This window comes from Pseudomonas sp. WSY_20 (assembly GCF_043104335.1).
Lineage (GTDB): Bacteria > Pseudomonadota > Gammaproteobacteria > Pseudomonadales > Pseudomonadaceae > Aquipseudomonas > Aquipseudomonas parafulva_B.
On sequence record NZ_JBICKP010000007.1, the window covers coordinates 1 to 57,671 of the forward strand.

The following is a 57,671-nucleotide window of genomic DNA, read 5'->3' on the forward strand; positions in this document are numbered from 1 at the left end:
ACGCCGCCCGCGGCATCGGCCATACTATCTTTCCAAGATGGGCGATCCAGAGGTACGCCAAAGCCGCCAGATACTCCATCCCTTAATCGCCTCTGAGGCAATCAACAACCCAACCCACATCCAGTTATTGATGCCAGCAACTACCATAGGTAAGAGCAAAACCACCGAAATTGACGGAACAATGAAGAACAATCTGAGTGGCATCTGCACTACCGCCAAAAACACCGCGAATTTTTGATACTTAAAAAAACTCACACACGTAACAATAACTGAAAGCTGTAAAAACAGCCCGACCCAAATCACGAACCCTGGACCACCCCAACTCCGCACCACTTCAAGACCACTGTTCAAATCTGACCAAAAAGGTATTGCGCCTCGGGCGGCACTACGCAAGATGTACAAAACAATATAAAAAGCATCCATACTTGCCCAAAACAAGTATATTGATCGTGGCTTATTCATATTTGAGACCATCAATAGGCGCCCCTTCTGTACTCATACTCCTCGTCAGGCACCACAGGACGCCAGTGCCAAGACTGCCCCGTGATCGCCCATGCATCGTCAGCCTGTACATAGTTCTGCGTTATCCGTCGTACATCGCCATATCGATGTATAGCCGATAACCTGACGAAACTCCGCTCATTTTCACCCAACGGTACCCACCTCTGACTTACAAGCCTACGGGTATTGGCATAGTCTTTCCCCTCGCTCGGAAAAAGACGCCCCTCATCCCCTCGAGATGTTAAAAAGTTTGCGGCCAATGCCACACCCGACCACAGTAAATTTGTATCAATACTGAATATTTTCCACTTTCCAGGGCCTTTAACCTCTGGGTATTTGCTCTCAGATAGCAGTAGGTCCAGCTTTGATTCCGCCCATCTCAAGCGAGGGTAACGCGCTATATCAATCGGAGAAATTGGTTTCTCCCGAATAACAAACCACCTGCCGTCCTCTACCAGCTTCAAAGCTCGCTCGATATCAGCCTGCAGCAGAGGACGCCCAGGCGGCAGATCACAAGCCTTCTGGAAATCACGCAGCCCACTCAGGGTGGTATTTTCCAGCAAAGCTTTCTGAACTACCGAACAAGCAAAAAAAGGATCTTCAACCTTCTCTAACTCTTCTTTCCAGACGTCTCGCCACTCACAAATCCTGTCCATGAAATTCCTCCACCACAGTGAAGATTCAATATCTATCTCATTTTCCATCACCGCGGTCGTAGGAAGTTTCTGCAACGCACGCAGGAAGCTAGCTTCATGCTGTCTTCTACGAACAAGTCTCTGATGCCTCAAATTCTTCATGCCGTCAGTGGAACATCAGAGCTTGAAAGGTGCCAAGGCTGACAGATGCATGCCTTTTGATCTCAAAGGTGCTGCAATATTACTATGAACACCTGCTTCTCTTGACGCTCACTCAACCCAGCCCCTTCGCCCCGTCAACCAACATCAGACGTTCCAAATACGAGAATCTGTGACTGAACATCATCTGAATCAATCATGGTAGCCAGCCCTGTTCGGCCAATCCTAGACTCGCACCAAGCCCGCTCTAGGACCGCCCCATGCCCGAGACCCTGCTCAGCCCTCGCAACCTGGCCTTCGAGCTCTACGAAGTCCTCGACGCCGAAGCCCTGACCCAACGCCCGCGCTTTGCCGAGCACAGCCGTGAAACCTTCGACGCTGCGCTGACCACCGCGCGCACCATCGCCGAGAAATATTTCGCCCCCCACAACCGCAAAGCTGACGAAAACGAACCGCGCTACGTAGACGGCCGCGCCGAGCTGATTCCCGAGGTCAAGCCTGCCGTGGATGCTTTTCTTGAAGCCGGGTTCCTCAACGCCAACCGCGACTTCGAGGTCGGGGGCATGCAGTTGCCCAGCCTGGTGTCACAAGCCTGCTTTGCCCATTTTCAGGCGGCGAACGCCGGCACCACCGCCTACCCGTTTCTGACCATGGGCGCGGCCAACCTAATCGAGAGCTTCGGCAGCGAAAAACAAAAGCGCCTGTACCTGCAGCCGATGATCGAGGGCCGCTACTTCGGCACCATGGCCCTGACCGAACCCCACGCCGGCTCATCGCTGGCTGACATCCGCACCCGCGCAGAACCGGCCGGTGACGGCAGCTACCGGCTCCGGGGCAACAAGATTTTCATCTCCGGCGGTGACCATGAGCTGTCGGAAAACATCGTGCACATGGTCCTGGCCAAACTGCCGGATGCCCCACCGGGGGTCAAAGGCATCTCGCTGTTCATCGTGCCCAAGTACCTGGTCGGGCCCGACGGCAGCCGGGGCTCGCGCAATGACGTAGTGCTGGCGGGGCTGTTTCACAAGATGGGCTGGCGCGGCACCACGTCCACGGCGCTGAACTTCGGCGACAACGGCCAGTGCGTGGGCTATCTGGTCGGCCAGCCACATCAAGGCCTGGCCTGCATGTTCCAGATGATGAACGAAGCACGCATCGGCGTCGGCATGGGCGCGGTCATGCTCGGTTACGCCGGTTACCTGTACTCGCTGGACTATGCGCGGCAGCGCCCACAGGGCCGATCAGCCGAAAACAAGGACCCGCAAACCCCGGCCATCCCGATCATCGAGCACACCGATGTCAAAAGGATGCTGCTTGCGCAAAAGGCCTATGTGGAAGGCGCTTTCGACCTGGGCTTGTATGCGGCGCGCCTGTTCGACGACACCCACACGGCGCCCGATGAAGACACTCGCCAGCAGGCCCAGGCGCTGCTCGACCTGTTGACGCCCATCGTCAAATCCTGGCCCTCGGCGTATTGCCTGAAAGCGAACGAACTGGCCATCCAGATTCTCGGCGGCCACGGCTACACCCGGGAGTACCCGGTCGAGCAGTATTACCGTGACAATCGCCTGAACCCCATCCACGAAGGGACCGAGGGCATCCAGTCGCTCGATCTGCTGGGCCGCAAGCTGGCCCAGAACGGGGGTGCCGGCCTCAAGCAGTTGATGCGCCTGATCGCTGTCACTGGTGAGCGCGCCAGCCATCACCCCAACCTCGACCCGCTGCGCCAGCCACTGGAACAGCTGGTCAATCGCTTGCAAGGTGTCACCCTTGCCCTGCTCGGCGACCTGGCCCAGGGCAAGGTCGCCGGCGCCCTGGCCAACTCGGCCCTTTACCTCAAGGTCTTCGGCCATTGCGTGATTGGCTGGCGCTGGCTGGAACAGGCGATTCATGCCGAACTCGGTCTGCTTCAGCGCGCCGCGGCTGACCGCGACTTCTACCTCGGCAAGCTGCAGGCAGCCCGGTATTTCCTGACCTGCGAAATACCGGGCTGCCATGCAGACCTGGCCTTGCTTGAAGCGCGCGATGACACCAGCTTGAACATGCAACAAGAGTGGTTCTAGAAAGTGGCCTTGGCCCGCTCATCGTTGCGGGCACTCCCCTGCTGACGGCACACGTCGAGCGGTGCGGGTGATGGCAATGCCAGTGGCGACTATCGCGATACCCAGGTAGGTCGTCCAATGAATGGCATCGCCGAACATCAACGCCGCCCAAATGAGCGTTACAGGGGGTTCCAGGTAAACCAACGCGGACACCCGTGTTGCCGACAGTTTGGTCAAGAGTATCCACAGGCTCAGGTAGGCGATGAAGGTCGAAAACAAGGTCAACCACGCCACCGCCACCCATACCTGAGCACTGCTGGGCAGCTCGATCAGGCGCAACGGCACTCCTGTGACACTGAGCAGTACCAGCGTCGCGCTCGATTGCAGGAAGAGCGGCATCAACAAGCCCTCTTTACTGTGATCCGTGCCCATGACCGACTGTCGCCGTTGGTAAAGGGTGGCGATCGATAACGTGATCGCGGCAATCAGCGGCAGCGCATACAGCCATAGCTCGAGCCGAGTGGAAGACAGGCTGTACTCACCAAGAATCACCACACTGACCCCGGCAAACCCGAGTACCAGCCCAAGCCACTCCTGCCTGCCGCTTCGCTCCTGCTGATCCGCACTACCCATCGCCGCCGTGATCAGGGGCTGCAGCGCGCAGATGATGGCGGCTATCCCCGCAGGCAAGCCACCGCGTATGGCAATGTAGACACTGATCAGGTAAGCGAACTGAGCCAGGAAGCCGATGACCGCGTTGTAGCGAACTTGCGCCCAGGACAGGTTACGTAATCGATGCAAAACAAACGGCAATAAACAAAGACTGACCAACAGGAAGCGCCAGAACAGCAAGTTCACTGCGCCTGCATCCTGCGTGCCGAGCCGGGCGCCAATGAAACCGGAACTCCAGGACAGGACAAAGGTTGTTTGCAGGAAAATGTGGGAGGGCCAGTTATGTTGCATCTCTACACCTCCAAATGACGCGGGCGATGGTAAAGAGTGGATTTACGGCCACCCACCTCTACCCGATCAGCCAAGCGCTCATTAAACAAACTCAGCCTCTTGGCTAGGCGCAGAGCGCAGGCACGCTGTTATCCGGTGCCCGCTGCCTAGGCATTTCGGCAGTTGGACATTCGTTGACCTCACCTTAGGAAGGGGTATAAAGCCTGTACAGTTGATTAAATCGAAGTGCTGATTCGATCCAACCAAATCAGGTGGTTTCATGGGCAAAGGTCTAGATATCAATGTGTTGCGAACTTTTCAGGCCGTGGCTCGACTCGGTCGTTTCAACGCAGCGGCAGACTATGTCCATCGCAGTCCTTCAGCGGTGACCACGCAGATACAGAAGCTCGAAGAGCAGGTTGGCCAACAGCTGTTTGCGCGCAGCAACCAGGCAGTGGAGCTCACCCCCGCAGGCCGGCATCTACTGGGCGAGGCGACACGCTTTCTGATCGCCCACGACAAGCTGCTGGCGACGCTGTCCCCCCGGCAACTGACAGGCAAAGTCCGTCTGGGGGTACCGGATGGCTATGCCGCCACGCTCATGAGTGAATGCCTGCCGGTATTCGTTGCCAGTAATCCGAAGATGGAGCTGGAAGCTGTGGCGTGCTCCAGCGCGCAGTTGCTGGACCTGTTTGCCAGGCAGCAACTGGACCTGGCCGTGGCGGTCAGCAGCGAGCACATCCAACAGGGTGACTGGCTGCGCCCCACAAAACCCCGTTGGGCCGCCGCGAAGGGCTTCATCCGCGATCACAGCCGCCCGCTACCTCTGGCATTGCAGCTAAAGGGCTGTCCCTACCGGGAGGCAGCGGTACAGGCATTGAAAGCCGAAGGCATTGCGTACCGTATCCTGCTGGAAAGTGCCAACTGGCATGCGGTACTGGCCTGTGTCAAAAGTGGCCTGGCAGTTGGCATCGTCGAGGAACTCGAAGCCGACGACTCGCTCGTTTTTTTGCATGACCAGGACCTGCCGACGCTTCCCGCGCACGGCATCTACCTGTTGACAGACACCGCGCACCCTGTGGCCGTGCATTTGCACGCAGTGCTCAAGGCTGCGATTCAAAAAGAAGCCGACTCAGAGTTCGCCGCAACGCAAACGCCCGTTAATGCCTGACCAGCACATCAGTAGGCTGCCATAATGACCCGGCATTGCCCGAGCCCGCAGCGCGGCCCGTCTCGGCATTGCCCAGCGCGTGGTTCCAGGGAGCCACCGTGTATCCGGAGGCTTGTCCATGTTCGATTCCAGCACCCTGCTGCGCCAGCGCTTCGCCGCCCTGCGCAGCACGGCCGATCTGTTTTCCTTGCGCCATGTCAGGCAGTCGCACCAGGCATTGTCCGTGCGCCGCAACGTCGCCGAACCGCCTGCCTTGAGCCAGGACGAGGGCGCCATGCTGACCGTGCGCATCAACGGTGTGGAGGCCTACGCCGCCACGGCCGATCTGTCCCAGAGTGGCCTGCAGCGCGCATTGGAGCAGGCTGAAACCCTCGCTCGACAGATTGCCCGCTACAGCCTGCTGGACCTGCGCGAACAGCCTGTGCCGACCGGGCGCCACGATTACCTTTCGCCTCATTTCGACCAACCGATGCCGGGCCTTGCCGACTGCCTCGGCTTGCTCGCCGAAGAGTCGGCCAGCGTGCCGTCGGACTCGCGCCTGGTGGACTGGCAGGCAAGCCTTGGCATGAGCCTGGTCGAGCAGACTTACCTGAACTCGGCCGGTGCCGAACTGCGCCAGGCCCAGCGCTTTCTGTTCCCTGGCCTGGCCGTGACGGCCAGCGATGGCCAGGACAGCCAGAGCCGCAGCCTGGGCAGGGAGAACTTCGGTCAGCAGGGCGGCTTCGAAATCATCGAGCGCTGCGGCCTGAGGGGCTCGGCCCGGCAGGTTGCCGACCAGGCCCTGCAATTGCTGCAGGCGCCGAACACGCCCAGCGGCGTACGCGACCTGCTGTTGATGCCTGACCAGATGATGCTGCAGATCCACGAATCCATCGGCCACCCCTTGGAGATGGACCGCATCCTGGGCGATGAGCGCAACTACGCCGGTACCAGCTTCGTCAAAGCCAGTGACTTTGGCCAGTTGCAGTACGGCTCTTCCCTGCTGAACGTAACCTTCGACCCGACCTTGAACGAAGAGCTGGCCAGCTACAGCCACGACGACGATGGCACGCCGGCCAGCAAGCAATTTCTCATTCAGGACGGCGTGCTGCTGCGCCCGCTGGGCGGTGCCCTTTCCCAGTTCCGCTCTGGTCTTGGCGGCGTGGCCAATAGCCGCGCCTGCGGCTGGAACCGGGCGCCGATCGACCGCATGGCGAACCTGAACATAGAGCCGGGCGACCAGTCCCTGGATCAGCTGATCGCAGGTATCGAGCATGGCATCCTGATGCGCACCAACCGGTCCTGGTCCATCGACGATGCGCGCAACAAGTTCCAGTTCGGCTGCGAATGGGGCCAACTGATCGAAAATGGCGAACTCAAGGGCATCGTGAAGAACCCCAACTATCGCGGCATCTCCGCACGGTTCTGGCGCAACCTGGCCGCCGTCGGCGACCGCAGCACCTTCCAGGTCCTGGGGACGCCCAATTGTGGCAAGGGCGAGCCCAACCAGGTGATCCGGGTTGGGCACGCCTCGCCAGCTTGCGTGTTCAGCGCCATCGACGTGTTTGGAGGAGATGCATGATGAAACAGGCCTTCCAATCCCTCATCGACACCCTGGGCGCTGCCCTGCAAGCAGGCGAACACTACACCCTGGGGTTGAGTGCCGAGCATTCGCAGTTCGTGCGCTTGAACCATGCCAAGGTTCGTCAGGCGGGCGAGGTGAGCCAGGCCAGTGCTCACCTGCGCTTGATCCACGCTGGTCGTCAGGCTGAGCAACAAGTGACCCTTAGCGGTGATGCGCACCTGGACCGCCAGCGCCTGCTCGATGCCCTGTCGCAACTGCGCCAGATGCTGCCGCTACTGGCGGCAGACCCGTACCTGAGGCTAGATGAAAGTGCCTGGCGCAGTGATAGCCAACAGACGCATGCCCTGCCCGACCTGAATGAGGTGCTGGCCCTGCTGGAGCAGGAAGCCGGTGACCTGGACCTGGTCGGCATTTATGCCGCAGGCCCGATCTGGCGCGGTTTCGCCAGCTCGTTCGGCGCCTTTGGCTGGCACCAGGCCAATAGCTTCAACATCGACTGGAGCCTGTTCCACGAGAGCGGCCAGGCGGTCAAGGCCAACTATGCCGGGCAGGTATGGCGTGCCGACGACTTCACCGCCCGCTTGCGTCAGGCTCGGGCGCAGTTGGGCTACCTGGGGCGTGCGCCGGTGGTACTGCAACCGGGCAGCTACCGCGCCTACCTGGCGCCAGCGGCCATGGACGAAATCGCCGGCATGCTGTGCTGGGGTGGCTTCTCGGCGCAGGCCCTGGCGACCGGCAGCAGTGCCCTGCAGCGGTTGTACAGCGGTGACGCCACCCTGAGCCCACTGATCAGCTTCACCGAGCAGGTCAGCGGCTCACTGAGTCCAGCGTTCTCCGACGAGGGCTCACCGCGCCTGGACGTGGCGCTGATCGAGCAGGGCAAGCCAGCACGACGCCTGGTTTGCGCGCGCAGCGCGGCCGAGTTCGGGGTGTTGGCCAACGGGGCCGACAGCCACGAGTCGCCCTGTGCGCTCAGCCTCGCACCCGGCCAATTACCCCGTGAACAGGTTCTGGAGCGGCTCGGCACCGGCCTGTACATCAGCAACCTGTGGTACTTGAACTACTCGGACCTGCCCGCAGCGCGCATGACCGGCCTGACCCGCTTCGCCACGTTCTGGGTGCAGGACGGGCAGATCCAGGGGCCGGTCAACACGATGCGCTTCGATGACAGCCTGTACAACCTGCTGGGCGAGCAACTGGAGGCGTTGACGTGCGAGCGGGAGCTGATTCTGTCGACCAGCACTTACGGGCAACGCAGCACCGGATCGAGTCATTTGCCCGGCGCGCTGGTCAAAGCGCTGACGCTGACATTGTGATTGGATTTTGCCGGCCATCTCACGGCGGTAGCCACGCCTGCCCCGCCCCGTAGGCGCGGCGCTTGCCGTCGAGAGGCCAGTACAGACAGACGAGGACGTCATGCCCGAACGCAACCCGCTCGACCCCATCACCGCCCGCTGGCTGCCATGGGTGGTGGCGATCGCCTTCTTCATGCAGTCGCTGGACGGCACCATTCTCAACACCGCGCTGCCCGCCATGGCCCGCTCCCTGGCCGAAGACCCCTTGCGCATGCAGGGTGTGATCATTTCGTACATGCTCACCGTGGCTTTGCTGATCCCCGCCTCGGGCTGGATCGCCGACCGTTTCGGCACCAAGCGCATCTTCTTCAGCGCCATCCTGCTGTTCAGTTTCGGCTCGTTGCTGTGCGCAGTGGCCAACAGCCTGGGCTTTCTGATCTTCGCGCGGATCGTGCAAGGGCTCGGCGGGGCGCTGATGCTGCCGGTCGGCCGGCTGGTGGTGCTGCGCGCCTACCCTCGCACCGAACTGGTGCGCATCATGAGCTTCATCACCATCCCTGGTCTGCTCGGGCCATTGCTGGGCCCGACGGTAGGTGGCTGGCTGGTGGAGATCCTGAGCTGGCACTGGATCTTCCTGCTCAACTTGCCGGTCGGCCTGCTGGGCTGTTACGCCGTCTGGAAGTTCATACCCGACCTGCGCGGCGCCGAGCGCACTACGTTCGACGGGCCGGGCTTTTTGCTGTTCGGCGCCGCGATGGTGCTGATCACCATCGCCATGGAAGGCCTGGGCGAGCTGCACCTGCCGCACTTGCGCGTCATGTTGCTGCTGTTCGCCGGCATGGCCTGCCTGGCGGCCTACTGGCTGCGAGCCGGGCGCGACCCGGAGCCGTTGTTCTCTCCCAGCCTGTTCCGCGTACGTACCTTCGCCATCGGTATCCTGGGCAACCTGTTCGCCCGCCTGGGCAGCGGTGCACTGCCGTTCCTGGTACCGCTGCTGCTTCAGGTAGCGCTTGGGTATTCACCGGCCCAGGCGGGCATGAGCATGATCCCCTTGGCGGCGGCGGCCATGGTCGCCAAGTCCGTCGCCAGGCCGCTGATCGAACGGCTCGGTTACCGCATCATCCTGACTGGCAACACGGTGCTGCTGGGCGTGCTGCTCGCTGGCCTGGGCCTGGTGGACGAGCAGACCCCGTACTGGTTGCTGCTGGTGCAACTGGGCCTGCTGGGCGCCGTGAACTCCCTGCAGTTCACTGCCATGAACACGGTGACGCTGATCGACCTGGACGATGCCAGCGCCAGTAGCGGCAACAGCTTGTTGTCGGTGGTGGCCCAGCTATCGCTGAGCCTGGGGGTGGCTTGTGCTGGCGCGCTGCTGGGCGGCTTCACGGCAGCAGGCAGCGCCGAAGGCGTGGAAACCACCTTGGGTGCGTTCCAGCTGACGTTCTTCACCATCGGCATCATGGCCATGCTGGCGGCGGCCATCTTCCTGCAACTGGCGCCGACGGACGGAAGGCGTGCCCGTCGTCCGGAAGAGCACGTGGAGTCTTAGGGCGAATGGCGTCGGGGCTGGTAGACTGTGCAGCATTTTTCGCTTCGCACCGCAGGCCCGCCTCGTGACCACCGATTCCACCGCCTTTGCCACCTTGCCGTTGTCCGCCGCCATGCTGGCCAACCTGGACACTCTCGGCTACACCTCGATGACGCCGATCCAGGCCCAGAGCCTGCCGGTCATTCTCAAGGGCCAGGACCTGATCGCCCAGGCCAAGACCGGCAGCGGCAAGACCGCCGCCTTCGGTATCGGCTTGCTCAACCCGATCAACCCTCGGTACTTCGGCTGCCAGGCGCTGGTGCTGTGCCCTACCCGCGAGCTCGCCGACCAGGTGGCCAAGGAACTGCGTCGCCTGGCCCGTGCCGAAGACAACATCAAGATCCTGACGCTGTGTGGCGGCGTGTCGCTGGGTCCGCAGATCGCCTCTCTGGAGCACGGCGCGCACATCATCGTCGGCACCCCGGGCCGCATCCAGCAGCACCTGGACAAGGGCACGCTGGTTTTGGGCGGCCTGAACACGCTGATCCTCGACGAAGCCGACCGCATGCTCGACATGGGCTTCTTCGATGCCATCGCCAGCATCATCGCCAAGACCCCAGCGCGCCGTCAGACCTTGCTGTTCTCCGCCACCTATCCCTCTGGCATCAAGCAGCTGGCGGCCGATTTCATGCGCGACCCGCAGCAGGTCAGAGTCGAAAGCCTGCATACCGACAACCAGATCGAGCAGCGCTTCATCGAAATCGCTCCCGAACAGCGCCTTGAAGCGGTTACCCGGGTGCTGGGCCATTATCGCCCGCAGTCCTGCGTGGCATTCTGCTTCACCAAGCAGCAGTGCGAAGACGTGGTGGCCCACCTTACGGCCAAGGGCATCGTGGCCCAGGCGCTGCACGGTGACCTGGAGCAACGTGATCGCGACCAGGTGCTGACCATGTTCGCCAACCGCAGCAGCTCGGTGCTGGTGGCCACCGATGTGGCCGCCCGTGGCCTGGATATCGACGGCCTGGACATGGTCATCAACGTAGAGCTGGCGCGTGATGCTGAAATCCACGTGCACCGCGTGGGCCGCACCGGCCGCGCTGGCGAGAAGGGTATCGCGGTCAGCCTGGTCGCACCTGCCGAAGGCCATCGCGCCCAGGCCATCGAAGCCTTGCAGAAGAGCCCGCTGCGCTGGGACCTGTTGGACAGTCTCAAGAACAAGGGCGGTGAGCCGCTGCTGCCGATCATGAGTACGCTGTGCATCGCAGCCGGGCGCAAGGACAAGCTGCGCCCGGGCGATATTCTCGGTGCGCTGACCGGTGATGCCGGTATCCCCGGCAAGCAGGTGGGCAAGATTGCGATCTTTGATTTCCAGGCGTTTGTGGCGGTGGAGCGGGCGCTGGCCAAGCAGGCCATGCAACGCTTGAATAGCGGCAAGATCAAGGGCCGCTCCCTGAAAGTCCGCATCGTCTGACATTTTTTCGGGCCGCGTTGCAGCCTATCGCAGACAAGCCAGCCCCTACAGGATCATCACAGGCCTCCAGCCAGTTGCCGTCCCTGTAGGCGCTGGCGTGCCTGCGATGGGCCGCAACGCGGCCTCGGCTATTGATGAGGTAACACCGTGCACTCCACCGACGTGATCATCCTGGGCGCAGGCGCTGCCGGCCTGATGTGTGCCCAGCTCAGCGCCCGCCGAGGCCGCCGGGTCCTGCTGCTCGACCACGCCAACAAGCCAGGCAAGAAGATCCTGATGTCCGGCGGCGGGCGCTGCAATTTCACCAACCTGTACACCGAGCCGAGCAACTTTCTTTCGCACAACGCGCACTTCTGCAAGTCGGCCCTGGCTCGCTACACCCAGTGGGACTTCATCGAGCTGGTGTGCAAGCACGGCGTGCCCTACCACGAAAAAAAGCTCGGCCAGCTGTTCTGCGACAACAAGGCCAGCGACATCCTCGACATGCTCCTGGCCGAGTGCGACGAGGCCGGCGCCCAGATTCGCATGCACACCAGCATCGAGCAGATCGACAAGACCGACAACGGCTACCTGCTGCAGACCAGCGCCGGCCCATTCGCCTGCCAGTCGCTGGTGATCGCGACGGGTGGTCTGTCCATCCCGACGTTGGGTGCGACCGGTTTCGGCTACCAGGTGGCCCGACAGTTCGGCCATACCTTGCTGCCGACCCGCGCGGGCCTGGTGCCATTCACCATCACCGAGCCCCAGCTCAAGGCCATGTGCACCGAGCTGTCCGGCACCTCGCTGGACTGCACCGCCAGCTGCAACGGCACCAGCTTCCGTGAAAACCTGCTGTTCACCCACCGGGGCCTGAGCGGCCCGGCGATCCTGCAGGTCTCATCGTTCTGGGAAGCCGGCGATACGCTTGAGATCAACCTGCTGCCTGACCGCGATGCGCTGGACTGGTTGCAGACCCAGCAAACCGAGCGCGGCAATGCTGAACTCAAGACCGTGCTGGGTGAGGTGTTCACGCGCAAGCTGGCCACTTTGCTGGCCGAGCAGTGGTTCGAATCCAAGCCGATGAAGCAGTACACACCGGCTGAACTGGCCCTGATCGCCGACAAGCTGGCACGCTGGCAACTGGTGCCTGCCGGCACCGAGGGTTACCGCACTGCCGAGGTGACCCTGGGCGGTGTGGACACCCGTGAGGTCTCGTCCAAGACCATGGAGTCGCTCAAGAGCCCGGGGCTTTACTTCATCGGTGAAGTGCTGGACGTCACGGGGCACCTGGGCGGCTTCAACTTCCAGTGGGCTTGGGCATCGGCCAACGCCGCAGCGCAGTTCGTCTAGGGTAGAATCCACCGCGCAGCACGGAACGCTTCTTGCTGGCACGTGCTCAATAGCGGGTGGCGGGGCGCCTGGCGGCCCCGCTCATCGCTACGGTATTTCTACGATCACTGCCCGGCAGGCCATCATGTCATCGAGCTCGTTACGTCATTCACTGCGTCGCCTGTGGGGCCAGGACAAGTTCAGCTATAGCATCAGGGTGACCATTGCCCTTACCGGCAGCCTTGCCCTGTGCTGGCACCAGAACGAAATGGCCCTGCTGATCCCGTTGTTTCTGGGCATCATCGCCAGTGCCCTGGCTGAAACCGACGACAGCTGGCAAGGCCGCCTCAGCGCCCTGGCGGTCACCCTGGTCTGTTTTGCCATCGCGGCGCTCGCGGTCGAACTGCTGTTCCCCTACCCCCTGATCTTCGTCTGCGCCCTGGCCCTGGCAGCGTTTGCCTTGACCATGCTGGGCGCCCTGGGCGAGCGCTACGGCGCCATCGCATCGGCAACACTCATCACGGCGGTCTACACGATGATCGGCGTGGACCAGCGCGGCGGGCAGGTGACGGACTTCTGGCACGAACCCATGCTGCTGGTGGCAGGCGCGGCCTGGTATGGGCTGCTCTCGGTGCTGTGGCAGGCGTTGTTCTCCAACCAGCCGGTGCAGCAGAGCCTGGCGAAGCTGTTCTTCGAACTGGGCAGCTATCTCAAGCTCAAGGCCAGCCTGTTCGAGCCTGTCCGCACCCTGGACGTCGAAGCACGTCGGCTCGAACTCGCCCAGCAAAATGGCAAGGTGGTGGCGGCCCTCAACGCGGCGAAGGAAATCATCCTGCACCGGGTGGGCAACAGCCAGCCCAACTCCAAGGTCAGCCGTTACCTGAAACTCTACTTCCTGGCCCAGGACATCCATGAGCGGGTCAGCGCCTCCCACTACCCCTACAATGCACTGGCCGAAGCTTTCTTCCACAGCGATGTGATGTTCCGGTGCCAGCGCCTGCTGCGTAAGCAAGGTGCCTCGTGCCAGGAACTTGCACGCTCGATTCGGTTGCGCCAACCCTTCGTGTTGGCCAGCGGCTTTACCGAGGCACTCGAAGACCTCAACGCTTCGCTCGAACACCTGCGCGGCCAGAACAACCCGGCCTGGCGCGGGCTGCTGCGTTCATTACGTGCACTGGCGGCCAACCTGGCCACGCTCGATCGCCTGCTCGGTGCCGCAAGCAACCCTGACAGCCTGGCCGATGCCAGCGACAGCAGCTTGCTGGACCGCTCGCCGCGCTCGCTCAAGGACATGGGCAAGCGCCTGCGTACGCAATTGACGCCCACCTCGCTGTTGTTCCGCCACGCCCTGCGCCTGCCGCTGGCCCTGTCCATCGGTTACGGCATGGTGCACCTGATCCACCCGACCCAGGGCTACTGGATCATCCTGACCACGCTGTTCGTGTGCCAACCCAACTACGGAGCAACCCGGCGCAAACTGGTGCAGCGCATCATCGGCACTGCCGTGGGCCTGACCGTCGGCTGGGCGCTGTTCGACCTGTTCCCCAACCCGGTCATCCAGTCGCTGTTCGCGGTCGTGGCGGGGGTGGTGTTCTTCGTCAACCGAACCACGCGCTACACCCTGGCCACAGCTGCGATCACACTGATGGTGCTGTTCTGTTTCAACCAGATCGGCGACGGCTACGGGCTGTTCCTGCCGCGGCTGTTCGACACCCTGGTCGGAAGCCTGATCGCCATTCTTGCCGTGTTCCTGTTCCTGCCCGACTGGCAAGGCCGCCGCTTGAACAAGGCCTTGGCCAACACGCTGATCTGTGCCAGCGAGTACCTGCGCCAGATCATGCAGCAATATGCCTACGGCAAGCGCGACGACCTGGCCTATCGCCTGGCGCGGCGCAATGCCCACAATGCCGATGCGGCCCTGTCGACGACCCTGGCCAACATGCTCATGGAGCCTGGCCACTTTCGCAAGGAGGCCGATGTGGGCTTCCGCTTCCTGGTGCTGTCGCACACCCTGCTCAGCTACCTGTCGGGACTGGGCGCCCACCGTGACACGGCTCTGCCGGCCGACGCACGGGAGCACTTGATCGAAGACGCAGGCAGCCGCCTGGCAAACAGCCTTGAGGAAATAGCCAATGGCCTGGCGGCGCGCTCACCGGTAGCGATTCACAGCGATGCCGAAGAAGCGCTTGCCAACGCCTTGGAGCAGATGCCCGAAGAGGTGGATGAACATCAGCGCCTGGTACAGACGCAACTGGCACTTATCTGCCGCCAATTGGCTCCGCTGCGTACGTTGGCGGCGCATTTGATCAAGAAGGATGCTCCGGCAGGTGGCGCTTCGCGTTAGGTCTGGAGCAAGGATGAATAGCTTTGATTAGTCTTCGCAGGCTGGCGAATCTCCAGGGACAGCGGATTGGTAGGGGCTATGCAATAGCCTGATATTTCAGCTTCGCAGCGCATACTGCCGGGGCCGCTTTGCGGCCCATCGCGGCCGGTCCGGCGCCCCGGCAAGGCCGCTCCCACCCGAGAAATCGATTGCCTTTGGATGCACCGACTTGCAGGCAAACGCGATCTTTGTAGGAGCGGCCCTTGTGCCGCGATGGGCCGCAGAGCGGCCCCCGGCACCATGAGCTGCGAAGCTGCAATCCTGAAGCCATTGCCAAGCCGGCGCATCGTAACGCCACCCCTGCTCGCCTAGAAACCATACTGATGCAGTAACCGTTCATAACTGCCATCGGCCTTCATGGCGGCGATGGCCGCGTCGAAGCGAGCGACGATCAATTGGTGATCCGGGTGCTTCAAGCTGACCAGAATGTGCAGCGGGTTTTCGCCCAGTGCAGGCTCCACCAGCTCCACCTTGTCACGCACATTGTCCGGCTCGCGCTGCAGGTGATAGCGGGCCACGTACTCGTCCTCCACGGCCAGGCTCACACGCCCTGCCGCCAGCATGCGCACGGCGGACGAAAATGTACTCACCGCTACCTTGTGCAAGCGGGTATTGCCGTCGAACGCGCTCGAGTAGGCGTAATCACGCACCACGGCGATGCTGTAGGGATACAGGTCCGAGATGTGCTCATAATGCAGGCCCGCACCCTTACGCTGCAGCAGGCGGATACGGTTGTTCAGGTAGGCGCTGGAAAAAAGTCCGATGCGCGCACGCGATTCGTTGTGCCAGGCGTTGATCAGTATGTCGTAACGACCGTCCCCGACGCCTGCCAGGGCCCGAGCCCAGGGTGCCTCCTCGAAGCTGCTGCTATACCCCGCCCGCGTCAGCGCCGTGGTCACGATGCTGATGGCCAGACCGCCGCCAGGCATACTGGCGTCGGTGAAGGGCGGCCAATGATCCGATACCAGGCGCAGCTTGCCTGAGGCGGCGGCCGGAGGCGCCATGACAGTGGCCAGTAACCCGAGAACACAAAGCATCAGCCGCATGCCCAAGCCCTTGCGCGGTGAAGAAACGTACACTGCGGGTGAGCTTACACAAAGGCTCTGGTCGGGGCAGCGGCCAATAGTGTCATCTAGCCTCTATTCTGGCCGAACCTACGGTTTTTATTGCAGTGGCCTTAACGGGTAAAGGTCAGGGATAACCCAGTACCTTGCGTATTTGATTCAGGTGACGCTCGATCCACTGCCGGTCGATGGCCCCCCAGTCCTTTATGCGGTAATGGCCTGCGTGATTGCGCGCGCCTTCTTGCTGCTCGAAGGTGCAGACGATGTCCAGATCGGCCAGCGCTGCAAGGGTGTCCTGGGCCGTGCGCCGGGGCATGCCTGTAGCCTCCATCAGAGCAGGCACGCTGGTAGCGGCCTGGCTGTCGATCAGCCAGGCGACATAAAGACGGCGGTAGAAACTGCTCTTGGTCTTGCTTACTTCCATGCTGCGGGATCCTCAAGCGTTGCCCGGCAACTCCCGATAGGTCAGGTAGACGCGCAGGTCGAATTCCAGTTGATGGTAGTCCGGCTCCATGTGCTGACAGAGCTGGTAGAACGCCTTGTTGTGGTCACGCTCGCGCAAGTGCGCCAACTCGTGCACCACGATCATGCGCAGAAACTGCGGCGCAGCCTCCTTGAACAGCGAGGCGATGCGGATTTCCTTCTTGGCCTTGAGTTTGCCGCCCTGCACGCGAGAGACGGCAGTGTTCAGGCCCAGCGCCCGGTGGGTCAGGTCCAGCCGGCTGTCGAACAGCACCTTGTCCAGTGGCGGTGCACTGCGCAGAAAACGCTGGCGCAGTTCCTGGGCGTAGCCGTACAAGGCCTTGTCGCTTTGTACCTCGTGGCGCTCGGGGTAGCGCTTGTGCAGGTATTCGCCAAGGCGGTCGCTGTCGATCATCTGCCGCACCTGTTGTTGCAGGTGCGGTGGGTAAGCTTGCAGGTAGCGTAGGACGGTCATGGCAGTACAGTCGGCGTAACGAACGCCAATTCTAACCCGCTGGCGGGGCAGGCCAGGGGAAAATTGCCGGGAAGTTGCCGGCATCGGCAGCTGTCATAGGGTGCGCTACCAAGAAGCCCTGAACATATTGGCAGCCTGCGGTTTTGAGCCATTGAGCCTGGGCCTGGGTTTCCACGCCCTCGGCAATCAAGGTGATCCCGTAATCGGCACACAGCCCGATGACGCTGCGTGCCAGCGCCGCATCGGCCGACGCGTCCGGCAGGCGCGCCACCAGGTGGCGATCGAGCTTCAGGGTATCGATGGGCAAATCGCGCAGCATACGCAGTGAGCAGTCACCGGCGCCGAAATCGTCCAGCGCCACACGTACACCCAGCGCGCGCAACCGGTCGACCTGCTTGACCGCCGCATCGATGTTGTACATGAGCGAGGTTTCGGCCACTTCCACTTCCAGGTGCGCTGGCTGCAGGCTATAGCGCTGGATGACCCGTTGCAGCTCCTCGACCAGGCTTGGCGAGACGAACTGGGCCCGGCTCAGGCTGATGCCCAACACAATGTCGGTCGCAAAGCATTGGTACCAGGCCTGGCGCTGGGCAGCACTCTGTCCGTAGATCCAGCCGGCCAGGCGGTTGATCAGCCGCGCTTCCTCGAGCAGGGGAATGAACAGGCCTGGCGGCACATCGCCAACGCTGGGGTGCTGCCAGCGTAGCAGGGCTTCGAAGCCGCGCAGGCGACCATCGGCGAAGGCCACTTGCGGCTGATACACCAAGGTAAAATCCTGCTGCTCGATGGCCGTACGCACGCCGTCTTCGAGCATCAGGCGGGAACGGGCGCGGCCATTGAGCTCCTGGTCGTAGAAGCGATACTGCTGGCGCCCTGCCTGCTTGGCAGCGTACATGGCCGCGTCGGCTGCGCGCAGCAAGCCTTCGACGTTGCCACCGCAGTCGGGGTAGGTAGCGATGCCGATGCTCACGCCCAGGCATACGTCCAGCCCATCGATCTGGTGGCTGATGGCAATGCGCTCGAGCAGCCGCTCGGCGTAGAGCCCGGCTTGCTCGGCATAGGGCAAGCCGTCGAACAGCGCGGTGAATTCGTCTCCGCCCATGCGTGCCAGCAGGGCTTCACTGCCCAGACAATCCTTGAGCTGCTCGGCCACCCAGCGCAATACCCGGTCACCTGCATCGTGGCCGAGGGAATCGTTGATACGCTTGAAGCCATCCAGGTCCATGTACATCAAGGCCTGCGCCCGGTCGGAGCGCTCATTGCGCAGCAATGCCCCTTCGGCCGCCTGGTAGAACCCACGGCGGTTAAGCAGGCCGGTAAGTGGGTCGGTAATGGCCTGGTATTCGAGCTGTTGGTGCAGGTTGTGCACCGCCGACATGTCCAGCACGGTCACCACCATCGCCTGCTGCTCGGCAGGCAGGGGCGCACAGGACAGGGCCACCGGCAGCAGCTCGCCGCTCGGGCGACGCAATTGGGCGTCGTGCAGGCGGTAGATGCGCCTGGCCAGGTAGCTTTGGTAAAACGCCGAATCCTGCCACGTACTCGGCGTGCTCAGCTGCAACAGCCCCAGCAGGTCGACGTTCTGCAACAGTTCGATAGGCGTTGCCAGCAGGGAACAGACAGCCGGGTTGGCGAAGCGGATGATGCCGCCTGCATCCACCACCAGAATACCCTCGGCCGCATTGTCCAGAATGGATGCATTGAAGGCGCGGGCTTCGTCGAGTTCACGGGTCAGCGCCTGCAAACGCCGCCGATTGCGCTGCTGGTCGAGCAGGGCCTGAACCTTGGGCTTGAGAATCTGAGGGTCGAACGGCTTGAACATGTAGTCCACGGCGCCGTTGGCATAGCCTTTCAACACGGCGGCCTGGGACTGCTCGTTGGCTGTCAGGAAAATGATGGGCGTAAGCCGGGTTCGCTGGCTGCCACGCATCAGACGAGCGACTTCGAAGCCGTCCATCTCGGGCATATGCACATCGAGTAAAACCAGGTCGACATCGTTTTCCAACAATGCGCTCAGGGCTTCTCGGCCCGAACTTGCCGTCAGCACCTGCCAATCCTGGCGCGACAACAAGGCTTGCATACTGATGAGGTTCTCCGGGTAATCGTCGACTACCAGAAGCACCGAGCTGCCATCCTGTGGCATGAGTTGAAGGTGAGCGCCATCCATGCTGCATCTCTGTTATATGACCGACCACAAACTGGCCGTTGGATCCAGTTTTACCCCAGGCATGAGCTGATAGCACGCATCACAAGCCAAAACCATCAGTCACTGACTGAAGGTAGCCGACCGATAACGGTTTCGCTGACATTCTGTGATACGCAACGGCAGATCGGTTTCGCAGCCACTGCCAGAAACGAAAAACCCGCATCGCTGCGGGTTTTTTCGAGGCCGGGTGGCTTAGTTGACCTTTGCAGCCAACTCGCCTTTGGCGTAGCGCTGGAACATGCCTTCCAGGGAGATCGGCTTGATCTTCGAGGCATGGCCGGCAGTGCCGAATGCTTCGTAACGGGCGATGCACACGTCGCGCATGGCTTTTACGGTTTCAGCGAAGAACTTGCGCGGGTCGAACTCGCTTGGGTTCATGGCCATGTGACGACGGATGGCACCGGTGGACGCCAGACGCAGGTCGGTGTCGATGTTGACCTTGCGCACGCCGTACTTGATGCCTTCGACGATTTCCTCGACCGGCACACCGTAGGTTTCCTTGATGTCGCCGCCGTACTGGTTGATGATCGCCAGCCACTCCTGCGGTACCGAGGAAGAGCCGTGCATCACCAGGTGGGTGTCGGGGATGCGCTTGTGGATTTCCTTGATGCGGTCGATGGCCAGCACGTCACCGGTAGGCGGCTTGGTGAACTTGTACGCACCATGGCTGGTGCCGATGGCGATGGCCAGGGCATCGACCTGGGTCTTCTTGACGAAGTCGGCCGCTTCTTCAGGGTCGGTCAGCATCTGGCTGTGGTCGAGCACGCCTTCGGCACCGATACCGTCTTCTTCACCGGCCATGCCGGTTTCCAGCGAGCCCAGGCAACCCAGTTCGCCTTCTACCGACACACCACAGGCATGGGCCATGGCAACGGTCTGCTGGGTGACGCGCACGTTGTATTCGTAGTCGGTCGGGGTCTTGCCGTCTTCGCCGAGCGAGCCGTCCATCATGACCGAGCTGAAGCCCAGCTGGATGGAACGCTGGCAGACATCCGGGCTGGTGCCGTGATCCTGGTGCATGCACACCGGGATATGCGGGAATTCTTCGATGGCCGCCAGGATCAGGTGGCGCAGGAACGGCGCACCCGCATACTTGCGCGCACCGGCCGAGGCCTGGACGATCACAGGGGAGTCGGTCTTGTCAGCCGCTTCCATGATGGCGCGCATCTGCTCGAGGTTGTTGACGTTGAAAGCCGGTACGCCGTAACCGAACTCGGCGGCGTGGTCCAGCATCTGGCGCATGCTAATGAGTGCCATTGTGTATCTCTCTCCCGACAAGCGTCGTTGTTTCGTGCAAGCCTGCCGCAGGGGCGGTTGCTGTTCAAGTAGTGTGGGCCACCTAGGCTTTTCACACAGAGCCTAGCGGCCCGGCCAGTCACGGTGCCTTGCAGCCCCGCCCTATCAGATCGTTGGTCGCCACCCAGTACACCAGGCCTTCCTCACCCTGGGTGTGGAACGCCAGCATGCCGTCGCTGTACAGCGCGCCGGACGCGCCGGGCTCGGCCTTGAGCCGGTACACCTGGTCGCCGCCACCAAGACGCACGTCGACCTGGTCCCGCTGTGGGTCGGCAAACCGCCACAGCACTTCGGCCTGGGTGTCGCAGACCCAGCGGGTCCAGTTGTCCGCCGGCGCGGTCTGCGCCGGTTGCAGCAGTGAACATCCTGCCAGTGTCGCCAGGGCCATTACGGCCAAGAGCGCTTTCATTCAATTACCTCGATGGGCAGCACACGGCCCTTCTCCAAGACCACAAACCGGCCTGCAGGTTGCCGGCGGCCCGATCAAGGGCAGCCTGGCGCCTTGCGCTGGTGCTCTTCGTCGTACTTTTCCAGGCCTTCCGGGCCTACGCGCTTGCTGATCACCGGCACGGTTTCGGCTTGCCATTCGGACTGATAGCACCCGCCCTTGGGCGGTTGCGCCGGGTCGTCCTGGGCATCCGGGCTGCCGGCGCAGGCGCTCAGCAGCCCGGCCAGCAGCAACACAGGCAACTGCTTGGCCACCAGGCCACTCCTTTTGCCAGGCGCCGTGTTCATCAGGCTTTGGCCCGCTCTTCGAGCATGGCCACCGCTGGCAGGACTTTGCCTTCGACGAATTCGAGGAAGGCGCCGCCACCGGTAGAAATGTAGGAGATATCCTGGCTGACGCCATATTTGTCGATGGCCGCCAGGGTATCACCGCCACCGGCAATGGAGAACGCGGCGCTGTCGGCGATCGCCTTGGCCAGCACCTGGGTGCCATTGCCGAACTGATCGAACTCGAATACGCCGACCGGGCCATTCCACAGGATGGTCTTGGAGGACTTGAGCAAGTCGGCGAACTGGGCGGCGGTCTGCGGGCCGATGTCCAGGATCATGTCGTCGGCAGCGACATCGGCAATGGCCTTGACGGTGGCTTCGGCGTCTTCGGCAAAGGCCTTGGCAACCACCACATCGACAGGCAGCGGCACGCTGACCTTGGCGGCAATGGCCTTGGCCGTTTCGACCAGATCAGGCTCGTACAGCGACTTACCGACCGGGTGCCCGGCAGCCGCCAGGAAGGTGTTGGCGATGCCGCCACCGACGATCAGCTGATCGCATACCGAGCTCAGGCTGTTGAGCACGTCCAGCTTGGTGGAAACCTTGGAACCGGCAACGATGGCGGCCATTGGCTTGGCCGGGGCCTTCAGCGCCTTGCCCAGGGCATCCAGCTCAGCTGCCAGCAACGGGCCAGCCGCCGCGACCTTGGCGAACTTGGCAACGCCATGGGTAGAACCCTCGGCGCGGTGCGCCGTGCCGAAGGCGTCCATCACGAACACGTCGCACAATGCCGCGTACTGCTGGGCCAGCTCATCGGCGTTCTTCTTCTCGCCCTTGTTGAAGCGCACGTTCTCGAACAGCACCAGCTCGCCGGCCTTGATCTCGACGCCATCGAGGTAGTCACCCACCAGTGGTACGTCGCGGCCCAGCGCCTGGCTCAGGTACTGGGCAACCGGCTTGAGGCTGTTTTCGGCAGAGAATTCACCTTCGGTGGGGCGGCCCAGGTGCGAGCAGACCATCACCGCCGCGCCCTTTTCCAAGGCCAGCTTGATGGTCGGCAGCGCCGCCTGGATGCGCGCATCGCTGGTCACCACACCGTCCTTGACAGGCACGTTCAGGTCTTCGCGAATCAGTACGCGCTTACCTTGCAGGTCGAGGTCGGTCATCTTCAACACGGTCATGAATGCGGTCCTTCAGGGCTGTTTGTTGCGGTTTGGGTGGACGACGTGCAGAAAATGTCCGGCGACGTCGAGCATACGGTTTGCAAACCCCCATTCGTTGTCGAACCAGGCCAGCAGGTTGACCAGGCGCGGGCCTGATACACGGGTCTGGCTGGCATCGACGATGGCCGAATGCGGGTCGTGGTTGAAATCACAACTGGCGTGGGGCAGCTCAGTATAGGCCAGCAGGCCTTTGAGCGGCCCGGTCAGCGCGGCCTCGCGCAGCACCCTGTTGACCTCGGCTGCGGTGGTGTCGCGAGCGGTCTGCAAGGTGATGTCCAGGCACGAGACGTTGACCGTCGGCACGCGTACCGCTTTGGCCTGGATTCGCCCGGCAAGTTCCGGGAGCAGGCGCTCGATGCCGCGCGCAAGCCCGGTGGACACCGGAATCACCGACTGGAACGCCGAACGGGTACGGCGCAGGTCTTCATGGTGATAGGCGTCGATCACCGGCTGATCGTTCATGGCCGAGTGAATGGTGGTGATCTGTACGTAGTCGATGCCAAATGCCTGATCCAGCACCCTCAGCAGCGGTACACCGCAGTTGGTGGTGCACGAAGCATTGGAGACTAGGCGCTCAGTGCCGGTCAGGCAATCCTGGTTGATACCGTAGACCACCGTGGCATCGACGTCGGCCTCGCTGGCCATGGGCTGGGAAAACAGCACCCGTGGCGCACCCGCCTCAAGAAAGCGCTGGCCATCGGCACGGGTGTTGTAGGCCCCGGAACACTCCAGGACCAGGTCCACGTCCAGGGCTGCCCAGTCGATGCCTTCGGGCGTGGCGCTGCGCATCACCTTTACGCAATCGCCATTGATATGCAGGCAATCGCCATCGACCTTGACCTCGCCGGGAAAGCGCCCATGGGTGGAGTCGAAGCGGGTGAGGTATTCCAGGCTGGCCTGGTCGGCCAGGTCGTTGAGTGCGACGATCTCGAAATCGGCCCTGCTGCCCCGCTCGAACAGCGCGCGCAGAACACAGCGGCCGATACGGCCATAACCGTTGAGTGCAACTTTATAGGGACGCAAGTGGGACATTCGTTGACTCGCTAAGCGTGATGGCTTCGAGGCCGCATGGCGGCCTATCGCGGCACAAGGCCGCTTCCACAGGTACCACGCCGTTGCTGGCAGGGTAGTACCTGTGGAAGCGGCCTCATGGCGCGATGGAGGGCGACGCCCTCCCCTCGCACGACCAGGAGGGCATCCTGCCCTCCCTGATACATCAGTCTTCCAGCAGCTCTTCGGCAGTACCCAGGATGTTCTCCAGGGTGAAGCCGAATTCTTCGAACAGTGCCGAAGCCGGCGCCGACTCACCGTAGGTGGTCATGCCGATGACGCGGCCTTCGAGGCCGACGTACTTGTACCAGAAGTCCGCATGGGCCGCTTCGATGGCGATACGGGCGCTGACTTCCAACGGCAACACCGACTGCTTGTAGGCAGCATCCTGGGCATCGAACACGCTGGTCGACGGCATGGACACCACGCGCACGTTGCGGCCCTGCTCGGTCAGCTTGTCGTAGGCCTGAACGGCCAGGCCCACTTCCGAGCCGGTGGCGATCAGGATCAGCTCCGGCTCGCCCGCGCAATCCTTGAGCACGTAGCCGCCACGGCTGATGGCAGCGAGCTGCTGCGCATCGCGAGCCTGGTGCTGCAGGTTCTGGCGCGAGAAGATCAGCGCCGATGGGCCATCCTTGCGCTCCAGGGCGTTCTTCCAGGCCACGGCCGACTCCACGGCATCTGCGGGGCGCCAGGTGTCCAGGTTCGGCGTGGTGCGCAGGCTGGTCAGCTGCTCGATCGGCTGGTGGGTCGGGCCGTCTTCGCCCAGGCCAATGGAGTCGTGGGTGTAGACGTGGATAACGCGCTGTTTCATCAACGCCGACATGCGCACGGCATTGCGGGCATATTCCATGAACATCAGGAAAGTCGCGCCGTAAGGCACCAGACCGCCGTGCAGTGCCACGCCGTTCATGATGGCGGTCATGCCGAACTCACGTACGCCGTAGAACACGTAGTTACCGCTGGCGTCGCCGGCTTCCACACCCTTGCAACCCTTCCACAGGGTCAGGTTGGAACCGGCCAGGTCCGCCGAGCCGCCAAGGAATTCAGGCAACATCGGGCCATAGGCGTTCAGGGCATTCTGGCTGGCCTTGCGGCTGGCGATGGTTTCGCCCTTGGCCGCCACTTCCTCGATGTAGGCCTGGGCCTTTTCGCTGAAATCGGCAGGCAGGTCACCGGCCATGCGGCGCTTGAACTCTGCGGCCAGCTCCGGATGAGCCTGGGCGTAGGCCTCGAAACGCTGGTTCCACTCGGCTTCGGCCTTGGCACCGGCTTGCTTGGCGTCCCACTCGGCATAGATGTCGGCAGGGATTTCGAACGGGCCGTGGTTCCAGCCCAATGCCTGACGGGTCAGGGCAATTTCGTCGTTGCCCAGCGGCGCGCCGTGGGACTCTTCCTTGCCCTGCTTGTTCGGCGAACCGAAACCGATGGTGGTCTTGCAGCAGATCAGGGTCGGACGGTCGCTCTTGCGGGCGGTCTCGATGGCCGTCTTGATCTCTTCGGCGTCGTGGCCGTTGACGTTGCGGATCACCTGCCAGTTGTAGGCTTCGAAGCGCGCCGGGGTATTGTCGGTGAACCAGCCATGCACTTCACCGTCGATGGAAATGCCGTTGTCGTCGTAGAAGGCGATCAGCTTGTTCAGCCCCAGGGTGCCGGCCAGCGAGGCCACTTCGTGGGAGATGCCTTCCATCATGCAGCCATCGCCCAGGAACACGTAGGTGTTGTGGTCGACGATGGTGTGGCCGTCACGGTTGAACTGGGCCGCCATGACCTTTTCGGCCAGGGCGAAGCCCACGGCGTTGGCGATGCCTTGCCCGAGCGGGCCGGTGGTGGTTTCCACCCCGGGGGTGTAACCGTGCTCCGGGTGGCCCGGGGTACGGCTGTGCAGTTGACGGAAGCCCTTGAGGTCGTCGATCGACAGGTCGTAGCCAGTCAGGTGCAGCAGCGAGTAGATGAGCATCGAACCGTGGCCGTTGGACAGCACGAAGCGGTCGCGATCGGGGAATGCCGGGTTGCTCGGGTTGTGCTTGAGGTAGTCGCGCCAAAGAACTTCGGCGATATCCGCCATGCCCATGGGGGCACCGGGGTGGCCGCTGTTGGCCTTTTGCACGGCATCCATGCTAAGGGCACGAATGGCGTTGGCACGTTCACGACGGCTGGGCATCGCTGATCTCCTGGGGGCTTGAAATAGGTGGTATTACGAAAAAGGCGGCCATTTTCGCCCACTGGGGCGCTTGGGGCAAACATTTAAGCAGCAGTCGGCGTGCATTGGTCCGATGATCGGCGCAATGGCAAGGCCAGGGTGAGGGTGATCGGGTAGCAGGCCTGCAATATCAAAACTTTTTGATATAGGCCTTGCTAGGGCAACGATGCCTGTCTAGACTCCCGCACCATGAACCTTCGTGCGCAAGCGATCCCGGAACAACGCGAGGCACTGGCCGCCCTGTGCAAGGCCAGTGGCGACGAGTTGCGCCTGAATGTACTGCGCGCCCTGGCCAACGATTCCTTCGGCGTGCTGGAGCTGGCGCAGATCTTCGACATCGGTCAGTCGGGCATGAGCCACCACCTCAAGGTGCTGGCCCAGGCCGACCTGGTCGCCACCCGTCGGGAAGGCAACGCCATTTTCTATCGCCGTGCCCTACCCGATAGCCTGCGCCTGGGCGGGCGCCTGCACGCCGCGTTGCTCGACGAGGTCGATAACCTGGCCTTGCCCGCTGAGGTGCAGGGCCGCATCGCCCAGGTGCAGCAGCGCCGCGCAGCAACCAGCCAGGACTTCTTCCTGCGTGTGGAAGAACGCTTTCGCGCCCAGCAGGACCTGATCGCAGGCTTGCCGCAATACCGCGAGAGCCTGCTGGCGCTGCTCGACAAACTGCATTTCGACCCAAGCGCCAGCGCGCTTGAAGTCGGCCCCGGCGATGGCGGGTTTCTGCCGGACCTGGCTCGGCGCTTTGCCCAGGTCACGGCGCTGGACAACAGCCCGACCATGCTCGAACTCGCCCGCCAGGTCTGTCAGCGCGAAGAGCTGGACAATGTGAACCTGCAGTTGGCCGATGCACTGGGTGCAACGGATGTGGTCGCTGACTGCGTTGTGCTGAACATGGTCTTGCACCATTTCAGCGACCCGGCCCTGGCGTTGTGCCAGCTGGCCAAACGGGTGAAAGCAGGCGGCAGCCTGCTGATCACCGAGTTGTGCAGCCATGACCAGGGGTGGGCGCGGGAAGCCTGCGGCGACCTGTGGCTCGGCTTCGAACAGGACGACTTGGCCCGCTGGGCCAACGCGGCAGGCCTGTCCCACGGGGATAGCCTGTACGTAGGCCTGCGTAACGGTTTCCAGATCCAGGTCCGCCATTTCCAGCGGACGGCTGGCGACATACACCATCGGTAAATTTCAGGAACCTTCGAGATGAGCGAATACTCCCTTTTCACCTCCGAGTCCGTGTCCGAAGGGCATCCGGATAAAATCGCCGACCAGATTTCTGACGCCGTGCTGGATGCGATCATCGCCCAGGACAAGTACGCCCGCGTCGCCTGTGAAACGCTGGTCAAGACCGGCGTGGCGATCATTGCCGGCGAGGTGAGCACCTCGGCCTGGGTCGACCTCGAGGACCTGGTACGCAAGGTCATCATCGACATCGGCTACAACAGCTCGGACGTAGGCTTCGACGGTGCCACCTGCGCCGTGATGAACATCATCGGCAAGCAGTCGGTGGACATCGCCCAGGGCGTCGACCGTTCCAAGCCAGAAGACCAGGGCGCCGGTGACCAGGGCCTGATGTTCGGCTACGCCAGCAACGAGACCGAAGTGCTGATGCCAGCGCCGATCTGCTTCTCGCACCGCCTGGTCGAACGCCAGGCCGAAGCACGCAAGTCTGGCCTGCTGCCCTGGCTGCGCCCGGATGCCAAGTCGCAGGTCACCTGCCGCTACGAAGGTGGCAAGGTCGTGGGCATCGATGCGGTGGTCCTGTCCACCCAGCATAACCCTGAGGTATCGCAGAAAGACCTGCAGGAAGCGGTCATGGAACTGATCGTCAAGCACACGCTGCCTGCCGAGCTGCTGCACAAGGGTACCCAGTACCACATCAACCCGACCGGCAACTTCATCATCGGCGGCCCGGTCGGTGACTGCGGTCTGACCGGTCGCAAGATCATCGTCGACTCCTACGGCGGCATGGCCCGCCACGGTGGCGGCGCGTTCTCGGGCAAGGACCCGTCCAAGGTCGACCGTTCCGCCGCCTATGCCGGCCGCTACGTGGCCAAGAACATCGTCGCCGCCGGCCTGGCCGAGCGCTGCGAGATCCAGGTCTCGTACGCCATCGGCGTGGCCCAGCCGACTTCCATCTCGATCAACACCTTTGGCACCGGCAAAGTGTCGGACGAGAAGATCATCCAGCTGGTGCGCGAGTGCTTCGACCTGCGTCCATATGCCATCACCACCATGCTCGACCTGCTGCACCCGATGTACCAGGAAACCGCTGCCTACGGCCACTTCGGCCGCACCCCGCAACAAAAAACAGTGGGTGACGACACCTTCACCACCTTCACCTGGGAACGCACCGACCGCGCTGAAGCGCTGCGTGACGCTGCCGGCCTGTAATTTCCTACAGCGCTGAGCGAAAGCCCCTGCCGAGCAATCGGCAGGGGCTTTTTTGTGACATATCGCCTGACAAACCGCCCGAGGCGAACACCGTGAAAAACCCATAGGCTCGGCACATCCTCAGCCACGCAAGGAAGCGGGCCATGCCAATCGTATTGCTGCTGATCATGGTGGTGTTCCACCTGCCGCCGACCTGGGCCAACCCGTGCCCGGATTGGACACCGTCGCGCTCACACGCTGAGATCGCCCAGCTGAGCGCCACGCTCGCGCACTGGGACGAACGTTATCACCGTGACGGCGTGGCACTGGTGGCCGATGAGCTGTATGACCAGAGCCGCGATCACCTGGCCATGCTGCAACGCTGCGTTGGCCTTGCGACCCAGGCCTCGCCGCTGGCCAGCGCAGGTGGCCCAGTCGTCCATCCCGTGCCGCACACCGGCGTGCAGAAGCTGGCCGACTTCCAGCGTGTTGCCGGCTGGATGGTTGGCAAGACTGACCTATGGATACAGCCAAAGGTCGATGGCGTGGCCGTTTCACTGATCTACCGCCAAGGCCGGCTGACCCAGTTGATCAGCCGAGGCGACGGGGTCCAGGGACACGATTGGAGCCGCCACATCCCACAACTCGGACGGATTGTCCGGCGACTGCCCCACCCGCTCGATCTGTCGCTTCAAGGCGAGCTCTACTTGCGCCTTGAGGGCCACATACAGGCAAGCGCAGGGGGTATAAATGCCCGTGGCACGGTCGCCGGCCTGCTTGCTCGCCACCAAATCGACGAGGAACAAGGCGCCCGCATCGGTCTGTTCGTGTGGGATTGGCCCAACGGGCCTGAGCAGCAAACCGAGCGCCTGTCGCAGCTGGTCCAGTTAGGTTTTGCGGACAGTCAGCATTACAGCGTTGCGATCAATACTCCCGAAGAAGCTGCGCGGTGGCGGGACCACTGGTTCAGCACGCCGCTACACTTCGCCAGCGACGGGGTGATCCTGCGCCAGGGCAAACGCCCACCCGCCCAACGCTGGCAGGCCAAGGCGCCGTACTGGATCGCAGCCTGGAAATACCCCTACGCACGAAAGTTGGCGCAGGTACGCGATGTGCGCTTCCAGGTCGGCCGTACTGGCAAGGTTACCCCCATCGTTCACCTCGAGCCGGTCACCCTCGATGACCGACGCGTGACCCGTATCAGCCTGGGTTCGCTGTCACGCTGGCAGGCATTGGACGTTCGGCCAGGCGACCAGATAGCCATTAGCCTGGCGGGGCTGACCATCCCCCGTTTCGAGCAGATCGTGCATTACTCGGTCGAACGCCAGCCAGTCAACGCACCTGCAGTCGACCAATACCATGCCCATAGCTGCTGGCGTGCTGGAGAAGGCTGCAATGAGCAGTTCATCGCCCGCCTCAGCTGGCTGGCCGGCAAACAGGGCCTGGTCCTGCCTGGGATGGGCCCAGGGACCTGGCGGCGACTGGTCGAGGCAGGCCTGGTGTCGACGATGACCGACTGGCTGGAGCTCGATGAGGGGCGCCTGCAACAGGTGCCAGGCATCAGCGCTCTGAGGGCAGCCCAATTGCTAGCCGCCTTCGAGCAGGCCCGCTCGCGCCCATTTTCCCAATGGGTTCGCGGTATAGGAGCACCCATTGGCAAAGGTGTGCTGCTGCCCGGTGACTGGCCGACAGTGGTTGCCCAGACGCACGTGCAGTGGCAAGCCCAGCCTGGCATCGGCTCGAAAAGGGCGGACGAACTTGCGCGATTCTTCGCCAGCGCCGAGGTGCAAGCCATTGCAGCCCATCTGGCCGGGCAGGCTGTAGACGGGTTCTCGGAGCAGCCGCTCAGGCCTGAGCAATGATTATTTACCAAAAAAACTGTAGGAAAAGCCGGAGATTTAGCGGCCCAGCTTTATCAAGGGTTTCTAAATAGCCAAAACCAAGGCAGGATTTCCATCCAGAATTTTTCTCGTTGCCCTGCCCCGTCCAGGAGGCTTTTCATGAAACGCTTTTCCCCCCTTTTTCTGCTCGCGGCCTTGGGCCTGGGCGCAGGCACTGTACAAGCAGCCGCGCCCGATGCCGGCCTGACAGGTTGCGACGCCAAGCGCAGCGCGATCGAGAACCAGCTCAAAATCGCCCGTGAGCATGGCAATGCCGCTCAGGCGGCCGGGCTGGAAGAAGCCTTGCGTGGCGTAGCCAACTGCACTGACGCCAGCCTACGCAAGGAGCGTGAGCAGAAGGTGCTCGATGCGCGCCATGAGGTGGCCCAGCGAGAGAAAGACCTGAAAAAGGCCGAGAAGAAGGGCGATGCCGAAAAGATCAACAAGCGCAAGGACAAGCTCGCCGAGTCCCGCAAGGAACTGCAGGACGCGGTAGACGACCTTGACCGCTGAGGCCAGCGCCTGAGGCGGCGCACGGGCCAGCCGCCGCCCGCCTCGCCATTCAATGGTTACGAAATTCGCTATGGCACGCTCGGCATGCGCCTTCGACTTTGTCCATGGGCGCCTTCAATTGCGCAGCGTCCAGCGATGGCTGGCGCGTCGCTTGTACGAGCTCGCCAGTGGCTGCCTCCAATTGCCGGGCCAGGTCCTGAAAGCGCGCCTGCCGTTGCCACACCTCAGGGCGGGCTGCGCTGCTGTCGCCTTCACGCACCTGCGTAAAGTGCTGCCAGGGTTGGTGAGACAGCGTATCCAGTGTCTGCGCCCCTTGGGCGAAGCGGCCGGCGTCGAACGGCAGTCGACCACGCAACATGCCGCCCAGGTCCTCGCTTGTCGTGAGCATGTCCTTGAAAATGGCCTTGCGCTTACCCAGCGGCGAGTCGGGGTCAACGCCCCCGCACCCCGTCAGGCCACTGCCCAAGGTCAATACTGCAAGCACCACAACGCCCAACCGCTTAAACATCTCGCCTACCCATGCCTGGTAAAAAGGGCCGGCAGTATCGCTGGCAAAAGGCGAAAGACCAATAGCCACATAAAAAACAGGGGTGAACCGCGTGTTCGTCCATGACAGGAATACAACGATGAAACATGCCTTGCGCCACTTGGCCTGGACATTCCCGCTAATGGCGTTGCTGGCCGGCTGCGACAACGACCAGACGGCAAAGCCCGAGCCCCACGCCATCGCGACCTACGCGCCTGTTGCCTGGAAAGACCTGCCCACGGTCAGCGACGAAGACATGCTCGCCGGTTTCTATGCCTGGCGCAGCGGCTGCGAAAAACTCACGCGCGACCCGGTCTGGGCCGCCACCTGTGAAGCCGCCGGGAGCCAGCCGGCAAGCGCTGCACAGGTGCGCACCTTTCTCGAGCAGAACCTCGAGGTCTACGGCCTGCGTTCGGCCGACAACAGTGCCAACGGCTTGATCACCGGCTATTACGAGCCTGTCTACCCCGGCAGCCTGACCCCATCTGCCACCTATCATGTGGCGGTCTACGGCCCTCCCGAAGACATGATCACGGTGGACCTGGCCAGCGTGTACCCGGAACTCAAGGGCAAGCGCCTGCGCGGTCGCCTCGAAGGGCGCGTGCTCAAGCCCTACGACACCGCAGAGGTGATCAACCGCAACGGCGCCAAGGCACCGGTACTGGCCTGGCTGACCGACCCGATGGACTTGCAGTTCCTGCAAATCCAGGGCTCTGGCCGTGTTCAACTGGAGGGCGGGCGCCAGCTGCGCCTGGGTTACGCCGACCAGAACGGTCATCCGTATCGTCCCATTGGCCGCTGGTTGGTCGAGCAAGGGCAGCTGAAAAAAGAAGACGTGAGCATGGGCGCCATTCATGCGTGGGCCCAGGCCAACCCTTCACGGGTGCCTGAATTGCTGGCCAGCAACCCCAGCTACGTGTTCTTCAGCCCACGCCCCGACAGCAACGAGGGGCCACGTGGTTCGCTCAACGTTCCGCTGACGGCGGGCTACAGTGTGGCCATTGACCGCAAAGTCATCCCGCTTGGCAGTCTGCTGTGGCTATCGACCACACGCCCGGACGGCAGCCCCGTCGTGCGCCCGGTCGCAGCCCAGGACACCGGAGGCGCCATTGCAGGCGAGGTGCGCGCCGACCTGTTCTGGGGGACCGGCCAGGCAGCCGGAGACCTGGCCGGGAACATGAAGCAGCAGGGCCAGATCTGGATGCTGTGGCCCAAGGGCCAACCGCTGCCTGAGGTGCCCAAGGTCCCGTGACCAGGGCCTTGGCATCGGGCGATGGGGTCAGGCCGAGACCACGAAGAACGCCACGATGATCGCAAGGCCGGCGAACCAGACCAACGAGCGCAGTACCGCCCAGTCGGCGAGGTAGCAGATGATGTAAAGCAGTCGGCTGGTGATGTACATCACCCCCAGCACATCCTGGGTCACCTGTTCGGCATTGCCGACGATGTCTGCCACCAGCACGGCGGCGGCGAATGCCGGAAAGGCTTCGTACCCGTTCTGCTGGGCTGAGTGCGCGCGGCGCGGCAGCCCGGACAGGGTATCGAGGAAGGCGCGCGGGTCATGGTTGTGCTTCAAGCCGAACCGGCCGCTCGCCAGCTTGGCGATCAGCGCACAAAGCGGCGGCAGGATCATTGCGATCAGGATGCACCACAGGGCAACGGTCATGGACAGGGTTCCTCGTTCGTCAGTCGGTCAGAGCTTCATTACCAGCATACCTGCCAGTACCAGCCCGCAAGCTAGGAGTCTTGGCCCGCCGAAAGGTTCTTTGAGGTAGCGCATCCCCAGCAACACCACCAGGATCACGCTCAGCTCGCGCAGCGCCGCTGCCTCGGCCACCGACCCCAGGTGCATCGCCCAGAGCACCAGGGCATAACTGAACAGCACGCACAGCCCAACGGCCAGGCCCAGCCGCCACTGGGTTTTCCAGAACAGCACGAACGGGGCCCGGCGCGCCACCGCGGCCAGCGCGGGGAATTGCCAGGCGCTGAGCAACGTCAGCCACACCAGGTAGTCCCAGGGCTTGCCCCATTCGCGCACGGCCTGACCGTCGAACCAGGTATAGCACCCGATGCACAGCCCGATCAGGGCCACTACCGGCAACATCGACCAGGGCAGCCGGTCCCCGCCACCGCCCTGCCACAACAGGCAGGCCATGCCACAGGGAATCAGCAGAATGCCGATGATTTGTTGCTGGCTGAGAGGTTCTCCGGCGAACACCAGGGTTAGCGCCAGCACGACCAGGGGCGACAGCCCACGCATCAGCGGATAGACCAGGCCCAAATCACCCACGCGGTAAGCCTTGATCAGCAGCCAGCGATACAGCTGCTCGGCAAACACCGAAGCCAGCAACCAGGGCCAGATACCGGCAGGTGGGATGTCCACGAAGGCCACCGCAGGCAACACCAGTGCCAGGGCCACCGTGTCCATGCTCGCAATGACCAGCAGGCGCTCGCCGCTGAATTTGATCAAGGTGTTCCAGGTGGCATGAAGCAAGGCAGCGATCAGCACCAGAGACGTGGCCAACACGCGGTGGGTCCTCAATGGGTTACCGGACGCAGACTATAAGCCCTGGCCAGGTGAACGCGTCAATCACAAGGCGGCCTTGCGTCCCTGTGTTGCAGCCCGCCCACCGCCTTTAGCAGGGCTCGAACGGGAACGTTTACGGCAAATTCGGTCAAACCCTGTGCCCCGAACCCCTCGTCAGGTCATCAAAGAGCTGCCCGAGTCATTCGGGTGACGACTGGAAGCCACTGTTACAGGAATCGGGATGCTTGAATTAGTTGCCGCGTTTATCTGCCTCACTACCCTGCTCACGTATGTGAACTATCGATTCATCGGCCTGCCCCCTGCGATCGGCGTGATGGTCACGGCCTTGCTGTTTTCGCTCATGCTGCAGGCATTGAGCCTGATCGGCTTTCCGGGCCTGGAAGCCCGCGTCGAAGCCCTGATGAACCAGATCGACTTCAATGACCTGCTGATGCACTGGATGCTGGCGTTCCTGCTGTTCGCCGGTGCCTTGCACGTGAACTTGTCCGACCTGCGCAGCTACCGCTGGCCCATCGGCCTGCTGGCCACCGTGGGCGTGCTGATCGCCACCGTGGTCATCGGCTACCTGTCGCACTGGGTGTTCGCGATGTTCGGCTGGCAGGTGCCGCTGATCTACTGCCTGCTGTTCGGCGCGCTTATCTCCCCGACCGACCCGATTGCAGTGTTGGGCGCCCTGCGTACGGCCAACGCTCCAAAACCCCTGAAGACCACCATCGTCGGCGAGTCGCTGTTCAACGACGGTACTGCCGTTGTGGTCTTCACCGTGCTGCTGGGCATCATCCAGCTCGGTGAAACCCCGAGCATCGCCGACACCGCGCTGCTGTTCGCTCGCGAGGCCATCGGCGGTGTGCTGTTCGGCGGTGTGATCGGCTACGCCACCTACCGCATGATCAAGAGCGTGGAGCAGTATCAGGTCGAGGTCATGCTGACCCTGGCACTGGTGATCGGTGGCTCGGCGATGTGCTACGAGCTGCACGTCTCGGCCCCCATCGCGATGGTGGTGGCGGGCCTGATCATCGGCAACCTAGGCCGCAACCTGGCGATGAACGACATGACCCGTCGCTACATGGACGGTTTCTGGGAGTTGATCGACGACATGCTCAACGCACTGCTGTTCGCGTTGATCGGCCTCGAACTGCTGTTGCTACCGTTCAACTGGCTGCACATGGCCGCCGGCAGTGTACTGGCGCTGGCCGTGCTGCTGTCGCGCCTGCTGACCGTGGCGCCGGCCATCGTGTTGCTGCGGCGTTGGCGTGCGGTGCCCAAGGGCACGGTGCGGGTGCTGACCTGGGGTGGCCTGCGAGGTGGGGTATCGGTAGCCCTGGCGCTGTCGTTGCCATTGGGTGAAGAGCGTGACCTGCTGCTGTCGATCACCTACATCGTGGTGCTGTCCTCGATCCTGGTCCAGGGCCTGAGCATCGGCAAGGTGGTGCGCAGGGTCAGCGCACAACCCTGAAAGAAGCGGGGCTGCACCCTGCAGCCCCAGACCGTCACTCCACGGCAGAATCGGGGAACTGGTCCTGCACGTACTTGATCTCGGTACGCCCGTGGGGTGCAGGCAGGCCGTCCTCGCCCAGGTTCACGAAGACCATGCGTTCGACGGTCAGGATGCTCTTGCGCGTGATCTTGTTGCGCACTTCGCAGCGCAGCGTGATCGAGGTGCGGCCGAACTCGGTGGCCGTGATGCCCAGCTCGATGATGTCGCCTTTGCGCGAGGCACTGACGAAGTTGATTTCCGACATGTACTTGGTCACCACGCGCTGGTTGCCCAGCTGCACGATGGCATAGATGGCCGCTTCCTCGTCGATCCAGCGCAGCAGGCTGCCACCGAACAGCGTGCCGTTGGGGTTGAGGTCTTCGGGTTTAACCCACTTGCGGGTATGGAAGTTCATCGGGACTCCTGAGCATCCTGGCTTGCGTAAAACGATGATGGCAGAGCGGCCAGCGTCACTCCACCCAACATCGACTATCGTCTCGATTAATCGACAGAAAACCTTGGGGATGGTGCCGCACCCGGCTATAATCGTGGCCGTTTTACATGGCCGTCCACAGCGGCGCCATGCCCGCCACCTGTCCGAGGGGCGCTGCAGCAGGCTCGACCTGTCAGGCTCGGATGGGGCGTTGTCCGCTCCCGCGGACGCTCAACGCACAACGGCGCCCATTCGCACACTACGAATGGAGGCTCTGATGAGCGCTGCAAACATGCCTGCTGGTTTTACCGATTTCAAAGTTGCCGACATCTCCCTGGCCGCCTGGGGCCGTCGCGAAACCATCATCGCCGAATCGGAAATGCCTGCGCTGATGGGCCTGCGCCGCAAGTACCAGGCCGAGCAACCGCTCAAGGGTGCCAAGATCCTGGGCTGCATCCACATGACCATCCAGACTGCCGTGCTGATCGAAACCCTGGTCGCCCTGGGTGCCGAAGTGCGCTGGTCGTCGTGCAACATCTTCTCCACCCAGGACCAGGCCGCCGCCTCCATTGCAGCCGCCGGTATCCCGGTCTTCGCCTGGAAGGGTGAAACCGAGCAGGAATACGAATGGTGCCTGGAACAGACCATCCTCAAGGACGGCCAGCCCTGGGATGCCAACATGGTCCTGGATGACGGTGGCGACCTGACCGAGCTGCTGCACAAGAAGTACCCACAGGTGCTCGAGCGCGTCCACGGCGTGACCGAAGAAACCACCACCGGCGTGCACCGCCTGCTGGACATGCTGGCCAAGGGCGAGCTGAAGGTTCCGGCCATCAACGTCAACGACTCGGTCACCAAGAGCAAGAACGACAACAAGTACGGCTGCCGTCACAGCCTGAACGATGCCATCAAGCGCGGTACCGACCACCTGCTGTCGGGCAAGCAGGCCCTGGTGATCGGCTACGGTGACGTGGGCAAGGGCTCGGCTCAGTCGCTGCGTCAGGAAGGCATGATCGTCAAGGTCACCGAAGTCGACCCCATCTGCGCGATGCAGGCCTGCATGGACGGTTTCGAAGTGGTTTCGCCCTTCCTCGATGGCCTGAACGATGGCACCGAGGCCAGTGTCGACAAGGCGCTGCTGGGCAAGATCGACCTGATCGTCACCACCACCGGTAACGTCAACGTCTGCGACGCCAACATGCTCAAGGCCCTGAAAAAGCGTGCCGTTGTCTGCAACATCGGCCACTTCGACAACGAAATCGATACCGCTTTCATGCGCAAGAACTGGGCATGGGAAGAGGTCAAGCCGCAGGTGCACAAGATTCACCGCACTGGTGCTGGCAGCTTCGATCCTCAGAACGACGACTACCTGATCCTGCTGGCCGAAGGCCGCCTGGTCAACCTGGGCAATGCCACTGGCCACCCAAGCCGCATCATGGACGGCTCCTTCGCCAACCAGGTCCTGGCACAGATCTTCCTGTTCGAGCAGAAGTACGCCGACCTGTCGGCCGAGAAGAAAGCCGAGCGCCTGACGGTCGAAGTGCTGCCCAAGAAGCTCGACGAAGAAGTAGCCCTGGAAATGGTCCGCGGTTTTGGCGGCGTGGTTACCCAGTTGACCAAACAGCAGGCCGACTACATCGGCGTAACCGTTGAAGGCCCGTTCAAGCCTGACGCTTACCGTTACTGATTGGCACACTTCAAGCGCCAGGCAGTGCCAGACCGTGGCATTGCCGCTTGGAGTACACGCCTGAAAGAAACGTGAACGATGCCAGGCCAGGTCGGCCATCACCGACCTGGCTTCTACTTGCAGCTTGCAGCTTTGGGCTTGCTGTTAGAGGAACGAGTGATGTCACAGGAACGCCGCTACAGTTTCGAGTTCTTCCCGACCAAAACCGACGCAGGTCATGAAAAGCTGATGGGCGTGGCGCGCCAGTTGGCCGCCTGCAACCCTGATTTCTTCTCCTGCACCTATGGCGCTGGTGGTTCCACCCGCGACCGCACGCTCAACACCGTGTTGCAACTGGAGAGCCAGGTGCAGGTGCCGGCTGCGCCCCACCTCTCGTGCGTGGGCGATACCAAGGCCGAGTTGCGCGCGCTGCTGGCCGAGTACAAGCAAGTCGGCATCAAGCGCATCGTCGCACTGCGCGGTGACCTGCCTTCGGGCATGGGCATGGCCAGTGGCGAGATGCGTTATGCCAGCGACCTGGTCGAGTTCATCCGTCAGGAAACGGGTGACCACTTCCACCTCGAAGTCGCCGCCTACCCCGAGATGCACCCGCAGGCACGCAACTTCGAAGCCGACCTGGCCAATTTCGCGCACAAGGTCAAGGCCGGTGCCGACAGCGCCATCACCCAGTACTTCTTCAACGCCGACAGCTACTTCTACTTCGTCGAGCGGGCCCAGAAGCTGGGCGTGGACATTCCAGTGGTGCCCGGCATCATGCCGATCACCAACTACAGCAAGCTGGCGCGTTTTTCCGACGCCTGTGGCGCCGAAATTCCACGCTGGATTCGCAAACAGCTCGAAGCCTATGCGGACGATACGGCCAGCATCCAGGCCTTCGGGGAAGAAGTCATCACCCGCATGTGCGAGGAGCTGCTGCAAGGCGGCGCACCGAGCCTGCACTTCTACACCTTGAACCAGGCAGAACCGAGCATGGCGATCTGGAACAACCTCCAACCCTCTCGTTGAAGCCTGATGGACCACGTGCTGGTTTCCGACCGGCGCCTGGTTCATTGGCACGTGTCGCAGGCCCCACCTGCGGCGCGCTGCTCCACCCAATCCGGCACTGGTCTTGACCTGGCCGAGCGCGTAATCTCCGGGCATGCCAATCTCCGCCCGTCTGATCTGGATCCTGCTGCTCTTTTGCCTCAGCCCGTTCGCGCTGGGCGAGCGCTTGCGCCTGGTAAGCGATGACTGGGCACCCTATGTCTACGAGCAAAACGGTCAGCCGCGAGGCATCGACTACGAGGTCACGACCGAGGTGCTGCGTCGCCTGGGGTACGAGGTCCAATGGCAATTCATGCCCTTCAAACGTTGCCTGGCGATGATCGAGCAAGGGCAGGCCGACGGCATCATGGATGTCTTCCAGGTCGAGTCCCGCCATCCTTATTTGCTGTATGTCCCAGAACCCATGTCCACGGCCGAGTTGATCCTGTTCCAGACCAAGGCACGCCGGCATGAGGTGTCGAGCCTGGATGACCTGGCCGGCCTGACCGTCGGCACCTCGCCAGGCTACAACTACAGTGCGGCTTTCAATGAGGCTGAGTTCTTCAAGCGCGAAGCGGCGCCGACCCATGAAGCGAACTTCGGCAAGCTGGCGCTGGGGCGTATAGACCTTGCGATCACCGACCGCAGGGTCGGCCTGCATGTCATCCGGCTCATGGGCCTGGAGCAACAGATCGAGGCCTTGCCGCTTGTCGTCAGTCGTCAGCCCCAATACCTGGGCCTGGCCCGCAAGCCCGGGCGCGAGGCACTGGCCCAGGCCTTTGCCGAGGAACTGCGACGCTTCAAGCAGGAACCGGCCTATGCGGCCATCATGGACCATTACACACACGACCCTGAGACCGTTGCGAACGCCGTTGAGCAGCAGGAAAGCAGCACAGCGCGCTAGCTCTGTTATACTCGGGCCTTCCCGCCCGGCTCACGCCCGGACGCTCGGCCTCGCAACAGGCATCCCGATCGGCATCGACGCACTCAGGCGTCAGCCCTCCGTTTCCCGGATGTGCAGTGAACGCCCAGCTGGACCGGACGCGATCGCATCTTGCCGATGCCAGTCGCGCCAGGCAGAACATCCCTACGGGCCCAGCCCACACGAGAACAGGATTGCCCATGTCCTTTGCTTCCCTCGGTCTCTCCGAGGCTCTTGTCCGCGCCATTGAAGCCGCGGGCTATACCCAGCCGACCCCCGTGCAACAGCGGGCAATTCCCGCCGTGTTGCAAGGCCGCGACCTGATGGTCGCCGCACAAACCGGTACCGGTAAGACCGGCGGCTTCGCCCTGCCGATTCTCGAACGTCTGTTCCCGGCCGGTCACCCTGACAAATCCCAGCGCCATGGCCCACGCCAGCCACGCGTCCTGGTACTGACCCCGACCCGCGAACTCGCAGCCCAGGTGCACGACAGCTTCAAGCTGTACGCCCGCGACCTGCCGCTGGTCAGTGCGTGCGTCTTCGGCGGCGTCGGCATGAACCCGCAGGTGCAGGCCATTGCCAAGGGCGTCGACGTCCTGGTTGCCTGCCCTGGCCGCCTGCTCGATCTGGCCGGTCAAGGCAAGGTTGACCTGGCCCATGTAGAAATTCTGGTCCTGGATGAAGCTGACCGCATGCTCGACATGGGCTTCATCCACGACGTCAAGAAAGTGCTGGCCCGCCTGCCGGCCAAACGCCAGAACCTGCTGTTCTCGGCCACGTTCTCCAAAGACATCACCGACCTTGCCGACAAGCTCCTGCACAACCCGGAGCGCATCGAGGTCACCCCGCCCAACACCACCGTCGAGCGCATCGAGCAGCGTGTCTACCGCCTGCCGGCCAGCCACAAGCGTGCTCTGTTGGCGCACCTGATCACCCTGGGTGCGTGGGAGCAAGTGCTGGTCTTCACCCGCACCAAGCACGGCGCCAACCGCCTGGCCGAGTATCTGGAAAAGCACGGCCTGACTGCCGCCGCCATCCACGGCAACAAGAGCCAGAACGCGCGCACCAAGGCCCTGGCTGATTTCAAGGCCAACAACATTCGCGTTCTGGTCGCCACCGACATCGCCGCTCGCGGGCTGGACATCGACCAACTGCCCCACGTCGTCAACTTCGAGCTGCCCAACGTCGAAGAAGACTACGTGCACCGCATTGGCCGTACTGGTCGCGCCGGTCGCTCGGGCGAGGCCATCTCCCTGGTGGCACCTGACGAGGAAAAACTGCTCAAGAGCATCGAGCGTGTGACCCGTCAGAAAATCGCGGACGGCGACCTGATGGGCTTCGATGCCAGCCAGGTCGAGGCCGAGAAGCCCGAAGTACGCGAACGCCAGCAAACCAATGGCCGCGGCGGTCGTGGTCAGCAGGCCCGTGGCGAGGGTGGCAAAGACGCCAACGGTGGCCGCAAGGACAAGGGCAAGGACAAGGGCAAGACCCGCCAGCAGGCTGCGGACAAACCCGCTGACAAGGAAAAGGCCGGCGACAGGCAGCAACAGCCGCGCAAGCCACGTAACAAAAAGCCTCGTCAGCAGCAGGCCAGTAACGCTACCCCTCCGGTCATGCAGCCCAACCGCGACCCGGAAGAGTTTCTGGATGACGATGTGGACAACTTCGGTAACCGTGCCGACTACGTAAGCCCCTACCAGAATGGCAAGGGCCAGGGCCGCAACCGTCGCCCAGCCGGTAATGGCGGTCAACCGCAAGGGGGTACGCCGCGTACCAATGCCGGTGGTCAAGGCCGCAACAACGGTCAACCCCGTACTGGCGGTGGCGAAAAACGCCCGCCTCGCGGCAATAATGGCGGCGCTGCCCGCCGTGACGGCGCCGCACGTGGTGGTCGCCCACCGCGTGACGCCGCTGCCCGCCAGGAACCGGCCGTGGGTAACACGCGCCAGCCACAGCATCAGCCTGTGATCATCCGCAAGGAATCCAAGCTGGATCGTTATCCGACTCCCGAGCAACTGGACGATCTGCCAAGCCGTCCGCGGGGCGAACGCCCAGCACTGCTGACCCGCAAGGGGTCGTAAACGAAAACGGGGCCGCTAGCGGCCCCGTTTTTCATTCGGCTGGCGTTTATTACTTCTGCTTCACGCCCTCGACGCTGATGTCCAGATCCAGCGTTTGCGAGGTTGGGCCTGGGCCTTTGATGCCGAAGTCGTTCAGGTTCAAGGTGGTGGTGGCGTTGAAGCCAGCGCGCTCACCGCCCCACGGGTCCTTGCCCTCACCATTGAAGGTAGCCTTGAACGTCACCGGCTTGGTCACGCCGTGCAGGGTCAGGTCACCGGTCACGTCAGCGGTCTTGTCACCCGTGGACTTGACGCTGGTGGATACGAACTTGGCATCCGGGTACTTCTTCACGTCCAGGAAGTCGGCGCTGGCAATGTGCTTGTCACGCTCGGCGTGGTTCGACCACAGGCTGGCGGTTTTCAGGTCGACGCTGATCTTGCTGGCTTCAGGCTTGGCACTGTCCCAAGTGAAGTTACCGTCAAAGTCCTTGAACGTACCGTGAATGAAGCTGTAGCCCAGGTGGCTGATCTTCCAGTCCACGAAAGCGTGCTGGCCTTCCTTGTCGATCTTGTACTCGGCTGCCATGGCCTGGCCAGCGGAGAACAGAGCAGTACCGAGCGCCAGAGCGGCAAAAGTCTTTTTCAACATCGTTACTTCCTTCCTTTGCGATTGAGGTTGAGCGTCAAGCTTTGCGGCCCAGCATGCGCATGAGGGTCGCGTCACGGTCGATGAAATGGTGCTTGAGTGCGGCCAGGGCGTGCAACCCCGCAAAAACCACCACACCCCACGCCAGCCACAGGTGAATGACGCCGGCCAGGTCCGCCTGGTCTGGCAGATTGCTGACCAGGGCGGGCACCTCGAACAGGCCAAACACCGGGATACCTACGCCGTCGGCGGTGGATATCAGGTAACCGGCGATCATTACGGCGAACAATCCCAGGTACAGCGCCAGATGCCCCAGCTTGGCACCCAAGCGGGTGAGCGGGCCATAACTGGCCAGTGCCGGCGGTGGGGGGCTCACAAAGCGCCACAGCACGCGCAACAGCATCACCGCCAGCAGCACCAGACCGATGCTTTTATGCAGGTCCGGGCCGGCCTTGCGCCATGGGTCATAGTAGTCGAGCCCGACCATCCACAGCCCGAGGCCGAAAAGGCTGAAGACGGTCAGCGCCACGCCCCAGTGCATGAAGATGCTGACAGCGCCGTAGCGTGAAGATGAATTGCGCACTTGCATGTTGGCGTTCTTCCCCGTGAAAGCTATGCAAAGACTAGCGTCAAACGTATCGAATAAAAGCGGAAAAACTTGCTTTGGATTATCGACAAATCCGATAGCAAGTTTCGCTACGGGCTATTAAGGAAACGTTAACGCCGATAACGGGCAGCGAGTGCTTCGAGCAACGCGCATGACACAGGGCTCAGTCAAGTGGCTGAGCCCTTCTGACAGGCCTGCCGGGCAGTGCCCGACAGACCTGCAGTATCAGCTCGCCTTGGCCTGGCTATCGGTTGCAGGCTTCTTGGCTGGCGCCGGCTTGGTAGCAGCTTTTTTGCTGTCGGCAGGCTTGTGCGCTGGCTTGTGCACCGGTTTGGCCGCTGGCTTGTGGGCCGGCGCCTGCTTGACCGGGGCAGCCTTGGTGGTTGCCGCCTTGGTGGGCGCTGCCTTGACGACGGGCGCCGGGCTGGCCGGTGCCTGTGCCGGGGCTTGCGCCGCCGGTTGCGCTGCGGGTGGCGCCACAGGGGCTACTTCAGCTGCCTTGGCCACCGGTTGAGGCGCTGGCGCCGGCGCTTCCTTGGCACCGAACAGGCGAGCGAAGAAGCCTGGCTTTTTCTGGCCCGTCGCATCGGCCGATTGGGTCTCAGGCTTGGCCGGCGCTTGGTCGACTGCCTTGTCCTTGTCGGACGCGCCGCCGCCGAACAGGTTGGTGAAGAAATTGCCCTTGCTCTTGGCCGCTGCCGCGCCTGCAGCGGCGGTCGCTGCCACTGGCACGGCCTTGACCGGGTCGAACGACTTGCCGGCCAGCAGGTCCTGCACTTGGCCGGCAGCCCGTTGACCGCTGCGCAGTGCGCCTTCAAGCGTGCCTGGGTACAAGGCATCGGTGTGCTCACCGGCAAAGGCGATGCGTTGTACCGGGCGCTCCCAAAGGCGCCAGTACTTGCTGATCTGGCCAGGTCCATAGGCCAGGTAGGCACCTCCAGTGCCGGCATCGGCGCTGTAGCGCTTGACTTCATAACCGGTGAAAGCGCCACGGGCCTGAGGGTAGAAGGTATGCAGGCGAATGAGCACCTGGTCGACCATCTGCTTGTCACCAAAGGCCTGCAGCAGGCGGGCGTTGTCGCCGGAAAGGTTGATCACCACGTTGGCACCGCCCTTGAGGGCCGGTTCGATCCACAACATGCCAAGGCCCGTATTGCTGAAGATCTCACCCGACATACGCGCCCGGCTTTCCCAGACCGGTTTCTTGAACTTGAGCATCACCTGGTCGCGCCAACCGTAGTTGGTGCCCTTGAGCGCCGCCACATGCTGGTTATCCAGGCCAGGCGTCATCTGGATCTTGGCCAGTGCACGCAGGGGCACGGCCATCACCACGTAATCGGCGCGGTAACCCACGCTGCCGACTTTCACGGTAACGCCGTCCTTGTCCTGAACGATTGCACTCACCGGCGAGCCGGTCTTGATGGTCTTCAGTTGCTTGACGAACGCCTGCGCCAGCACCGGGCTGCCGCCGGGCAGCCGCGCTGCACGCAGGTCACGGTCGCTCACGTCACGGTAGACGCGGTTCTGCTGGGCGAAATACAGCAGCGACAGGCGCGACGGTTCGTCGTAGCGGCTGCGGATCTGCTGGTTGACCAACTGACGGGCCGTGGCAGGTAACTGCAACTTGTCCAGCCAGGAGGACACGTTGATCTGGTCCAGGGCGAACAGGGTGCTGGTCGCCTGGGGGTTGAGCGGATCGTCGATCGAACGGGCCAGGTCGTCCAGGGTTTTCTCGTAGCGCTTGAGAGCTTCGGCCGTGGCCGGCTGCTTGAGGGCCAGGTCTGCGGCACTGAAGTACTCGCCATCGATCAGGTACCCAGGGGTGCGCACGAATTCGGGCGCCGGCAGCGTGTCGAGCTTGAAGCGATCAACGTACTGGTTGAGTACCGGCTGCGCCTTGGTATTGCCGATCCATTCGCTGGTGGCCAGGCCCGAGCGGCCGCCCATGCCTGCCTTGGCTTCGAGCAGGGTCACCTGCCAGCCCTTGTTCTGCAGCTCATAGGCTGCGGTAAGGCCCGCCATGCCGCCGCCCACGACGATTGCCGTGGGCGTCTTGTCACTCGCCAGCGCGGCACCGCTGGAAACACCAATCAATACCAACGCGCACAGGCGCACCCAAGCAGCAGCCATGTTGGCGAACTCCGAGTCAAAGGTTGCAGAAAAACAGAGAGAGGCGGGATGCCCCGAGAGAGGCGGTAGAATACGTCACCGCTGCCAGGGCTGCCAGTGGAGTGACATCAAGTGGTCTGGCTAAATGACATTTTCTGGCGGGTTGTTCTCACCCGTGCCATTGCTTAGGCTTACGCCCCCACGCCGCCAAGCCAGGAGAAGTGCTCATGGGCCTCAATGATCAGTGGATGCAGCGCGACCTCAAGGTCCTCTGGCACCCCTGCACCCAGATGAAAGACCACGAGCAACTACCGCTGATACCGATCAAGCGCGGTGAAGGGGTGTGGCTCGAGGATTTCGAAGGCCGGCGCTACCTGGATGCTGTGAGCAGCTGGTGGGTAAACGTGTTCGGCCATGCCAACCCGCGTATCAATGAGCGCATCAAGGAGCAGGTCGACCAGCTTGAGCACGTGATTCTGGCAGGCTTCAGCCACCAGCCTGTCATCGAGCTGTCCGAACGCCTGGTGGCCATGACGCCAGCCGGGCTCGACCGGGTGTTCTACGCCGACAATGGCTCGTCCTGCATCGAAGTGGCGCTGAAGATGAGCTTTCACTACTGGCAGAACGTCGGCAAGCCGGACAAGAAGCGGTTCGTCACCCTGACCAACAGCTATCACGGGGAAACCATCGCCGCCATGTCCGTCGGTGACGTCCCGTTGTTCACCGAAACCTACAAGGCGTTGCTGCTCGACACCCTAAAAGTCCCGAGCCCCGATTGCTATCTGCGCCCGGAGGGCGTCAGCTGGGAGGCGCATTCACGCACCCTGTTCCAGGTCATGGAGCAGACCTTGGCCGAGCATCATGCCTCGATCAGCGCGGTCATCATCGAGCCGTTGATCCAGGGCGCCGGCGGCATGCGCATGTACCATCCGGTCTATCTCAAGCTCTTGCGCGAAGCCTGCGATCGCTACGACGTGCACCTGATCCATGACGAGATCGCGGTTGGCTTCGGTCGCACGGGCACCATGTTCGCCTGCGAGCAGGCAGGTATTCGCCCGGACTTCCTGTGCCTGTCCAAGGCCCTGACCGGGGGGTATCTGCCCCTGGCTGCCTGCCTGACCACCGACAAGGTGTACCAGGCGTTCTATGACGACTACCGCACGTTGCGCGCGTTCTTGCATTCGCACAGCTACACCGGCAACCCGCTGGCGTGCGCGGCCGCCTTGGCCACCCTCGACATCTTCGAGCAAGACAACGTGATCGAGGCCAACAAGGCGCTGGCTACGCGCATGGCCAGCGCCACTGCGCATCTGGCCGACCATGCCCACGTGGCCGAGATTCGCCAGACCGGCATGGTCCTGGCCATCGAAATGGTCCAGGACAAGGCCGGCAAGGTGCCCTACCCCTGGCAGGCGCGACGCGGCCTCAAAGTGTTCGAGCATGCCCTGACCCGTGGCGCGCTGCTGCGCCCGCTGGGCAGTGTGGTGTATTTCCTGCCACCGTATATCATCACGCCCGAACAGATCGACTTCCTGGCCGAAGTGGCCAGCGAAGGCATCGACATCGCCACCCGCGACAGCACCCGCGTGACGGTGCCCAGCACCTTCCACCCGGATTTTCGCGATCCGGGCTGATAGCGAGTCAAAGACCATGCCTGCGACCGCTCCGGAACCTGCGCTGCATGCGTCATGCCGGCGTGGGCCTTCCGGTCGTCCTTACCTTTTCAGAGCTTACCCATGAGACTGTCCCGCTTCTTCATCGACGCCCCCCTGAGCCTTGGCGAACACGACCTGCCCGAGGCACAGGCCCACTACATCGGCCGCGTATTGCGCATGGCGGCGGGTGACCCCGTGCAGCTGTTCGACGGCAGCGGCCAGGAATACCGTGGGCAGTTGCTGGAGGTGGGCAAGAAAGCTGTGCGCGTGAGCCTGGACCAGGCATTCGCTGGCCAAGCCGACTCACCGCTGCAGGTGCACCTGGGCCAAGGGCTGTCGCGGGGCGAGCGTATGGACTGGGCCATCCAGAAAGCCACCGAGCTGGGCGCCAATGAGATCACCCCGATCGTCAGCGAGCGGTGCGAGGTGCGCCTGAAGGACGAGCGCGCCGACAAGCGCCTGGCCCACTGGCGGCAAGTGGCAATCAGCGCCTGCGAACAGTGTGGCCGCTCCAGCCTGCCGATCATCCACCCGCCCATCACCCTGGCTGAGTGGCTGGCTGCCACCCAGGCGCAGCTCAAGCTGGTGTTGCACCCGGTAGCCGAACCGCTGGTCAGCCATGCCAAACCGGCAAGCCTGGCGTTCCTGATTGGCCCAGAAGGCGGCTTGAGCGAACCCGAGGTCGAGCAGGCCAAGGCAGCGGGCTTTCATGCGGCGCGCCTGGGCCCGCGGGTATTGCGCACCGAGACCGCCCCCGTGGTGGCCCTTGCAGTGGCACAACAGCTCTGGGGTGATTTCTAAGCTTTCCAAGGCGGACGGGCGGTGCTTGCAGGCTGGGGTGATCAACGCACGTAGTGCGACACCGCCACGAAATGCATCAGGCTGCCGGCAATCACGAACAAGTGCCAGATGCCATGCCAGTGACGAAAACGCCGGTCGAATGCGAAAAAAATGATGCCCACGGTGTAGAACACGCCCCCTGCGGCCAGCCAGGCAAAACCGGCGGTACCCAGCGCCTGCAGCAGCGGGTTGACCGCGACCAGCACGATCCAGCCCATCACGGCATAGATCACGATGGACAAGACCCGTGCTTCGGAGCGCGGCTTGATTTCCTGCAGCATGCCCAGTACTGCCAGCCCCCAGACGATGCCGAACAGGCTCCAGCCCCAAGGCCCGCGCAGGCTGATCAGGCAGAAGGGCGTGTAGCTGCCGGCAATCAGTAGGTAAATAGAGAGGTGATCGAGCTTGCGCATGATCACCTTCGCCCGTCCGCGCGTGCTGTGATACAGCGTCGAAATGCTGTACAGCAGCAACAGCGTGCCGCCGTAGATGGAGAAACTGACGATCTTCCAGGGGTCCCCCTGCAAGGCGGCCCCGATGATCAGCCAGAGGGCACCGAGGCCTGCCAGCAACGCACCCACCAAGTGGGTCCAGGCATTGAAGCGTTCACCGTAATACATGCCCTTAAAGACCTTTCGAAACCCATCTAGTTTCAGCCACGACAATCGACGCACGGCGACCGTACGCTCTAACCCGACGCTTGCAGCCTGCCGCTGCGTTGCGCGTCCCTGACCAGGCGCTCGAGCCCCACCAGGTCAGGTACGCGCGCCACCTGCTCCCCTACCTGGACAGCGGCCAACTCAAGGGGTGCCAATGCCACGTCGACGTAGTTGAGCTGGCTGTCGAGCTTGCACGAGCGCGGTATGCCTTGCAGCAGCAAGGCCAGGTAACGCAAGCCCGTGTCGCCCAATGCGTTGAGCACTACCACGCGGGCCCGTTCGCCACAGGGCGTATGGCTGTCGCAGGCCGCTTCGAAACCGATCAGGGGCAAGCGCTGCTGGCGCCAGTCGACCCAGCCCAGGTGCCAGGGCAGGTCACCGCGCTGGCACGCCACATTGCGCAGCCCACTGAGTTCGGCCACGGCCACATTGGGCAGCACCAACGTACGGTCGCCCAAGGGCAGCAACAGCCCGGTGAGGCTGCTGCGCTGCCCGGCTATCAGTTCAAGCATGGGACTGGCTCCACTGGAGGATGCTGTGCAGCAATACCGACTCCTGATAAGGCTTGCCGAGGTATTCGTTGACCCCGATGGCCATGGCTCGGTCGCGGTGCTTCTGCCCCGTACGCGAGGTGATCATGATAATGGGCAGGTCCTTGAGGCGGGCGTCCTGGCGAATGCGGGTCGCCACTTCGAAACCGTCCATGCGCGGCATTTCGATATCCAGCAGCAAAACATCGGGCCGATGCCCTTCGAGCACCGCCATGGCATCCACCCCGTCCTTGGCGGTGATCACGCTCATGCCATGGCGCTCCAACAGCCGGCTGGTGACCTTGCGCACCGTGACCGAGTCATCCACCACCATCACCAGCAAGGTGCGATCCGGGGTCGCTGCCGGCAGCAACCCACGTGGCGTGCCTCCAGGCAAACGAGCAAGCCGCCGTTGCTGGCCGCGCAACTGCCCCAGAAGGTCCAGAATCAGCACCACTCGCCCATCCCCCAGCAACGTTGCACCCGACAGGCCGGCAACGGCCGCGAACTGCGGGCCCAGGCTTTTGACCACGATCTCCCGGCTGGGCGACAAGCTGTCGACCTGGATGGCGAACGACTGCTCCTGCGAGTGCACCAGCAGCAAGGGCAATGGCACGCTCTGGCCCAGCAGCGTGGGACGCGGGGCGCCCTGCACCAGCTCGCCCAGGTAGCGCAGCTGGTACTGATGGCCTGCGTAGGCGTAGCGCGGCGGCTCCTGCTCGTAGCAGGCCGCCAGTTCAGCGGGCGGTACCCGCACGATGCCTTCGATGGTGTTGAGCGGGATCGCGTACTGCTCATCGCCCAGGTGCACCATCAGTGCGCGGTTGATCGACACCGTGAACGGCAGGCGAATCTGGAAACGCGCCCCCTTGCCCTGGGCCGACTCGATGGTCATCGAGCCGCCCAACTGCTTGACCTCTTCGTGGACGACGTCCATGCCCAGGCCCCGCCCTGAGATCTGCGTGATCTTTTCGGCCGTGGAAAAGCCCGGCCTGAGGATGAACTGCAGTATCTCGTGGTCGCTCAGCTGCGCCTGCGGGTCCAGCAGACCGCGCTTGATGGCCTTGAGCCGGACAGCGTGCAGCGGCACGCCGGCGCCGTCGTCGGTCATCTCGATGACGATGTCCGCCCCCTCGTGCAGCAGGTTCAGGTGGATCGTGCCCTGCTCGGGCTTGCCCGCGGCCAATCGGGCTTCGCGGCTTTCCAGGCCATGGTCGACGGCATTGCGCAACATGTGTTCAAGGGGCGCCACCATGCGTTCCAGCACGCTGCGATCCAGCTCCCCCTCGGCGTTGCCCACCACCAGCTCGACCTGCTTGCCCAGCTCGCTCGCCACCTGCCGCACCACGCGCTGCAAGCGCGGCACCAGGCGTTCGAAGGGCACCATTAACGTTGCCGTCAGGCCTTCCTGCAGTTGGCTGTTGACCCGCGCCTGCTGCTGGAGCAGGCCGTAGGCTTCCTGGGCGCGCTGGGCCATGGTCTCCTTCAGGTCCAGCAGGTCCGAGGCCGACTCGAACAGGGCCCGCGACAACTGCTGCAACTGCGAGTGGCGGTCCATTTCCAGTGGGTCGAAATCTTCATAGACATCGCCTTCGATCTGCTGGCGGCTGGAAATCCGGCCCTGGGTTTCGATATCCAGGCGTAGCAGTTGGTCACGCATGCGCTCGAGCGTGGTTTCCATTTCGTTGAGCGTGAACTGGGCGTCGTTGACCTGCTGCTCAATGCGTCCACGGATGATCGAATGCTCACCGGCCAGGTTGCCCAGGTCGTCCAGCAATTCGGCATCGACCTTGACCATATCCCCCGGTACGCGCTCAGGGGTTACTGCTGGACCTTCGCTGGCGGCAGTTTCGACCGGGCTGGTGCCGGCCGCGCTGTCGGTCAGCCCGGCGCTGCTGAAGTTGCGGATGTAATCGATCAGCGCCGTGGCAGCGTGCAGCGGTTGCCCCAGGCGCACGGCATCGAGCATGTGCGCCAGGCGGTCGTGGCAGTTCTGCAACAGCGAGAACAAGGCCCCGCTCGGTGGCAGGCGCCCTGCCGCGAGCAACTCGTACAAAAATTCCAGCTCATGGGCCAGGTCACCGATGGGGCCGATTTCGACCATGCGTGCCACCCCTTTGAGGGTGTGCAGGTCGCGCATCAGGTTGTCCACCTCCACCGTGCTGCGTGGGTCGGCCTGCCACCGCGCCAGGGCCGCCGCAGCGCTCTCGACGATGTCCGAGCTTTCTTCGAGAAAGACCTCCATCAGCTCTTCCCCGGCGCTTTCCGGAGCCTGGGACGGCTGTACTGGCGCCGGGTCGAGGGCTACGTCAGGGGTCGGTGTGTCGATCAGCTGCACGTCCATGTCCGGGTGCAGCGGTGTGACACTGTCGAGGCCCACGCGCCCGGTGGCATCCGGAGCCAGCCCTTGCCCCTGCAGGTCGCGCAGACGGGTCACCAGCGCCGTACGCGGGGCGACGTCCTGGCCAGCAGCCAGCTCGTCGAGCATGTCCAGCAGCGCTTCGTGGGCGTGCTGGGCATGGGTGAAGAATTGCCCATCGGCAGGCAGACTGCCCTCCTCCACGGCACCGTACAGGTCCAGCAACGCTTCGCACACCTCATCGACCTGCCACAGATCGGCTGAATGGGCGGCATGGGCAAGTTCGGTCATGTCATCGAGCAGCGTGTCCAAGGCCCCCCGTTGGGCCGGGTGCCGCTGCCAGTCGGCCAGCAACGTCTCGGCATCCAGCAGACGGTCCATGGCCTGTGACAGGAACGTTGCGACCTGTTGCGGGTCGCTGGCGTTGCCGGTCGAGGCATGCGCATCGCCACCCAGGGCGGCAATACGCGCATCCAGGGCCAACTCAACCTGCTCGATCAACTGGGCCGCGCCGGGCAGGGGGTCGAGCGGGGTGGTGGATAACTGCGCCAGGCCCTGCCCGAACATCGAGGCGGCGGACGTGAGCCAGCGCAGTTCCGTTTCGTCGAGCAGCAGGTCGTGCGCCTTGTACTCACGCACCAGCCGATCGAATACGGTAGCAAGTTCAGCCATGGGCAAGACCCCGGCCATGGCCGCACTGCCCTTGAGGGTGTGCAAGGCCCGCTGCAGGGCGTCGTCCACAAGGACGCCGTGCTGGGCATGTGCCAGGAATGTATCGAGGCTGGCCAGGTGGCCTTGCGCCTCGGAACGGAAGATGTCCAGCAACTGCGGGTCGAGCCCCTGCGCGTTGGCCGCGGCTGGCAAATCGCGCTCGGCAAGGGCATGCAGGCGGCCCACCAATTGCTGTACTGCGCTCACGTGCGGCAGGTGCCCTGCGGCGAAGTCGGCGAGCACCTCGGGCAGTTGCGCGAACGCTTGCTCAAGCGCTATCTGCCCGTCTGCGCCAAGCACGTTGCGGCCGGCAAGCACGCGGTTGAGCAGGTGCTCGGCGGCCCAAGCCAGCTCTGCCAACGCCTGGGCATGCACCAGGCGGGCTGCGCCCTTGAGCGTATGCAACGCCCGGTGCACGTCGATCAGTGCGTCCTGCTGCTGGTGGTCGGCACGCCAGTTCAGCCAGTGCCGCTCAATGTCCTGAAGCAGTGTTTGGGCTTCTTCGATGAATACGCCACGCAACTCGTCCTGAAGGCCGTCCTCGTCTTCCAGGTTGGCATGCTCTTGTGCGGTGGAACAGGGGACGCCCAACGCGCCCAGGCGCTCGCGGGCCATGACGATGAAGCGCTGGGCGTCGGCCAGCGGGTCGGCCACGCGCCATTGCAGGTAGCATTCGCCAGCGCTCAAGGCTTCGGCCAGCAGCGTCAGCTCCTCGGAGGAGGGGTCGGCCTGCGCCTGTTGTACCCAGCCCTGGACAAACGCCGTGCAGCGCGCGAACACCTCGGCAGCTGCCGGCAGCATCAGCATGGCAAGGGCGCCGCGCACCTGCTGGAGCAAACCTGGCAAGGCCTGCAGGTGTTGACGGGGCCAACCCGACTCCAGGCAATCGCCCAACAGGTCCTTGGCTTGCTGCAACACGTTCAGCGACTCTCGCAGCACGACCAGGCGAATCTCGGCGACATCGGCGCCCGGCAGGCCTGCCTCTCCCCCTTCTTCGAGCGGCCCGACCATGCCGTTGAGCGTGGCCTCCACATACAGCAATGCCCCCGCCACATCCATCAACACCGCGTCATCCACGGCCCGATCGCCCTGGGCCAGCCCTTGCAGCGTCATCACTTGATCGATGATGACCCGACGCGGCTGCTGGAAACCCAGCACAGCCAGGGTATCGGCCACGTGGCGCAGGGGAGCGAGCAACACTTCGAGCTGTTCATTGTGCTGCCGGTCGCTGCGCACGAACTGGTCCAGGCGGTCCTTGATGCGCATGAGGTCGTCACACAATGCCGCCACCACCGACCTTAGCGCGTCGCGGCCCTCCCCGGCCTGCAACTGCTCGCGCCAGTTGCCCAGCGACACGTCAAGGTTGGCCAGGTCCTCGGCACCTGCCAGACGCTGGCCTGCACTGCCGAGCAGGCGGCCATGAACCACCGGTTCCGCGCCTCGGCAAGCACGCAGCTGGTTGAGTAGCGGCAACATCACCAGTGGCAGGTCATGGCGAGCGCCGCGCAGACGTTCAAGGTACGAAGGCAACAGCTCCAGGCCCCTGAACAGCGCGCCCAGGCAGTCGCCTCGCGGGGTGACCTTTCCGCTGGCCAGGTCGGTCACAAGCATTTCCAGCTCCTGGGCAAGGCGCGTGGCCCCAGGCAATTCCAGCATCACCAGGCAACCGTGCACCTGGTGCAGGTTGTCCGCCACGAAGGTGAGTAGCGACAGGTCTTCAGGCTCGCCGGCAAAGCGTTCCAGCGCCTGGCGCCCCTGCCCCAGGCAATCGAGCAGGGCAGCCTTGGTCCAGGCCAAGCCCACGGTATCGTGGCGGGCAGGGCCAGCAATGGAGCCGGGCATGGGCGTGGACATGGGCATTTCTCAATGGGGCTCGGCAGGTGCCGGCAGGGTGAATCCGGAAACCGAGCGACGCATCTCGCTGGCCATGCGCGCCAGGTGACGAATACTGTCGGCGGTGGCGCCGGAACCTGCGGACGTCTGGGCGGTGATCTGCTGGATGACGGCCATGGTGTGTGAGATCTGCCCCGCCGAGGAGGTTTGCAGCTGGGCCGCATCGGAAATGCTGTGGATAAGGTCGGCAAGGTTCTGCGAAACCCCTTCGATCTCGGCCAGCGCCACGCCGGCGTCCTGGGCCAGCCTGGCGCCTCGCACGACTTCGGCCGTGGTCTGTTCCATGGAGATGACCGCTTCGTTGGTGTCGGCCTGAATGGTCCGCACAAGGGCTTCGATCTGCCGTGTAGCGGAGGACGAGCGCTCGGCCAGGCGCTGGACCTCGTCCGCGACCACGGCGAACCCGCGCCCTGCCTCACCCGCCAGGGAGGCCTGGATAGCGGCGTTCAAGGCCAGGATGTTGGTCTGGTCGGCGATGTCGTCGATCAGGCTGACGATATCGCCGATTTCCTGGGACGATTCGCCCAGGCGCTTGATGCGCTTGGCGGTGTCCTGGATCTGCTCGCGAATGTTGTTCATGCCGTCGATGGTGTTGTGCACCACCTCATTGCCCTTGTTGGCAATGGCCACGGACCGCTCGGCGACCTTGGCCGATTCGTAGGCATGGGCCGAAACACGGTCGATCGACTCGACCATGTCCCCGACTGCCTCGGAGGCTTCGCTGATCTGTTCGGCCTGCTGCTCGGATGCCTTGGCCAACTGGCGGGCCGTGTTCTGCGTGTCCTGTACCGCCGAGGCGACCTGCACCGCGCTGTGGTTGATGGTGGCGACCAGGTCGCGCAATTGGTCGACGGAGTAGTTGATGGAGTCGGCGATGGCACCGGTGAAGTCTTCGGTCACCGAGACGGTCACCGTCAGGTCGCCATCTGCCAACTCTTCGATTTCATCGAGCAGGCGCATGATCGCCTGCTGGTTGCGTTCGTTCTTTTCGGCGGTCTCACGCAACTGACGGTTGGTGGTGCGCACCATCACCAGGCCGATGAGGATGATCGAGGCCAGTGCCAACAAGCCCAGTGCATACCCCCCAACGGTATCGAGCGTGCGCCCGCTGGCCAGGTTCTCGAAGCCGTTGGCCAGGTGCGAGGCTTCCTCGAGCAAGGTCTGCGACAGGCTGAAAATGCTGCCGGCCGCCTCACGCACCCGGAACAGCTCCGGCGAGGTCTCGAGAATTTCATCGACCGAGCCGGCCACGAACTGGAACAGCTCGGCGATTTCCGCCAGCCGCGCCCTGGCATCGGCGTCTTCGACACGGGTCACGCCAATGGCAGCATCGCCCTTGAGCATGCCCTCGAGCACCTGGCCGAAGCGGCCAGCATCGCGGCCGAAGGCATCGGCGGCCTGCGCCGCCGCCGCATCGCCGGCCAGTACGGTGTTGACCGACCCCAGGATACGTTCGGCCAGCAGCAGCTGGCGCTGTGCCACGGCAACCTGGCTGGCCGGGGCGCCACTTTGCAGCAGGATTTCGACCACCTTTTCGTATTCGACCTGCAACTGCGGGACGGTTTCGGCCAGGGTTGCCGCCACCTGGTGCAAGGACAGCACGGTCTGTTCGCTGGCCAGGATGGTGTCGGTGCTCTTGCGCAGGCTCTCCCAGTCATCGCGCACCGCTTCCATCTCTTCGCGTACCGAGGCTGGCGCCGCGGGCAGCCCGGTGGCCTTGTCGCCTTCGCGCAGGTAGCCCCAGCGACGCTCGAAGTCGTTGCGTGCATCGGACAGCAGCCTGAAGGCTACGCCCTTGCCGGCAGCCGCTTCAGTGGCGTTCTTGGCGATGCGCTGGGACAACACGCGCAGCTCGCCGGCATGGCCGATGTATTGCTTGTCGTAGTTGGACTGGGTGTTGAGGTAGGCGAAATTGGCGAACAGCAGAATGATTGAGAGGATCAGGATCAGGAACAGCACGGTGATCTGCGCAATGCTGCGGGTGCGGGGGCTCACGGTAGTGGCGGTGACGGGGGGAGCAGGCTGGTTCACGTTTGCAAGGTCCTATAACGCCACATCGAGAAAGCCCGGTGCCTGGGCCAGGGCAAAGGGGCTGAAAATCGCCCAGTAGTCGTGGTCGCGTTCAAAGCGCCCCTGAACGAAGGCCCCGGCAGCATCGGTCACCGGCAGCGCAGGTTGCAGGCTGTCGATTGCAAAGTGCTGCAGGCCTACCACTTCGTCCACCAGCAGGCCAACGAAAAGCGCCTCGTGATCAAGCACCAAGACGCGCCGTTGCTTGCCGGGCACAGCACTGCCCAGGCCGAGGAAACGGCCCAGGTCCATCACGGGCAGCAACCGGCCACGCAGATTGGCCACCCCGCATACCCAGGGTTGCACCCCAGGTACTCGACTACTGCGGGGCTCACGCAGCACTTCGGCCACCTCGCCCATGGGGGCGACGAACCATTGCCCGGCTACACGAAAACCGATGCCGCTCCACTGCTGCAACCTTTCACCCGAAGCCGGTTGGTCGGCTACCAGCAGGCGGCAGCGCCGATCGATATCCAGCAACAGTTCGAAGGCGGTCAGCGATGCTCCCTGCGGGCGTGTGGTCAAGCCCCCAGCACCTCTTGGAGCTTGTGCACCAGTGCGTCTTCTTCCACAGGTTTGGTCAGGAAGTCACGTGCGCCCTGGCGCGTCGCCCAGATGCGGTCGGTTTCCTGATCCTTGGTGGTCACCACGATGACCGGAATGCCCTTGGTCTCCGGGTCCTTGCTGAGCTGGCGAGTGGCCTGGAAGCCGTTCATGCCTGGCATCACGATATCCATGAGCACTGCATCGGGCTTCTCCTGCCGGGCAAGGGCCACGCCATCGGCGCCGTTGTTGGCCTTGAGTACCTCGTGCCCGTGGTTTTCCAGCCATTGGGTCAATCGATACATCTCTGTCGGCGAGTCGTCGACAATCAGAACGCGGGCCATACGGGTTCCCCATCAGGATTCGAAAGACCGTGCCATGGCAGGGCGCGGTCAGGGTGCTGTTTGTTGAGCGGTGGCAAACCCAGGTACATGGGCCTGTATCGCCTCGATCAGTTCTTCCTTGGTAAACGGTTTGGTCAGAAACTGATCAGAACCGACCACACGCCCACGGGCCTTGTCGAACAGACCGTCGCGCGACGACAACAGAATCACCGGGACGTCCTTGAAGGTGCTGTTCTGCTTGATCACCGCGCACGTCTGATAGCCGTCCAGACGCGGCATCAAGACATCGACGAAGATCACGGCCGGGTTGTGATCGACAATCTTGGCCAGGGCATCGAAGCCATCGCTGGCAGTGATGACCTCGCAGCCCACCTCACCGAGCAGCATCTGCGCCGTGCGGCGAATGGTGCGTGAATCGTCGATCACCATCACTTTCAGGGGTTGTTCCATAAACGCCTACCCGGGGAATTGAGCTGCACGTTGCAAGCGCCACGCTACAGGAAAGCCCAATGGGCCCGTGGCCGCTTTTCGCTTGAGGCGTGTAGCCGAAGGCTTGAAGCTGCATTTTTAGCACAGTCCGGGTAGCCATTCCATCTGCCGCGCCCCTTGACCGGCGGCGTTGGCGGCGCCACCCTGAGCCACTTTTCTTTCGATCCATCGCGGCCACGCCGCCAAGAGGAACCACCCCATGAGCGTTCGCCTCGGCATTGTCATGGACCCTATCGCGTCCATCTCCTACAAGAAGGACAGTTCGCTGGCCATGTTGCTGGCTGCCCAGGCACGCGGCTGGAGCCTGTTCTACATGGAGCAGCGCGACCTGTATCAAGGTCAAGGCAAGGCACGTGCGCGCATGCGCCCGTTGACGGTGCACGCAGACCCGGCCCGCTGGTACGAGCTGGGCGAGGAGCAGGACAGCGCCCTGGCCGAACTGGACGTGATCCTGATGCGCAAGGACCCACCCTTCGACCTGGAATTCGTCTACAGCACCTACCTGCTCGAACAAGCCGAAAGCGAAGGCGTGCTGGTGGTCAACCGCCCTCAGAGCCTGCGTGACTGCAACGAAAAGCTGTTCGCCACGCTGTTCCCGCAATGTACGCCACCCACCCTGGTCAGCCGTCGCCCGGACATCATCCGCGCGTTTGCCGCCGAGCATGGCGATGTGATCCTCAAGCCCCTGGATGGCATGGGCGGCACGTCGATCTTCCGTCACCGGGCGGGCGACCCGAACCTGTCGGTGATCCTCGAAACCCTGACCCTGCTGGGTACTCAGCAGATCATGGCCCAGGCCTACCTGCCGGCGATCACGGACGGCGACAAGCGTATCCTGATGATCGACGGCGAGCCGATCGACTACTGCCTGGCCCGTATTCCGGCCAGCGGCGAAACCCGTGGCAACCTGGCAGCCGGCGGTCGTGGCGAAGCACGCCCCCTGAGCGAGCGCGACCGCTGGATCGCGGCGCAGGTAGGCCCGACATTGCGCCAGAAGGGCCTGCTGTTCGTCGGTCTGGACGTGATTGGCGACTACCTCACCGAAATCAACGTGACCAGCCCCACCTGCATCCGCGAAATCG

48 protein-coding genes and 1 riboswitch (1 of these 49 running past the window's edge) are annotated in these 57,671 nt (G+C 63.0%); of the genes, 22 read left to right on the top strand and 26 right to left on the bottom strand.

Translation table 11 applies throughout. The annotated features are described in order from the left end of the window. On the top strand, positions 1-238 hold a 238-nt coding region (locus tag ACF8E5_RS00275), incomplete at its 5' end, for a hypothetical protein (protein ID WP_392474740.1). Between the two features lie 235 nt (positions 239-473). On the opposite strand, the gene ACF8E5_RS00280 is transcribed toward ACF8E5_RS00275, so the two are convergent. Beyond that, positions 474-1,205, bottom strand: coding sequence for a hypothetical protein (locus ACF8E5_RS00280; RefSeq protein ID WP_145253693.1), 732 nt, complete (start codon positions 1,203-1,205; stop codon positions 474-476). A 350-nt stretch (positions 1,206-1,555) separates the two neighbouring features. Between ACF8E5_RS00280 and ACF8E5_RS00285 the strand changes: the two genes are divergently transcribed. Continuing rightward, positions 1,556-3,358, top strand: a complete 1,803-nt coding sequence (locus ACF8E5_RS00285; protein WP_197844728.1) for an acyl-CoA dehydrogenase — start codon at positions 1,556-1,558, stop codon at positions 3,356-3,358. 18 nt (positions 3,359-3,376) lie between these two features. Here ACF8E5_RS00285 and ACF8E5_RS00290 read toward each other — a convergent pair whose 3' ends face one another. Beyond that, positions 3,377-4,300, bottom strand: a complete 924-nt coding sequence (locus ACF8E5_RS00290; protein WP_058638898.1) for a DMT family transporter — start codon at positions 4,298-4,300, stop codon at positions 3,377-3,379. Positions 4,301-4,559: 259 nt separating this feature from the next. Between ACF8E5_RS00290 and ACF8E5_RS00295 the strand changes: the two genes are divergently transcribed. The 7 genes from ACF8E5_RS00295 (at position 4,560) to yccS (ending at position 14,960) form a co-directional block, all read left to right on the top strand. Beyond that, positions 4,560-5,450 (top strand): LysR family transcriptional regulator, encoded by an 891-nt coding sequence (locus ACF8E5_RS00295; protein WP_058638897.1) that lies wholly within the window; start codon positions 4,560-4,562, stop codon positions 5,448-5,450. Between the two features lie 118 nt (positions 5,451-5,568). Further along, positions 5,569-7,011 carry a TldD/PmbA family protein gene (locus tag ACF8E5_RS00300; RefSeq protein ID WP_058638896.1) on the top strand — a complete coding sequence of 481 codons (1,443 nt, stop codon included), beginning with the start codon at positions 5,569-5,571 and terminating at the stop codon, positions 7,009-7,011. Next, positions 7,011-8,330 carry a TldD/PmbA family protein gene (locus ACF8E5_RS00305; protein WP_197844726.1) on the top strand — a complete coding sequence of 440 codons (1,320 nt, stop codon included), beginning with the start codon at positions 7,011-7,013 and terminating at the stop codon, positions 8,328-8,330. The genes ACF8E5_RS00300 and ACF8E5_RS00305 overlap by 1 nt, the downstream gene beginning before the upstream one ends. A 100-nt stretch (positions 8,331-8,430) precedes the next feature. Beyond that, positions 8,431-9,858, top strand: coding sequence for a multidrug transporter subunit MdtD (gene mdtD, locus ACF8E5_RS00310; RefSeq protein WP_058638894.1), 1,428 nt, complete (start codon positions 8,431-8,433; stop codon positions 9,856-9,858). A 112-nt stretch (positions 9,859-9,970) separates the two neighbouring features. After that, positions 9,971-11,308, top strand: a complete 1,338-nt coding sequence (dbpA, locus tag ACF8E5_RS00315) for an ATP-dependent RNA helicase DbpA (RefSeq protein WP_392474749.1) — start codon at positions 9,971-9,973, stop codon at positions 11,306-11,308. Positions 11,309-11,455: 147 nt separating this feature from the next. Continuing rightward, positions 11,456-12,637, top strand: a complete 1,182-nt coding sequence (locus ACF8E5_RS00320) for an NAD(P)/FAD-dependent oxidoreductase (RefSeq protein ID WP_058638892.1) — start codon at positions 11,456-11,458, stop codon at positions 12,635-12,637. 124 nt (positions 12,638-12,761) lie between these two features. Further along, positions 12,762-14,960, top strand: a complete 2,199-nt coding sequence (gene yccS, locus ACF8E5_RS00325; RefSeq protein WP_058638891.1) for a YccS family putative transporter — start codon at positions 12,762-12,764, stop codon at positions 14,958-14,960. A gap of 347 nt (positions 14,961-15,307) precedes the next feature. Here yccS and ACF8E5_RS00330 read toward each other — a convergent pair whose 3' ends face one another. The 10 genes from ACF8E5_RS00330 to tkt all read right to left on the bottom strand — a co-directional run bounded on the left by ACF8E5_RS00330 (position 15,308) and on the right by tkt (position 25,656). Further along, on the bottom strand, positions 15,308-16,045 hold the full coding sequence (locus ACF8E5_RS00330; protein ID WP_078477884.1) for an ABC transporter substrate-binding protein: 738 nt from the start codon (positions 16,043-16,045) through the stop codon (positions 15,308-15,310). Between the two features lie 145 nt (positions 16,046-16,190). Beyond that, positions 16,191-16,487, bottom strand: coding sequence for a helix-turn-helix domain-containing protein (locus tag ACF8E5_RS00335; protein ID WP_058638889.1), 297 nt, complete (start codon positions 16,485-16,487; stop codon positions 16,191-16,193). Between the two features lie 12 nt (positions 16,488-16,499). Beyond that, entirely contained in the window at positions 16,500-17,000 is a 501-nt protein-coding gene (locus ACF8E5_RS00340; RefSeq protein WP_058638888.1) for a M48 family metallopeptidase, read from the bottom strand. A gap of 31 nt (positions 17,001-17,031) precedes the next feature. Next, complete coding sequence (locus ACF8E5_RS00345) at positions 17,032-19,167, bottom strand: putative bifunctional diguanylate cyclase/phosphodiesterase (protein ID WP_392474741.1); 2,136 nt, start codon at positions 19,165-19,167, stop codon at positions 17,032-17,034. Between the two features lie 231 nt (positions 19,168-19,398). Next, complete coding sequence (gene fba / locus ACF8E5_RS00350) at positions 19,399-20,463, bottom strand: class II fructose-bisphosphate aldolase (RefSeq protein WP_023533056.1); 1,065 nt, start codon at positions 20,461-20,463, stop codon at positions 19,399-19,401. Positions 20,464-20,581: 118 nt separating this feature from the next. Further along, positions 20,582-20,911, bottom strand: a complete 330-nt coding sequence (locus ACF8E5_RS00355) for an MliC family protein (RefSeq protein ID WP_058638886.1) — start codon at positions 20,909-20,911, stop codon at positions 20,582-20,584. 74 nt (positions 20,912-20,985) lie between these two features. Beyond that, positions 20,986-21,237 carry a hypothetical protein gene (locus ACF8E5_RS00360; protein ID WP_058604036.1) on the bottom strand — a complete coding sequence of 84 codons (252 nt, stop codon included), beginning with the start codon at positions 21,235-21,237 and terminating at the stop codon, positions 20,986-20,988. Further along, a complete protein-coding gene (locus ACF8E5_RS00365) occupies positions 21,237-22,400 on the bottom strand; it encodes a phosphoglycerate kinase (RefSeq protein WP_058604037.1) in 1,164 nt (387 codons plus the stop codon). The genes ACF8E5_RS00360 and ACF8E5_RS00365 overlap by 1 nt, the downstream gene beginning before the upstream one ends. Positions 22,401-22,412: 12 nt before the next feature. Continuing rightward, entirely contained in the window at positions 22,413-23,474 is a 1,062-nt protein-coding gene (gene epd / locus ACF8E5_RS00370; RefSeq protein WP_058604038.1) for an erythrose-4-phosphate dehydrogenase, read from the bottom strand. Positions 23,475-23,658: 184 nt separating this feature from the next. Beyond that, positions 23,659-25,656, bottom strand: a complete 1,998-nt coding sequence (gene tkt, locus ACF8E5_RS00375; protein WP_078477879.1) for a transketolase — start codon at positions 25,654-25,656, stop codon at positions 23,659-23,661. 228 nt (positions 25,657-25,884) lie between these two features. Here tkt and ACF8E5_RS00380 point away from each other — a divergent pair, with 228 nt between their 5' ends. The 4 genes from ACF8E5_RS00380 to ACF8E5_RS00395 all read left to right on the top strand — a co-directional run bounded on the left by ACF8E5_RS00380 (position 25,885) and on the right by ACF8E5_RS00395 (position 30,458). After that, entirely contained in the window at positions 25,885-26,877 is a 993-nt protein-coding gene (locus tag ACF8E5_RS00380; protein WP_196186573.1) for a metalloregulator ArsR/SmtB family transcription factor, read from the top strand. 18 nt (positions 26,878-26,895) lie between these two features. Continuing rightward, the gene (gene metK / locus ACF8E5_RS00385; RefSeq protein WP_023532964.1) at positions 26,896-28,086 is read left to right on the top strand and encodes a methionine adenosyltransferase; all 1,191 of its coding nucleotides are present in this window, start codon (positions 26,896-26,898) and stop codon (positions 28,084-28,086) included. A gap of 143 nt (positions 28,087-28,229) precedes the next feature. Beyond that, positions 28,230-29,927 carry an NAD-dependent DNA ligase LigB gene (ligB, locus tag ACF8E5_RS00390; protein WP_058638884.1) on the top strand — a complete coding sequence of 566 codons (1,698 nt, stop codon included), beginning with the start codon at positions 28,230-28,232 and terminating at the stop codon, positions 29,925-29,927. Positions 29,928-30,065: 138 nt separating this feature from the next. After that, positions 30,066-30,458: a DUF1090 domain-containing protein gene (locus ACF8E5_RS00395; RefSeq protein ID WP_058604041.1), complete on the top strand. Its 393-nt coding sequence runs from the start codon at positions 30,066-30,068 to the stop codon at positions 30,456-30,458. A gap of 49 nt (positions 30,459-30,507) precedes the next feature. On the opposite strand, the gene ACF8E5_RS00400 is transcribed toward ACF8E5_RS00395, so the two are convergent. After that, entirely contained in the window at positions 30,508-30,966 is a 459-nt protein-coding gene (locus ACF8E5_RS00400; RefSeq protein ID WP_058638929.1) for a cytochrome c, read from the bottom strand. A 118-nt stretch (positions 30,967-31,084) separates the two neighbouring features. Between ACF8E5_RS00400 and ACF8E5_RS00405 the strand changes: the two genes are divergently transcribed. Then, a complete protein-coding gene (locus ACF8E5_RS00405) occupies positions 31,085-32,236 on the top strand; it encodes a murein transglycosylase A (RefSeq protein WP_392474742.1) in 1,152 nt (383 codons plus the stop codon). A 27-nt stretch (positions 32,237-32,263) separates the two neighbouring features. Here ACF8E5_RS00405 and ACF8E5_RS00410 read toward each other — a convergent pair whose 3' ends face one another. Next, complete coding sequence (locus tag ACF8E5_RS00410) at positions 32,264-32,650, bottom strand: MAPEG family protein (protein ID WP_058638882.1); 387 nt, start codon at positions 32,648-32,650, stop codon at positions 32,264-32,266. A gap of 27 nt (positions 32,651-32,677) precedes the next feature. Continuing rightward, positions 32,678-33,511, bottom strand: a complete 834-nt coding sequence (locus ACF8E5_RS00415; protein WP_196186569.1) for an EamA family transporter — start codon at positions 33,509-33,511, stop codon at positions 32,678-32,680. 241 nt (positions 33,512-33,752) lie between these two features. On the opposite strand from ACF8E5_RS00415, the gene ACF8E5_RS00420 reads away from it, so the two are divergent. Beyond that, positions 33,753-34,988, top strand: a complete 1,236-nt coding sequence (locus ACF8E5_RS00420; RefSeq protein WP_058604046.1) for a sodium:proton antiporter — start codon at positions 33,753-33,755, stop codon at positions 34,986-34,988. Positions 34,989-35,022: 34 nt separating this feature from the next. Here the strand turns inward: ACF8E5_RS00420 and ACF8E5_RS00425 are convergent, their stop codons facing one another. Then, positions 35,023-35,424 carry an acyl-CoA thioesterase gene (locus ACF8E5_RS00425; protein ID WP_023533000.1) on the bottom strand — a complete coding sequence of 134 codons (402 nt, stop codon included), beginning with the start codon at positions 35,422-35,424 and terminating at the stop codon, positions 35,023-35,025. A 178-nt stretch (positions 35,425-35,602) separates the two neighbouring features. Further along, positions 35,603-35,699, top strand: a riboswitch (S-adenosyl-L-homocysteine riboswitch). A 20-nt stretch (positions 35,700-35,719) separates the two neighbouring features. Here ACF8E5_RS00425 and ahcY point away from each other — a divergent pair. The 4 genes from ahcY to ACF8E5_RS00445 all read left to right on the top strand — a co-directional run bounded on the left by ahcY (position 35,720) and on the right by ACF8E5_RS00445 (position 41,155). Next, a complete protein-coding gene (gene ahcY, locus ACF8E5_RS00430; RefSeq protein ID WP_027914022.1) occupies positions 35,720-37,129 on the top strand; it encodes an adenosylhomocysteinase in 1,410 nt (469 codons plus the stop codon). 159 nt (positions 37,130-37,288) lie between these two features. Beyond that, a complete protein-coding gene (metF, locus tag ACF8E5_RS00435) occupies positions 37,289-38,134 on the top strand; it encodes a methylenetetrahydrofolate reductase [NAD(P)H] (RefSeq protein ID WP_058638928.1) in 846 nt (281 codons plus the stop codon). A 133-nt stretch (positions 38,135-38,267) separates the two neighbouring features. After that, positions 38,268-39,056 (top strand): ABC transporter substrate-binding protein, encoded by a 789-nt coding sequence (locus tag ACF8E5_RS00440; RefSeq protein WP_145253722.1) that lies wholly within the window; start codon positions 38,268-38,270, stop codon positions 39,054-39,056. Positions 39,057-39,274: 218 nt separating this feature from the next. Next, positions 39,275-41,155, top strand: coding sequence for a DEAD/DEAH box helicase (locus ACF8E5_RS00445; RefSeq protein ID WP_392474743.1), 1,881 nt, complete (start codon positions 39,275-39,277; stop codon positions 41,153-41,155). A gap of 49 nt (positions 41,156-41,204) precedes the next feature. Here the strand turns inward: ACF8E5_RS00445 and ACF8E5_RS00450 are convergent, their stop codons facing one another. The 3 genes from ACF8E5_RS00450 to ACF8E5_RS00460 form a co-directional block, all read right to left on the bottom strand. Continuing rightward, positions 41,205-41,783: a YceI family protein gene (locus tag ACF8E5_RS00450; RefSeq protein ID WP_058604050.1), complete on the bottom strand. Its 579-nt coding sequence runs from the start codon at positions 41,781-41,783 to the stop codon at positions 41,205-41,207. A gap of 34 nt (positions 41,784-41,817) precedes the next feature. Further along, a complete protein-coding gene (locus ACF8E5_RS00455) occupies positions 41,818-42,369 on the bottom strand; it encodes a cytochrome b (protein WP_058638878.1) in 552 nt (183 codons plus the stop codon). Between the two features lie 243 nt (positions 42,370-42,612). Then, positions 42,613-44,517, bottom strand: a complete 1,905-nt coding sequence (locus tag ACF8E5_RS00460) for an FAD-dependent oxidoreductase (protein ID WP_326384308.1) — start codon at positions 44,515-44,517, stop codon at positions 42,613-42,615. A 206-nt stretch (positions 44,518-44,723) separates the two neighbouring features. Here ACF8E5_RS00460 and ACF8E5_RS00465 point away from each other — a divergent pair, with 206 nt between their 5' ends. Continuing rightward, positions 44,724-46,130 (top strand): adenosylmethionine--8-amino-7-oxononanoate transaminase, encoded by a 1,407-nt coding sequence (locus ACF8E5_RS00465; RefSeq protein WP_058638876.1) that lies wholly within the window; start codon positions 44,724-44,726, stop codon positions 46,128-46,130. 102 nt (positions 46,131-46,232) lie between these two features. Then, positions 46,233-46,952 (top strand): 16S rRNA (uracil(1498)-N(3))-methyltransferase, encoded by a 720-nt coding sequence (locus ACF8E5_RS00470; RefSeq protein WP_058638875.1) that lies wholly within the window; start codon positions 46,233-46,235, stop codon positions 46,950-46,952. A gap of 41 nt (positions 46,953-46,993) precedes the next feature. Here the strand turns inward: ACF8E5_RS00470 and ACF8E5_RS00475 are convergent, their stop codons facing one another. The 7 genes from ACF8E5_RS00475 to ACF8E5_RS00505 form a co-directional block, all read right to left on the bottom strand. Continuing rightward, positions 46,994-47,611: a hemolysin III family protein gene (locus tag ACF8E5_RS00475; protein WP_058604055.1), complete on the bottom strand. Its 618-nt coding sequence runs from the start codon at positions 47,609-47,611 to the stop codon at positions 46,994-46,996. 68 nt (positions 47,612-47,679) lie between these two features. Then, positions 47,680-48,162, bottom strand: coding sequence for a chemotaxis protein CheW (locus ACF8E5_RS00480; RefSeq protein ID WP_058604056.1), 483 nt, complete (start codon positions 48,160-48,162; stop codon positions 47,680-47,682). Next, entirely contained in the window at positions 48,155-53,104 is a 4,950-nt protein-coding gene (locus ACF8E5_RS00485) for an Hpt domain-containing protein (RefSeq protein ID WP_392474744.1), read from the bottom strand. The genes ACF8E5_RS00480 and ACF8E5_RS00485 overlap by 8 nt, the downstream gene beginning before the upstream one ends. Before the next feature lie 9 nt (positions 53,105-53,113). Then, complete coding sequence (locus ACF8E5_RS00490; protein ID WP_241493095.1) at positions 53,114-55,138, bottom strand: methyl-accepting chemotaxis protein; 2,025 nt, start codon at positions 55,136-55,138, stop codon at positions 53,114-53,116. 48 nt (positions 55,139-55,186) lie between these two features. Then, a complete protein-coding gene (locus ACF8E5_RS00495; protein WP_392474745.1) occupies positions 55,187-55,738 on the bottom strand; it encodes a chemotaxis protein CheW in 552 nt (183 codons plus the stop codon). Continuing rightward, positions 55,735-56,100: a twitching motility response regulator PilH gene (gene pilH / locus ACF8E5_RS00500; protein WP_058638872.1), complete on the bottom strand. Its 366-nt coding sequence runs from the start codon at positions 56,098-56,100 to the stop codon at positions 55,735-55,737. The genes ACF8E5_RS00495 and pilH overlap by 4 nt, the downstream gene beginning before the upstream one ends. Before the next feature lie 48 nt (positions 56,101-56,148). Next, positions 56,149-56,550, bottom strand: a complete 402-nt coding sequence (locus ACF8E5_RS00505) for a PleD family two-component system response regulator (RefSeq protein ID WP_058604060.1) — start codon at positions 56,548-56,550, stop codon at positions 56,149-56,151. Positions 56,551-56,788: 238 nt separating this feature from the next. On the opposite strand from ACF8E5_RS00505, the gene gshB reads away from it, so the two are divergent. After that, positions 56,789-57,671, top strand: partial view of a glutathione synthase gene (gene gshB, locus ACF8E5_RS00510; RefSeq protein ID WP_392474746.1) — the 5' portion only. 71 nt of this gene lie beyond the right edge of the window; only the first 883 of its 954 coding nucleotides appear in the window; it begins with the start codon at positions 56,789-56,791; the stop codon falls past the right edge of the window.

Coding starts and splice junctions, on each gene's coding strand:
- ACF8E5_RS00280 (WP_145253693.1), bottom strand. CDS start 1,205: ATGGAAAATGAGATAGATATTGAATCTTCACTGTGGTGGAGGAATTTC.
- ACF8E5_RS00285 (WP_197844728.1), top strand. CDS start 1,556: ATGCCCGAGACCCTGCTCAGCCCTCGCAACCTGGCCTTCGAGCTCTAC.
- ACF8E5_RS00290 (WP_058638898.1), bottom strand. CDS start 4,300: ATGCAACATAACTGGCCCTCCCACATTTTCCTGCAAACAACCTTTGTC.
- ACF8E5_RS00295 (WP_058638897.1), top strand. CDS start 4,560: ATGGGCAAAGGTCTAGATATCAATGTGTTGCGAACTTTTCAGGCCGTG.
- ACF8E5_RS00300 (WP_058638896.1), top strand. CDS start 5,569: ATGTTCGATTCCAGCACCCTGCTGCGCCAGCGCTTCGCCGCCCTGCGC.
- ACF8E5_RS00305 (WP_197844726.1), top strand. CDS start 7,011: ATGAAACAGGCCTTCCAATCCCTCATCGACACCCTGGGCGCTGCCCTG.
- mdtD (WP_058638894.1), top strand. CDS start 8,431: ATGCCCGAACGCAACCCGCTCGACCCCATCACCGCCCGCTGGCTGCCA.
- dbpA (WP_392474749.1), top strand. CDS start 9,971: ATGCTGGCCAACCTGGACACTCTCGGCTACACCTCGATGACGCCGATC.
- yccS (WP_058638891.1), top strand. CDS start 12,762: ATGTCATCGAGCTCGTTACGTCATTCACTGCGTCGCCTGTGGGGCCAG.
- ACF8E5_RS00330 (WP_078477884.1), bottom strand. CDS start 16,045: ATGCGGCTGATGCTTTGTGTTCTCGGGTTACTGGCCACTGTCATGGCG.
- ACF8E5_RS00335 (WP_058638889.1), bottom strand. CDS start 16,487: ATGGAAGTAAGCAAGACCAAGAGCAGTTTCTACCGCCGTCTTTATGTC.
- ACF8E5_RS00340 (WP_058638888.1), bottom strand. CDS start 17,000: ATGACCGTCCTACGCTACCTGCAAGCTTACCCACCGCACCTGCAACAA.
- ACF8E5_RS00345 (WP_392474741.1), bottom strand. CDS start 19,167: ATGGATGGCGCTCACCTTCAACTCATGCCACAGGATGGCAGCTCGGTG.
- fba (WP_023533056.1), bottom strand. CDS start 20,463: ATGGCACTCATTAGCATGCGCCAGATGCTGGACCACGCCGCCGAGTTC.
- ACF8E5_RS00355 (WP_058638886.1), bottom strand. CDS start 20,911: ATGAAAGCGCTCTTGGCCGTAATGGCCCTGGCGACACTGGCAGGATGT.
- ACF8E5_RS00360 (WP_058604036.1), bottom strand. CDS start 21,237: ATGAACACGGCGCCTGGCAAAAGGAGTGGCCTGGTGGCCAAGCAGTTG.
- ACF8E5_RS00365 (WP_058604037.1), bottom strand. CDS start 22,400: ATGACCGTGTTGAAGATGACCGACCTCGACCTGCAAGGTAAGCGCGTA.
- epd (WP_058604038.1), bottom strand. CDS start 23,474: ATGTCCCACTTGCGTCCCTATAAAGTTGCACTCAACGGTTATGGCCGT.
- tkt (WP_078477879.1), bottom strand. CDS start 25,656: ATGCCCAGCCGTCGTGAACGTGCCAACGCCATTCGTGCCCTTAGCATG.
- ACF8E5_RS00380 (WP_196186573.1), top strand. CDS start 25,885: ATGAACCTTCGTGCGCAAGCGATCCCGGAACAACGCGAGGCACTGGCC.
- metK (WP_023532964.1), top strand. CDS start 26,896: ATGAGCGAATACTCCCTTTTCACCTCCGAGTCCGTGTCCGAAGGGCAT.
- ligB (WP_058638884.1), top strand. CDS start 28,230: ATGCCAATCGTATTGCTGCTGATCATGGTGGTGTTCCACCTGCCGCCG.
- ACF8E5_RS00395 (WP_058604041.1), top strand. CDS start 30,066: ATGAAACGCTTTTCCCCCCTTTTTCTGCTCGCGGCCTTGGGCCTGGGC.
- ACF8E5_RS00400 (WP_058638929.1), bottom strand. CDS start 30,966: ATGTTTAAGCGGTTGGGCGTTGTGGTGCTTGCAGTATTGACCTTGGGC.
- ACF8E5_RS00405 (WP_392474742.1), top strand. CDS start 31,085: ATGAAACATGCCTTGCGCCACTTGGCCTGGACATTCCCGCTAATGGCG.
- ACF8E5_RS00410 (WP_058638882.1), bottom strand. CDS start 32,650: ATGACCGTTGCCCTGTGGTGCATCCTGATCGCAATGATCCTGCCGCCG.
- ACF8E5_RS00420 (WP_058604046.1), top strand. CDS start 33,753: ATGCTTGAATTAGTTGCCGCGTTTATCTGCCTCACTACCCTGCTCACG.
- ACF8E5_RS00425 (WP_023533000.1), bottom strand. CDS start 35,424: ATGAACTTCCATACCCGCAAGTGGGTTAAACCCGAAGACCTCAACCCC.
- ahcY (WP_027914022.1), top strand. CDS start 35,720: ATGAGCGCTGCAAACATGCCTGCTGGTTTTACCGATTTCAAAGTTGCC.
- metF (WP_058638928.1), top strand. CDS start 37,289: ATGTCACAGGAACGCCGCTACAGTTTCGAGTTCTTCCCGACCAAAACC.
- ACF8E5_RS00440 (WP_145253722.1), top strand. CDS start 38,268: ATGCCAATCTCCGCCCGTCTGATCTGGATCCTGCTGCTCTTTTGCCTC.
- ACF8E5_RS00445 (WP_392474743.1), top strand. CDS start 39,275: ATGTCCTTTGCTTCCCTCGGTCTCTCCGAGGCTCTTGTCCGCGCCATT.
- ACF8E5_RS00450 (WP_058604050.1), bottom strand. CDS start 41,783: ATGTTGAAAAAGACTTTTGCCGCTCTGGCGCTCGGTACTGCTCTGTTC.
- ACF8E5_RS00455 (WP_058638878.1), bottom strand. CDS start 42,369: ATGCAAGTGCGCAATTCATCTTCACGCTACGGCGCTGTCAGCATCTTC.
- ACF8E5_RS00460 (WP_326384308.1), bottom strand. CDS start 44,517: ATGGCTGCTGCTTGGGTGCGCCTGTGCGCGTTGGTATTGATTGGTGTT.
- ACF8E5_RS00465 (WP_058638876.1), top strand. CDS start 44,724: ATGGGCCTCAATGATCAGTGGATGCAGCGCGACCTCAAGGTCCTCTGG.
- ACF8E5_RS00470 (WP_058638875.1), top strand. CDS start 46,233: ATGAGACTGTCCCGCTTCTTCATCGACGCCCCCCTGAGCCTTGGCGAA.
- ACF8E5_RS00475 (WP_058604055.1), bottom strand. CDS start 47,611: ATGTATTACGGTGAACGCTTCAATGCCTGGACCCACTTGGTGGGTGCG.
- ACF8E5_RS00480 (WP_058604056.1), bottom strand. CDS start 48,162: ATGCTTGAACTGATAGCCGGGCAGCGCAGCAGCCTCACCGGGCTGTTG.
- ACF8E5_RS00485 (WP_392474744.1), bottom strand. CDS start 53,104: ATGTCCACGCCCATGCCCGGCTCCATTGCTGGCCCTGCCCGCCACGAT.
- pilH (WP_058638872.1), bottom strand. CDS start 56,100: ATGGCCCGCGTTCTGATTGTCGACGACTCGCCGACAGAGATGTATCGA.
- ACF8E5_RS00505 (WP_058604060.1), bottom strand. CDS start 56,550: ATGGAACAACCCCTGAAAGTGATGGTGATCGACGATTCACGCACCATT.